The sequence below is a fragment of the Archangium lipolyticum genome, from assembly GCF_024623785.1.
Classification (GTDB): Bacteria; Myxococcota; Myxococcia; order Myxococcales; family Myxococcaceae; genus Archangium; species Archangium lipolyticum.
Genome location: NZ_JANKBZ010000032.1, coordinates 1 through 57101 on the forward strand (window position 1 = coordinate 1; position 57101 = coordinate 57101).

Here is a 57101-nt window from a genome sequence, read left to right on the forward strand (position 1 = left end):
TGCTTGGTAGGCGCGAACGCATAGGGGGGACGTGTGTCTTGGATTTGCGCCCCATCGCATCTACGAAGAATTAGACGTCCTCATCGGCATGCCTGGAGCGATAAGGCCGCCCAGTTCAACAGCCTCTCAAGAAGCAAGGCTGGCAGTTCGTCGGGCCAACGACGGTATATGCCTTCATGCAGGCCATGGGACTGGTCAACGATCATGTCGACGCCTGCATGACGAGGTCCAAGGTCGAGCGTGCGCGGGAGACCTTCAGGCGCCCCGGGCGCTGACGCTCGGCTTCCGCATCCTGCCGCAATCCTTCGACGAAGGTTTCGTTCACTCCGTGGAAGCGCTTGCTCTCTACCAGGTCTTCGCCGCGGCGAGCGCCTCGTCGAAATCCAGGCCGTTGACCGGCATCACCGCGAGCCAGTTGATGGGCCCCACGACGTCGAAGACGAGGCCCTTGCCTCCGGTGGCTTCGATGATGCCGGCTCCCGCCGTGTCGCCCGTGCCGACGCCGTAGACGATGCCTGCGCCCGCGAGCTCCACGCTCGCGAAGCCCGCGCCGAGAGTGAGGTTGCCAATCATGCTCCATCATCCACGCCGATGGAGATCATCATGATTTAATCACTCCCGCGTGGGAGAGGCAGCGTTTAGATTGACGAAATGCAGATGAGCACGAAAACAAAAAGCATGACGCGCCGGGGGCTGCTCGGCGCGATGGGTCTGGCGGTGGTGGCGCTTCCCCTTACCCGCTTCCTGGCGTGGGCGAAGCAACCCGCGAAGCAGGTGGGGAAGGGCTGGGCCACCGGAGGAACCGCCGCGATGACCGGCGCCAGTGCCTACCCCAATCCCTTCACTTCCCAGGTGGGAGCGGCGTGCAAGCTGACGTGCGAGCAGGTCGTGGGCCCCTGCTATGGGAGCACGAAGGTGCGCAAGGACATCAGCGAGGGTCACGCGGGGCTGCCCGTGCGGCTCGCGTTCCGGATATTGGATGAGACCTGCAAGCCCGTTCCGGGGGCGAGCGTGGATATCTGGCATGCCGGACCCGAGGGCGTCTATTCAGGCGACGATCAGCACCCGCTCTGCAATCCCCATGACGAGAAGGCGCGAGCCGCGCATTGGTTCCGGGGTGTGCAGACAACGAACGACGAGGGCCGGGTGGATTTCAATACCTGCTTTCCTGGCTGGTACAAGAGCCGGACCGTGCATATCCATTTCACCATCAGGATCGCGGGCACCGAGAGCGTGACGTCTCAACTCTACTTCGAGGACTCGCTCAACGACGACATCCTGAGCACCCAGGCGCTCTACAACACGCGTGGCGTACGCGACACGCGCAACTCAACCGACAAGACGGCGGCACCCGACAAACAGGGTGACTTCGTGCTCCAAACCCGGAAGATGTCGGATGGTGCGCTGCTGGCCTGGAAGACATTCATCGTCCGCTCCTCGACGGGCATTCCCTTGTGCGATGCCAGCAGCGAACACGTCAAGGCGTTGATGAAGTCGGGCGTCAATCCCGCGGACCCAAACACCTTCCCCTCCGAAATGCTCTCCCCGGAGAATTGAGGCGTATAGGAGCATGGCGCGGCACCCTCCCGGATGAGCGACCCCCATTACCGATGGCGAGCTTCAGGTCGAGCGCCAGGGGCTCGCTCGATCTCGAGGCGGCGTCTCAGGTCCTCGAGCAGCCAGCGCCCGGCGGGACCGAGCATTCGATCACGTCTGTGGGCCGCATAGATCGTCAGCCCGTCGCGCGGAGTCGTATCCTGATCGATGTGGAGCAGCGTCAGCCGGCCGGCAGCGATCGGTTCGGCGACGAGATGCTCGGGCATGCGACACCACCCGAAGCCGGCAAGCAGGAAGTCGAGACGCCGTCCAAGATCGACGAAGCGCCATAGTCTCGCGCTTAGAAGCCCATAATTCTCGCCGCCGGGCTCGACTGGATCCGTGAGCACGAGCTGGACGTGCGGCTCCAGGTCAGCCCGCGTAGCCGACCGCCCGAGCGAAGCGAGCGGATGCGCGGGCGCCGCCACGGGCAGCAACCCGATCCGGAGCAGCGGGTAGGCGACGATATCGTCGGGAACGGCAGGTAGGAGCAGGCAGATCGCCAAGGCGGCCGAGCCGTTGCGCAGGCGCCGCAACGAACCGCCGAGCCCCTCCGTCGAGAAGCTGACCGGAAGAGCGGGAAAGGTGCCGCTGAGCGCGCGCAGACTTTCGATCAGCGGCGCCGTCGGCACCAGGGGATCGATCGCGAGCGCGAGTTCGGGCTCCAGCCCCGCGCGCGTGCTTGCCGCCACCGCTTCGAACCGGGTCGCGCTCGCCAGCACCAGCCGCGCCTGCTCGACGAGCACGCGCCCGATCTCGGTCAGCTGCGGTCGGTGACCGCTCCGGTCGAAGAGCAACACCCCCTGCATGTCCTCGAGCGTCGCCACGGCCTGGCTGATCGCCGATTGCGCACGGCGGAGCTTGCGGCCAGCAGCGGAAAAGCTGCCCGTGTCGGCAATCGTCACGAGGACACGCAGTTGATCCAGAGTGAGGTTACCAATCATGATCCATCATCCACGCCGATGGAGATCATCATGATTTAATCACTCCCGCAAGGGAGAGGCGGCGTTTAGGTTGACGAAATGCAACCGACAGGAAACCCCTAATGTCCAAGCTTCTCATCGTCGAGACCAGCCCGCGCGGTGACCAGTCCATCTCGCGCAACATGACCCGCCGCTTCGTCGCCGAATGGCGAGCCGCGCATCCAGGCGGCGAAGTGGCCGAACGCGACCTCATGGAGACCGAGCTCCCGTTCGTCACCGCGCCCTGGCTTCAGGCCTATTTCACGCCGCCCGAGCAGCACTCGCCAGGAATGAAGGAGGCGCTCCGGCTGTCGGACGAGCTCGTCGCGGAGCTGCTTGCCGCCGACCACCTCGTCATCGCCACGCCGGTCTACAACTACAACGTGCCGGCGGCCTTGAAGGCGTGGATCGATCACATCGTGCGCAAGGGGCTGACGCTTGGCTACGATGGGCAAGGCCTCGTCACGGGCAAGAAGGCGACGATACTGCTCGCCTCGGGCGGCGTTTATACCGAAGAGTCGCCGATCCGGAATCGCGACATCGCGACGCAGTATCTGCGCCTGATCCTGAACGTGATCGGCATCACCGACGTGACGATCGTCGCGGGCGGGGGCGCGAAGGTCGTCGACATGGGCAAGGAGACGATGGACGGGTTCCTGGCGAGGATCGAACCCGACATCGAGCGCGCCGCGTCGAGTTAGAGGTCGGGGGTCGAGCTATTGGTCGCCGCGTGACGGAGTGAGGGACGATGCGCCCTCGGACGCGCCGGTCGCGCTCGCGGTGGCCTCGCCGACGAACGTGGCGATGCTCTGCGGATCGACATAGAACGACGCCGCGCCATTCTGGGCCTGATAGCCGCCGCCGTAGCCGACGTTCAGGCTCGACGAGGTGCTGTACTTGGTGAACCTGGCCACGCGACCGCTCGGCACGCTGACGTTGAGGCCTCGGTGCTGCGTGCTGGTGTTGACGACGACGAGCACGATCTTGCCGTCCGGCGTCTCATACGCGGTCGCGTAAACGTCCGAATACGGTTTCTCGGTGGCACCGATGCGCACGGAGCCGGGCCGGACAAAGCGCGCGAACTGGGACATCACATAACCGCGCTTGCTGACACTGCCGTTCTCCGAGATCAGGCCGTAGCTGCGTCGGATGTACCACCAGATGTACCCGCTGTAGTTGGCGACCATGCTCTTGTGCAGTTCGCTGCCCACCTCCAATGCCGACGGCCAGACATTGGCATCGGTGTTGTCGGTGAAGTGCTCGGTCATCCACAGTTCCTTGCCTTTGCTCCGAGCCAGCGGATAGTCCTTCGGCTGCACGCCGTACAGGTGGCCGCCGACGATGTCCAGGTGCTGGCTGGTGGTGGCGTTGTTGAGGATTGGATCGGTCATCGCCGGGTTGAAGTTCAGCGACTCGGCGGCCAACACCTTCAGCGTGCCGAACCTGGCGCCCTGGGCATTCAGGAAATTGGCGAAGTCGGTCCCACTCCACTCCGCCGACTCGTAGTCCGGGTGCCAGTCGGGCTCATTCTGCAAAGAGATCGCGTACAGCGGCGCGTTGTTGTTGGCCATGTAGCTGGCGAAACCGAGCAGGTGCGTCGCATAGGCCTCGTAGTACTGGGGCAACAGTTTGCCGCCGTTGATCAGGCTGTTGTTCGACTTCATGTAGGCAGGAGGCGTCCACGGCGTCCCCAGCAGGAGCGCTCCCTTGGCATGCGCGCGCGCGGCTGAGGGCACCTGTAGATTCCACCTGGAACTCGACGGGTCGATGCGCATCCGCATGATCGACAGGCCGAGCTGGCCGGCGTCGCTGCCGAAGGCCAGATCGACCTGGGCCGGCGTCAGATCGTCGATCCAGCCCGGAGCATTCATGCCGCCGAAGCCGCGAATGGCCTGATGCTTTTTCGATGGATCGATGACGACGTTCTGCGCCGATGCGTTCGCACCGAAAAGACATGCACCCAGCAGAGGCAAGACCACCCGTAGTACGAATGACGTTTTCATGTTGTTCCCCGCGCCTGTGAGATGAGCATCCGGTCCGGTAGCCTGGAGCACCACCGAACCATCATCGCTGACGCCGTGGTCAGCAGGAGGAGTTGGTCTGGGTGAGGAGCCCGAGCTTCCAGGGCAGCAGGTTGTAGTCACCGCCCGCCGAGGGGTTCTTGCCCTGGTAGAGGTACTGCAGGCGGCACGGGTCGATCTCCATCGTCTGGTCGATGCCGGAGCGGATCATCTCTCCGTGGCTGATGTCAGCGCTCCAGGCACCCGACGGGAACGTGACGTTGTTCGCGCGCGCGAACGGGTTGCTCTCCGTTGCCGCCAACGGTGTCCACGAACCGGTGATGCCATTGGCGGTCCACGACCGGAAGTAACGCTTGCCGTCACTGCCGATCGCCTCGACGAGCAGCAGATAGGTGTTGGTGCCCTTGATCTTGTAGATGTTCGACGCCTCCCACAGCGCGTACTTGTTGGAGTCCTGCAACACCATCACGGTGTTGGTGAACCCGTTGGGGAAGTTGGCCACCGTGGTCTGCGCGCGGTAGAGATGGCCGTTGTCGTCGGAGGAGAACAGGTAGCAGTTCAAGGCGTCACAGATGACCCAGAAGTCCACCCAGTACCCGTTGCCGATGTTGCTACGGATGATGTCGGGCATCGAGTTCTGGAAGTTCCGCGGCGCCGACCACGTCTCGGGCCTCTCGATGTCGGTGGTAGTGGAGTACGACGGCAAACCGGTCTGGTAGACCAGATACCAGCGGTTCTGCGGCGCGAACCAGAACACCTGCGGCGCCGCGCGGTACCCGGCGCCGATCGCCGAGCGGTCCAGGTAGTACTGAGACGCCGAGGACGCCTGCGACCAGTCGGCGAAGCCGGTGTACATCATGTTGTAGCCGCCGGTCGAACTGGCGGTCGAGGCGAACACGTGCCACTTGTTGTTGTAGCGCACCACGGTCGGATCCTTGACCGCGACGATGTTGTGCGACGCGTCGGACTTCGGGCCGATCAACACCCCGCTGGACGACCAGCGGAAACTTGATGGGAACGCGGCCGCAGTGGCCACCCCTTGGGTTGAGTCCGTGGACGGTCGAACCACGGCGGAAGCCGCGGCGGTGGCGCTACTCAGGCAAAGAGTGGTCGCGGCGAGCACCGCGCACCAGCGTATTCCTCTCATTGCAGTCCCCATCGTCATCGTTGATGGGCGAGCCGCCTCGATGCCCGATGCAGCCCGACCTGGGTCAAAACTGCCATTCGTCTGAGCTTCAGTCCCAGTCACCATAATGACGTCGTTTTCGACGAGTCAATGCGCGAACAGGACAGATTGTGAGCGCTCACATGGGCTTGTTCGTAAGTGAACGCCAGGTGCTCCGCAATCGCTCGCACCCCTCCCGCCTCGTTCACGTACGCCAGCACTCCCAGCACGGAGTTGAAGAAAAGCCCGCGCATGCTGTGATGAACCGGCATGGAGGCCAGCCGCTGTTGCATCTCCTCCTCGGAGCCGAGCTGCATCCTCATGCCCTTATTTTTCCATGGCTCACGGGCGCGGCCAATGGGGGCGAGGCGGGGTAGGGCGATTCCGTCCGCACCTGCGCGAGGTGGTGGGCTTCCACGTCGAGCAGGCCGCCAACGGACGCGCCGGCCTGGAGCAGGGGGCCGTGCCACGGCGAGCCCCGCAGTGCCCACACTCGTTCCAGACAGGAAATGACCCGCTCCCGTGGACGTAGGGAGGAGGGAGCATCGACCTCGGAAGGAAAGAGCGCATGGATTGGAAGGTGTTGTTCGTCGCCGGAGTGTTGGGCCTCTTGGGGTGCAGGACGCCAGCCAGCTCTGGGAGGGTCACGGACCCGGGACTCCCCACCCTGGCACTCGTTGGGGGCACGGTCTACCCGTCCCCGGACGCAACTCCCATCCCAGAAGGAGTCGTGCTGATCTCCTCGGGGCGGATCTCCGCGGTGGGGCCCCGGTCGGAGGTGGAGATTCCAGCGGGGGCGACCGTCCTCGACACCTCGGGCCAGACACTGTTGGCCGGATTCTGGAACAGCCATGTTCACTTCACCGAGCCGTGGGGGCAGGACGCGGCGGCCCTACCCACGTCCGAGCTCGAGCAGCACCTGCGGGACATGCTGCTGCGCCACGGCTTCGTCCATGTCGTCGATACCGGCTCGTTCCCGGAGGCCACGCTGGCCCTGAGGCGGCGCATCGAGGCCGGCGAGCTGGCCGGCCCCAGCATCATCACCGCGGGAGCCCCACTGGTCACGGTGGAGGGCACGCCTCGGTACGTTCCGGTGAAGCTGCCGGAACTCCGGACGCCGGAGCAGGCCAGGGTGCTCGTGAGGGAGCAGCTCGCGGGAGGCACGGATGCCATCAAGCTCTTCACCTGCTCCCTCACGGAACGCAAACCCTTTCCGGTGATGCCGCTCGCCATCGTCCAGGCGGTGACCGAGGAAGCGCATGCGCACGGCAAGCCCGTCTTCGCGCACCCGACGAACGCGGCGGGACTGAGCGCGGCCGTGGAGGGAGGCGTGGACGTGGTGGTGCACACGGCGCCGATGGCCGGCCCGCTGCCGGACGCTCTCCACGAGGCCATGGTGCGCCGGAAGGTGGCGCTCGTGCCGACGCTCTCCCTGTTCGAGTGGGAGCTGAAGCGCGCCAACGAGGCGCCCGCCGTGCTCGAGCGCTTCACCCAGGTGGGGGCCGAGCAGGTCCGCCACCACGCCCGGCTCGGAGGCCGCATCCTCTTCGGCACGGACGTGGGCTACATGACCGACGACGATCCACGGCGAGAGTACGTACTGCTGAGGGGGGCGGGGCTCGAGCTGCGCGACATCCTGGCGAGCCTGACGACGAACCCCGCGAAACAGTTCGGCCGGGAAGCGCGGACCGGCCGGCTCGCTCCGGGACTGGATGCGGATGTGGTGGTCATCGACGGAGACCCGTCCCGGGACATCGAGGCGCTCGGCAACGTGCGCCTGGTGTTGAGGCAGGGGAAGATCGTCTACCCACTGTCTCCGATGCCGAGATCCCTGGCCAGGCCGGGCTCTCCGTGAGGCGTCAGGAGCAGCGTGCGCCCCCGCGGTACCTTCTTGAACCAGCCCAGTTCGAGCAGACGCGAGGTCAGGGCCTCACCGACACGTGGCCTGAGGGGGCTCTCGCGCCGGGGCCAGGCTCGCGGTACGTCTCACGCCTCCTTGGGGCATAACCGGGCGCTCTGCTGGCATGACCCACCTGCTCTTCACATCCAGTTCCCGTGCCATGGTCGCGGCAACCAGCGGTTCCGCCTGGAAGTGTTGGGTGATGGGTTCTTCGGGCTCAGGGCCAGGCACAGTGGGCAGTGCCTGGACGTTGGAAGCGCATCGAAAGTATAGGACGGATAGGAGCCCTGTAGAGAGGTGGCGGCGAGGAGCGGAGGTGGCGAGGCGGGCCGCTGACGGGGGCCCGCCCGAGCAGTGAGCCAGGCGGGAGGAGAAGCCGCGTTGCCCCTTGGGGTACACGTCGGCCCAGGCCGCCCTCCCATGAGATGCGGGGCAGGGGCCTGGCTCTGTTGGCGCTGGCGGCTTGAGTTTCAACACCACGAGGCGTGGAGGGGCCCGTGCGCCGGGGCCAGCCTCGCACCTGCCGTGGGCAGGCCCAGGTGCTCCAGAATCGCTCGCACCCCTCCCGCCTCGTTCACGTGCGGGTGCTCGTCGCGGGTTACAGCATGGGCGCCCAGGTGGGGCTCCTGCTGGCCTCACGCGCGACCCGTTCTCCACGGCGGAGAACAACCAGGCGCTGTTCGAGGCCGCGCCTTCCAAGCGCAAGGCTCGCAAGGCCTTCGACAGTGGACACACCTTGCCGCGCGAGTACCTCGACGAGGTGCGCCGCTGGTTGAGCGAGACGCGATAATCCTCACTCGACGATGCAGGGCCGGGCTCTCCTCCTCCAGCCCCGGCTCCGCCCCCGCTCGAGGGAGCATGCCGTGCTGATCGCCATCCAGCGCGGCATGCTGGAGCTTCAGGCCTGACGCGCCATCAGCGCATTCAGGCCGGGATAGTTCAGCGCCGGCGCCGGTGGCGTAAGGATTTCGCCGTTTTGCAGGAAGTGCCGCATGGAGTTCGAGACAAAGCTGAACATCGTCTCCGAGATATCGGATCCCGCGCTGAGGCGCCGTACGCCCAGTTGCGCGAGACGTTCTGGCGACGGGAAGCCCGGTCGCACCAGCACATTCAGCGGCAGCGTGCAACCCGCGGCGATGGCGGACATGTCGGCTTCCTCGCGCACTCCAGGCACGAACAGGCCGCTGGCGCCAGCTTCCTTGTAGAGCTGTGCGCGACGCAACGTTTCCGCCACCCGAGCACCCGCGTCGACCAGCGGGCGCAGATAAACATCGGTGCGGGCATTGATGTACAGGTTCACGCCAGCAGCCGCTGCTGCCCGGCGCGTCGCAGCGATTTTCCGGCACAGCAGTTCAGGCGCTTCGGTGCCGTCTTCGATGTTGATGCCGACCACGCCTCCCCGCAGCAGTTCCGTCACCAGCGCGGCCACGCGCTCCGGTTCCGACGCATAGCCGTCCTCGATATCGACACTCAGGGGCAGTTCGCTCACGCGCTTGATGCCCTTCACGGTCGCCAGCAGCAAGTCGGTCGGCAGTCTGCTGCCGTCCGCAAAGCCATGCGACCACGCCACGGCGGCGCTGCTCGTGGCAAGCGCCTTGCTGCCAACCGCTTCGGCAATGCGGGCGCTCCCCGCATCCCAGCAGTTGGACAGCATCAACAAACCTTCTGCATGCAGGGCATGGAACACTTCGTCGTGACGGGTTTTCATGGGTTTCCTTCTACCTCATCCGCCAGGCTCCATAGAACGACGCATGGCTGCTCGGCGGCGCGCACGGAGGCCGGCAGTTCCACCTCGCCAAGAACGAGGTCTAGCGAGGGGGGTAGCTGTTCTGGTTGCTCTCCTGCTGCTGCTGGAGACGGCGGCGGTTCTCTTCGTTCTCGGTTCGGCCTCGCTCCTCCTCGGTATGGGTGACTCCTGAGCGAAGATGAGGCGAGGACCGTATGGACGCACCCTCATGACGAGATGACTGCCCCCACCTCGGGCTCAGCGACATTTTGACGAGGAATAAAACCACGATCAGCCCTGTGCGCAGCGAATACGAGGCAAGACAGCGCGCCTGGGCGTTGGCTCGCGTTTTGCGATTGAGGCGGGTATGTCCTCAGAGCCTCGATCTCGCGATCATGACAAGAGAGAGCAGACGAACCGCACGGTGCTTGTTATCGGCGGCAGCGGGGGAATGTCGGATCGCTACCGTGACGTCGTGGAAGGGCGCGGCTGGTCGCTGCGCCATTACGAAAACCGGCTGCCGCCGGGAGCGCGGCGCGATCTCGGCAAGGTCGCGCTCGTGGTGATCATCGTGAGCATGGTCTCCCACGCGCTCCGCGATCAGGTGCGGAGCCTCGCGGTGGACGGCGCGCCCATCGTCTATCTTCGCAGCGCCTCCGTCTCCGCGCTGCGCGGGCTCGTCGAGCAATTGCCGCGTGAGCAGCGAGACGACATCCTCTTGAGGGATCGACGGTCAGCGTCGACGCCTCGAGCGAGTAGATACATCACCTCTTCGACGTATGACCCTGATTGAGAGAACACGTGCTTCGGTAGCTCGTTGAGCCGCGGCGCCTCGGACTGCGTCGAGGTCGGCCAGTGCGAAGCGAAGAGCTGGTACGTCTTCCGGCCCGGCAACATGCCCAGGGCGAACGTCCTGCGCAGCAGCCCGGCCCAGTCCAAACGGGGTGTGCGCTCCTTCCTCGGCTCCTCCACCGTCGCGGCAAAGGCGGGGCTCTCCTCCTCCAGTCCCGGCTCCGCCCCTGCTTGAGGGAGCTCAAGGCCACCAGCAGCTGGCACTCGGAGCAGCCCTCCATGTGCTCCAGGACGCGCACCCGGTGCTCCACCTCGAGCAGCCCCTCGAGGAAGTCGCTCAGTGTGGTCTCGTCCGGGCAGTCCATCCGGGAAAGCACGTTATCAGAGGAGTCCGGATTCACGAACCCCCGGGTCCCGCGCACGCAACCGCGCGGCCCCTCGCGCGATAACTCCGATTGAACATGGATTTCGATTCTTTCGGAATTCGGAGCTTGAGGTGAGCATGTGTCTCTCGATGTGGCTGCGCCATCTGGCGCTGGTTCTTCTTCCGGGCACCGTCATCGCGTGTGGCGGACCCGGGCTCCCGAGCCCGGGCGGACCCGATGACGTCACGGTAGGCGAGGGCGCGCTGGCCCCGGACGTGACGGTGTCCTTCCAGCGGGGCGTGTCCCCGTCTTCCTCGTACGCGGGTGTCACCGACACGTGGCTCCAGGAGACCGCCCCGTCCACCAACGCAGGCGGGGACACCGTGCTGCGGATGGACCGCGACAGCCCGGCGGGCACCGGGCTGAGCGCCAACGCCCTGCTGCGCTTCGACCTGAGCGCCATCCCCTCGAATGCGACGGTGCGGTCCGTCACGCTGACCTTCACCGTGACGAACCGGACGAGCGGTGAGGGCTTCTTCCTCTATGCCGCGAGCCGCGACTGGAGCGAGTCCCAGGCCACCTGGACCCGGGCCACGTCGACGACGACGTGGAGTGCTCCCGGCGCTCGTGGCGCGGCGGACCGGGGCGCCACCGTGTTGGGGACGATCCTTCCCACCGTCACGGGCACCTACTCCGTGACGCTCGGGGCCGAGGGCCTCGCCGCGGTCCAGGCGTGGGTGAAGAACCCCGCGAGCAACCGGGGCTTCGTGCTGGACGCGGACACGAACATGGACGGGCTGGACGTCGCCTCGTCCGAGGCCACCACGCTGGCGCAGCGCCCCCAGCTGACCGTCACGTACACGCCCGGCTTCGTGCACCCGGGGCTCCACGTCTCCCAGGCGCAGCTCGACTTCGTCAAGGCGAAGATCGCGGCCGGTGCGCAGCCGTGGGCCAGCCAGTTCAGCAAGGCCGCCGGTGGCACGTACGCGAACACGGCCTGGACGCCTCATCCGGTGACGACGATGCAGTGTGGCAACAGCGGCGACACGACGGACATCGGCTGCAACGACTCCCGGCAGGACGCCCTGCACGCCTATACGCTCGCGCTGCTCTGGTACCACACGCGGGACCAGCGCTACGCGGATGCCGCCATCCGCATCCTCGACGCGTACGCCAACACGCTCCAGACCATCGTCTTCGTCAATGGCGACATCAGCACGTACAACGGCCCGCTCCAGGCGGCCTGGCTCGCCGAGCTCTTCCCGCGCGCGGCGGAAATCCTCCGCTACAGCGGCGCGGGCTGGCCGCAGGAGCGGGCCCTCAAGTTCGGTGACATGCTGAAGCGGGCGATGCTTCCGCGCATCGTCAACGGCTGGTCAGGCGGCGGCTCCAACTGGAACAACTCCATGACGAACGGGGTGATGAACATCGCCGTCTACACGGATGACAAGGCGCTGTTCGACAAGTCGCTCGCCATGTGGCGCCAGCACGTGCGGGAGACCTACTACCTGACGAGCGATGGCGCGGTGCCCGTGGCCGCTCCGGACCAGCTCACCGCGGACGGACGCTGGAAGGATGGGGTGCTGCTCAGCAGCTGGCGGGGCCAGACGGAGTTCGGCACGGCGCGCGTGAATGGCATCTCCATGGAGGCGTGCCGGGACTTCGGCCACGCGACGATGTCGATTGCCTCCGTCTCACAGGCGGCGGAGACGGCGCTCATCCAGGGGGTGGACCTCTACTCCGAGCAGGAGACGCGGCTCATCGCCGGTGCCGAGTTCATGGCGCGCTACCTCGTGCCCTATGCGCCGGACAACAACGCGCAGGCCACCATCTCCGTCGACCCCTGGTTCTGCGCGCGCCGGAGCGAGTTCGTGACGAAGAACGGCCAGCGCGTGCCGAACAACACCATGGAGGTGCAGCTCCTCCCGACGTGGGAAATCCTCTACAACCACTACGGGGTGCGCAAGGGCCGCTCCATGCCCTCGACGGCGGCGCTCCTCCCGAGGGTGCGCGCGGGCGGACAGGCCACGGACCTGCAGATGTCCTGGGAGTCGCTCACCCACGCGGGCGTGGGCTCCGTGGGGCTGCCGTAGCCAGGAGGGGGCGCGGGACGGCTTGAGGTCTCCATCTGGCTGGCCTCGCGAAAGGTGGCCTGCGTCGGCGCGGACAACTGGCTACTCCCCCTGCGCCTGGGCCCCGGACAGCAGCGTGCGCTCGTCGCGGAAGAGCTCGAACAGATGGTCTCCCACCGCCTTGACCCGGGGTGCCCGTGCCGCGTCGCGGCGCATCAATATCCAGACCTCGCGCTCGGGCGGAAGCGGGCCGAACGGGACCCGCACGAGGCCAGGGTAGCTCGCGGCCAGGAAACAGGGCAGCAGCACGATGCCGTATCCGGCCTGCGCGGCCGCCGCTTGAGCCTGGAGGCTGTTGCTTCGGAAGACGAACCGGTGGCTGGGAAAGGCGGGAATCCGGCGCGGCACCGGGAACTGGCTGGCGAGCCACACCGGCCAGGGGTCAGGCCATCCTTCGCTGCTGGCGGGCCCACGTCTCGAAGCTCATGGGCGAGAGACCGTAGGAGCGGGCGATCTCGGGCCGTGCCAGCACCGGGGCGACGTTCATGTACGTCAGGCCCCGCGCCACGCCGGGATGCAGGCCGGCGGCGACGGCCTCCTCGACCGTGCCCGACTGCACGACGTACTCCTTGCCGTCGAGGCGCGAGAGGATCTCGGCGATCCGAGGAATCGTGAGCAGGTCGCCAGCGAGCTGCAGCGTCACACCTTTGAACCTGGTGGGGTCGTTGATCGCCGCCGCGGCTGCCTTGCCGATGTCCTCCGGGGCGATGAGCCCGATGGGCCGATCGGTCCTGATCACCGTGACCAGCCGCCGCCCGTCGGCGAAGCAGGCGGGATCGAGCATGGGTTGGTCCATGAAGGTGGCGGGCAGGATGATGGTCCAGCCGTCGAAGCCGGCGTTGCGCACGAGCTCGCAGGTCGCGAGCTTGTTCTCCCAGTAGTCCTCGTGGGACTTCCAGAGACCCTCGGCCCAGCCCTCGACGTTACGGTGGTCGCCGACGCCCGACGTCGCGGTGTGCACGAACGTGCCGACGCCTTCGGCCAACGCGGCCTCGACGAGGTTTTTCCCCTGCTCGCGCTCCTTGCTGTAGTCCACGCCGGTCGCGGAGACGATGGGCGACTGCATCGAGAACACCGCCCGTGCCCCGGCGCAGGCGGCGCGCAGCGACCGCGGATCGTCGAGATCCCCGACGACCACCTCGGCGCCGGCCGCCGCGAGGGCCTTCGCGTTCGGCGCGTCCGGGCTGCGCACCATCACCCGCACGGATGTGCTGCCTTCGGCCAGCAGAGCCCGGGCGGTGGCGCCGCCCTGTCGCCCTGTGGCGGCGGTTACGAGAACGGGAGCGCTGCTGTTCATGCGGATCTCCTGTAAGTGGGGTGCCCCACCGTTTAGACTTCGGTGGCAAGATATGGAGGACCACCCCGTTTGTCGAGAAGAGGAGCGCCGTGGATCGTGTGAAGACGTTGCGAGCGGACGGCCGACGCAACCGGGAGCGGATCCTCGCCGCCGCCGCGGAGCTGGTCGGCAGGGAAGGCGCGCAGGCGTCGCTCGAGGAGATCGCGCGGCGGGCGGGGGTAGGTTCCGCGACCCTGCACCGGCACTTCCCGTCGCGGCGGGCGCTGTTGGAGGCGGTATTCCGCGCCGGTGTCGCGCAGCTCTGTGAGCGGGCAGCCGCGCAGCCGGGCGAGGACCCCAGCGCTGAGCTGGCCGCATGGCTCGAGGAGCTGACGGTTTACACCGCGACCCATCGCGGGCTTGCCGCTGCGCTGCTGGCCGGCCCGGATGGCCTCTCACCAGAAGAGATCTGCTGCACCGGCATGCTGCTCGACGTGTTGAAGGTTCTGGTGACACGCGCCTCGTCTGTGGGCGCGCTTCACGCCGACGCCACCGCGGAGGATCTGATACTCCTGGCGAACGCGATCGCCGTCGCCACCGAAGACGATCCGACCACCGCGAGCCGGTTGCTGCGCCTCGCGCTCACCGGCATACGGTCTGAAAACCGGAACGGTACCCCTTCTCGGCCGGGTCGGGCTCGGGCGCCGACGAAGAAGTAGGCCGAGCACTGCCGCGAGAGGTGGAGGCCGAGGCCCGTGCGCAGGGCAGGCCTGTCATGGGAGCGCGAGCGGTGCAAGAGCAGCACGCAGCCGTTCGGACGCGAGCTCCAGGAAGGCCACCGCCGCCACGCGTGGCTGGCCAACGCCTCCGGGTTCTTCGGCACGCCCGCGCGCTTCAAATACGCCGGGCTCGCGCAGATGACCGAGCGCACATGGCCAACGAGGCGGGCCCGCAGCGCCGAGTCGGGGAGCGATCCAATCCTCACTCCCAGGTCGATGCCCTCCTCGGCCAGCGAGACCACGCGATCGAGCAGCGTGAGCCGCAAGTGAGCCTGCCCCGGTTTTGTGGACACACCTCATAAGTCGGCTACACGGGAGGTAGTGTTCATGGAGCGAAGAGGCGGAGTTTTACCCCGGAGTTCAGGGCCGATGCGGTCCGGTTGGTGCGCGTGGGCGGCAAGAGCCTGCCCCAGGTGGCCAAGGACCTGGACCTGACCGAGTCGGCTCCGCGCAACTGGGTGCGCGAGGCCGAGGGTGGCAAGGGCAAGTGCGCCGTCCCGGCCAGACGCCCAGCACGATTGACGGGCGCACCGCTTGTTTCCTCTACTCCTCGGGACGCAGCGTCCAACCCGAGCGGCTTGCTGGGAGAGAGGTGTGGCTTGCCCACGTGTCTTGTTGGTTCGCGCCCGGCGGGTGTGCAGCGGTTTCCTCGAGGCATCGCGCTCGTGCTGGCGTTTCTGCTGTTGGTGGCGCTCGTCGGGTGTGGCACCGCCTCCCGGGCCGTGCGCCTGGACACGGGTGACGGCGATGCCTTCGTCGTCACTCCACGTGGCGGCGAGTCGCCCGTGCAACTGCGCACGGGCGAGTTCAAGGAGTCACTGGCCGAGCTGGCGCGGGATGTACGGCCTGCCGCAAATCCCCTGCTACACGCCCGGCGGCTGATGTTCGACTCCTTCTGGCACGAGGAGGTCTACCTGAAGTGGACGGGGCAGCGCCTGTACCTGGATTCCGAGGCGGAAGCGACGCAGTCCGTCCCCCAGGTGTGTCTTGAAATGACGCGCGCCTACCGGCTCTGGTGCGAGCGCCAGGGCCGCTCCAGAGACTGCCTCTCGCTGCTGAAGGAAGAGCTCGTGTTCGGCGCGGAGGGCCGGTACGCCCTGGCCCTGGAGTTCGCCCTCGGCTCGGTGTGGAACGAGACAATGGACGCCTTGAAGGACATGGCCAGTCCAGAGGCAGTACGAGCCACCCTCGTGTCCGCTATGGCCATATACATGATGCTCTGGGTATTGCCCGAGCCGGTGAGCAAGGGCGTGGCGGCCAGCTTGACGGTCGGCCTCATCGCCTACTTGGGTGTGGACACCGTCTGGAGCCTCATCCAGGGCTGGAGTCTGCTGGTGTTGGAAGCGGATCGGGCTACCACCTTCACTGAGCTGCGTGAGGCGGGTGAGCGGTTTGGCCGGGTGCTTGGGAAGAACTCCGCGCGCGTCTTCGTCCTGCTGACGACGGCGGCGATTGGGAACACGGCGGGACTGGCGGTGAAGGGACCGGGATTGCCCGGTGCCGTGAGGGCCACGGCCCTGGCGGAGTCCCAGGCGGGCCTGCAGTGGGCCGCGGTGGGCGAGGTGGGCTCCGTGGCCCTGTCCGCCGAGGGGACCTTCACCATCGCTCTTGCCCCCGGTGCGGTGGCCATGTCGGCTCGCCCCGAAGGCGTAAGCTTCCCCACGGGAAGTACGCTCGAGCCTGGACCACATGCCTCGGAGTCGATCCCCGCCAGAGGGCCCGGGCGTGATTTCACGGCGGCGGAGCGCGAGGCCGTGAATGAAATCGGCAGGAAACACGGGTGCCACACGTGTGGCACCAGGAATCCTGGTACGAAGAGCGGCGATTTCATCCCGGATCATCAACCGCCCAGCCAACTGGCTCCGGGCCAGCCCCAACGACTCTTTCCCCACTGCAAGGCATGCAGCCTCAAGCAGGGAGGCGAGGTCAACGCGGAGCTGCGACGAAAGTGATGGGTGAACCCATGCCGTGGATTTCCTCTGCCGGAGGACCCCTGGTGCTCCTCCCCAAGGTCTTGCTGCCGCACTGGCGGGGAACGTACGGGGTGCCTTCCGACTATGAGCGGGCCTGTGGCGTCGAGGGCTACGTGGGAGTCATCGAAAAGGCCGGGGGCGAGATGCTCGTGCTGGGCGACGAACCTCTCCAGACCGCGGTCTCCGCTCTGGACGGAAGGCCTTGCCTGGTGAGGTGGGTCTACGCGCCCTCGCCCGGTGTCGCGGAATCCACCGTGGCGGCGATGGTACCTGCCCAGCTTCGAGGTCCACTGGAGTCCGTTGCCATCCGACTGGAGGGCTCCCCTCTGGTCCTCATGGATGCCGGTGCCCCTGGCGAGCATCCCGGCGACACCCTCGAGCTGGAGTTGGAGCCCGGCGCCTATCGTGTCCACGTGTACGAGTTCGCTCCTGCCCGGGACATGAAGTTCCTCGTATATGAGTTCGAGCCGCATACGGGCTGGTGAGGTGAGCCCCCAACGCGACGGGGTTTCTTCCTCACCCGTTCCCGGGTTGCTGACCTGACGAGTCCTGTGGGAAGGGTCTACTTCACGGGATCGTCTTCTCCAGGTCCGCGACGGTGAAGCTGTTGTTGAAGAGCGCGTGGATGGGGCGCTCGCCGCGCATGTCCGCGCGGACGCTGAAGAGCTGCTGGATGAAGAACGCGTAGACCGTGTTCTCACGCCGGGTCGTGTCCTGGCTGAGGCTGGACGAGGCGCTGGCGCCGAGTGTCTTCACGTCGATTTTGGCCGGAGTTTCCAGGAAAACGGCTCTCAACCGCGCTGGAGCGCTCTCGCCGGAAGCCTCCGGAGGCGACTTCGATTCCCGCCGCCTCCACATTCAGAAGCCCAGCAATCTCACCGGGTTGCTGGGCTTTTTCTTTGCGAGGATGCCGATGCGCTCGTCTCGGCCGCGCAGCCGCTCGCTTCTAGCGCAGCGCCGCGAGGGCCGCGCCGACCTTCGCCACCGTCACCGACACGGGCGTCGTCACCTCCGGGGCGAAGATGGCCACGCGGAGCTCCTCGAAGGCCCACCGCAGCTCCCGCGCCGCCTCCTGGTCACGCACGGTGGCGCGCCTGGCGAGGAAGGTCTCCCACAGGGGGGTGAAGGGCTCGGCCTTCCCCGCGTCCTTGCCGGGGTTCGCCACCGCACGCGCCAGCCGTGCCTGGGCCGCGCGGAGGTAGCGCGGGTAGTCCAGCAGGCGCACGAAGGGAATCCACTCGATGAGGTTGGCGGGGAACAGGTGCCCGAGCTGCGAGCGGATGTCCCGCACGGCCGCCGAGCCGCTCGGCCCCTTGGATGCTGTCTTGAGTGCGGCGAGCGTCGCGGCGAGCGCCGAGGAGGTGGCCATGACGGCCTCCGCCCAGTCCCGGGCCGCACGCTCGATGCGCGGTGAGCCCTCACGGACCAGCGCCTCGAAGTCCGCCTTCGTGCGGGGCAGCGGCGCACCCGGTGCGAGCTTGAACGCATCGTCGACGGCGCGTGCGAGGACGAGCGCCCGGAAGGCGTCGGCCTGGCCCCGCGCGGGCGGCGCGCCGTCCAGGGACGGGAAGGGCGGCGGCATGCGCGCGGCGCTGACGGCCACGTGTCCGCGCGCGGCGAGCATCAGGAGCCGGCGGACCCCCGTGCGCGTGGCCGCGTCGGCGGCGGAGGAGGTCTCGAGCAGCACCAGGTCCACGGCGGCACCCCGGTCGACGAGCGCGGGGTAGCTGCGGATCTCGAGCCCACCGACCCGCCGGGTGACCACGGGGGGCAGTTCTCCGAAGGTCCAGGCCGTCAGCCCCTTGCGCTCCCAGTCCGAGGCCGGTGCCGCGCTGCGCAGCGCCGCCCGGGCACGTCCCCCGTGTTGCTCGAGCAGCGCGTCGGCGTCGCGGCTCCTCGCGAGCTCCTTTCCCCGCTCGTCGAGCACCCGGAGCGTGATGCGCAGGTACGGCGCCACGGCATCCGCCCGGAGGGACTCCTCGGGCAGGTCCACGCCGCACAGCCGGGACACCGCACGCGCGAGCGCTGGAATCATCGGCCCGCGGAAGGGCACCAGCTCCTTCTCGAGACGGTCGACCAGGTCCGGCACCGGCCCCAGCTGCTTGCGCTGGGCGCGGGGGACCTGCTCGAGCAGGGCGGCGAGCTTCTCCCGCTGCCACCCGGGGATGGTCCAGTCGAGTTCTCCGGGGACCAGCTGGGCGAGCAGCAGCAGCGGCACGCTCAGGGTGATGCCGTCGTCCTCGGCCGCGGGGTCGAAGGTGTACGTCACCGGCACGGACGCGCCGTGCAGGGTGATGGCGTCCGGGTAGTGCGCCGGGGACAGGCCCGGGTCGTGTGCGAGGGCATCCTCCATGGAGAGGACGAGCACGTCGGGGTCGGCCGCCTCGGCCTTGCGGCGCCAGGCCTCGAAGCTCGCCCCGTCCGTCACGTCCGCCGGGACGCGCTGGTCGAAGAACGTCAGCAGCGCCTCGCTGTCGAGCAGCTCGCTGCGCCGGGCCTTGTCCCGCAGGCGTGCCACGCGCTCGAGCACCTGGCGGTTCTTCTCCTGGAACGCCCCCCGCGTGCGGTACTCGCCGCGCACCAGGGCATGCTCGAGGAACATCAGCCGTGCCCGCTCCTTGTCCATGCTGGCCAGGGCCACGGGGCGCTCCTTGAAGACCTGCAGCCCGAAGAGGGTCGCGCTCTCCTTCACCACGGCGCGCGCGGACTTCTCCGACCAGTGCGGTTCGGAGTAGCTGCGCTTGAGCAGGTGGGGGGCCGCCGCCGCGAGCCACTCCGGGTCGAGCTTCGCCACGGTGCGCGCGAACAGCTGGGACGTCTCCACGAGCTCGAACGCCATCACCCAGGCAGGGGGCTTCTTCGCGAGCGCCGACGAGGGGTGAACCATGAAGCGCGTCTGCTTCGCGCCCGTATAGTGGCGCTGCTCCGGATTCCACTGGCCGATGCGGGACAGGAGCCCGGTGAGCAGCGCCTGGTGCAGGGCGTCCCCGCGCGCCGGGGCGCCCTGGCCCTTGCGCGGCAGGCGCAGCTCGCGGACGGTCTCCTCGAGCTGGCGCTGGACGTCCCGCCACTCGCGCACCCGCAGGAAGGACAGGAAGTTGTCCCGGCACACGCGCCGCAGGTGGGACGTCCCCCGGCCTTCGGCCTCGCGCACGAACGCCCACAGCTTGAGCAGGCCCGTGAAGTCCGAGTGCTCGTCTCGGAAGCGCCGGTGCAGCTCGTCCGCCTTCTGCGCGAGCTCCCTTGGCCGCTCGCGCGGGTCCTGCAGGTTGAGCGCCGCGGCGACGATGAGCACCTCGTCCAGGCACCCGTACTCGGCGCCGGCGAGAATCATCCGCGCGATGCGCGGGTCCACCGGGAAGCGCGCGAGCTGGTGCCCGAGCGGCGTCAGGGTGCGCTCCTTGCCCTCGATGGCCCCGAGCTCCTCGAGCACCCGCCAGCCCTCGGCGATGGACTTCGGCTGGGGCGGGTCGAGGAAGGGGAAGTCCTCGACGTCACCGAGGCCGAGGGACTTCATCCGCAGGATGACCCCCGCGAGCCCGGTGCGCTTGATTTCCGGGTCGGTGAAGGCGGGCCGCGTGGTGAAGCTCGCCTCGTCGTAGAGGCGCACGCAGATCCCCTCGCGCACGCGTCCGCAGCGCCCTTTGCGCTGGTCGGCGCTGGCCTGGGAGACCGGCTCGATGTGCAGGCGGGTGGTGCCCGAGCGTGGGTCGTAGCGCGACAGGCGCGCCACCCCCGTGTCCACGACGTACACGATCCCCGGGATGGTGACCGACGTCTCCGCGACGTTGGTGGCGAGGATGACCCGGCGCTCGGGGATGGTGGCGAAGACGCGCGACTGCTCGGCGGCCGACAGGCGCGCATACAGGGGCTGCACCACCGTGCCGCGGAGCTCGCGCGCGTTCAGGGCATTCTCGGCCTCGCGGATTTCCCGCTCCCCGGGGAGGAACACGAGGACGTCCCCGTCCGGGTCGAGCGAGAGCACGTCGGCCACCGCATCGGCGACGGAGTCAGCGAGCTCGGCGTCCTCGGGGGGAGGCTCGTAGAGCACGTCCACCGGAAAGGTACGGCCCTCCACCTGGATGACCGGAGCCCCCCCGAAGAACCGCGAGAAGCGCTCGGTCTCGATGGTGGCCGAGCTCACCACCACCTTGAGGTCGGGGCGCCTGGGGAGGATGCGCTTGAGCCACCCCAGCAGGAAGTCGATGGTGAGGCTGCGCTCGTGGGCCTCGTCGAGCACGACCGTGTCGTAGCGGCTCAGGAGCGGGTCGCCGTGAATCTGCGCGAGCAGGACGCCGTCGGTCATGAACTTCACGGCCGTCCGCCGGGACGAGCGGTCCTCGAAGCGAATCTGGTAGCCGACGTCCGTGCCCAGCTCCGTGCCGAGCTCGCGTGCCACGCGCGCCGCCACGCTCGTCGCGGCGATACGCCGGGGCTGGGTGACGCCAATCTGGCGCGGGCGGCCGCGCCCCATGGCGAGCAGGACTTTCGGCAGCTGCGTCGTCTTCCCCGAGCCGGTGGCCCCCGCGACAATGACCACCTGATGGGCGGTGATGGCCGCGGTGATGTCCTCCACCCGGCTCGAGATGGGGAGCTCGGGGGGGAAGTGCAGGGTGGGCAAGCCGCCGGGGATGGGGACGGGTGAGTCGCCGGACATGGCAGCATTGCCTAGCACTGAAGCGCACGCTCCGCCCCTGACGAATCGTGTGGGCACCTGCACGCCCGGCGTTCCTGGAGGAATTCTCCCTGCACGCGTCCAATGCGCCCTGCGGTACATGCACCTGGGGAAGGGGAGAAACACCGCGCCATCCAGATGCTGGAGGATGGGCGGGATGCGTCTCCGGCTTGGAGACATTCCGGAAACCGCTGAGATTCCAGCAGCTTCCGGCCCCAGTTTCAGTGTCCCCGACGGGATTCGACCCCGTGGGCAGGACGATGGAAAACCCCAAGCAGGACGCGCTGTTACCCGCTATCGCCTTGATTCTCCTCGGGTTCATCATCCCGCCCCGTCCCGCGCTGTTCCCCCTCCAACCCCGCTGGCGGGGCACACTGGGGGCACATGCGGCTCCCTCCCTTCGCCTCTTCGGCCATCCCGTGCCGGACAGGGTGGCTGTTAGCTGGCGAGTTCCTACGCGCGGGGCCTTGCCGCGTCGGCTCCGGCGATTCTTGGGCTCACTGAACAGGGACGATGACCGGCAGCCTACAGGCAGGGGGCGCGAGGATTGAATGCCCTGCACCCGTCCTGTTACGTTGGCCCCACCATGGGCACTTTCCCACTTCTCAGGTATGGCCTGCTTATCGTCCTGATGGCTTCCCCGGCACTGGCCAGGGATGAGGCAGAAAAGCTCACGATTCGGACCCTCAAGGTGCCGGCCCATCCAGGTCAGGAGGCTCCGTCCATCTACGTTTCCTGGCAGGTGGTGACGGCGCTCCGCTTCGAGAAGGAGGTCGATCCGGAGAAGACGAAGTTCTTGGCGTGGGAGGGGCGTTTCGAGACCCCGCTTGTAGGTGGCAAGAAGGTGGTTCTAGAGCCGCTGCGTGACCTCGACGACGGCGAGGCGCTGCCCCTGCTCGTGACGCTCGTTGACGGGACGGAGTTCACGTTCCTTGTGAAGCCCAAGAGGCGCGAGGACTGGGGATGGATCGACTATCAGGTCAACGTGTTCAAGGACCACGACAGCTACAACGAGATCCTCTCGTCCCTGTATGACTCCCTCAACCGCGAGCGCAAGCTGAGCGAGGAGAACGAGCGGTTCAAGAAGGAAGAGAACTCGGTCGATCATGCCTACGCGATCCTGCTTGCGAACGGACAGGTGAAGAAGACGCCGTTTCGCCGCGTGAGATTCTGGCGCTCAAAAAACGAGGACATGGACACGCGGGTCGAGGTCTTTGAGGGCCCCGGAAAAGCGGCGGTCGTGATTCACCTGAAGAACACCTACTACGGCGAGTCCTGGAAGCTGGACGGTGCCTACCTAACGCGCGACTTCACCAGCTATACGGCTCGGCCCTTTGCGCTTCGCATGGACCGGAACGAAATCGCTCCCGGTCAATCGGGGAAGATCGCGGTCGTTGTGGACAAGAGCGCCTTCCAGACGGACCAGGGGCAGCTCGCCGACCTGGCCCTCCAGATCTTCCGTGGGGACGGTCTCCTACAGGTGGCTGTTGCGATGGATCACACACTGGTTCGGCAGTAGAAGTGCCGTTCATGCGCACGACCAAGGCCCTGCTGCTCAGCTCCATCGTCCTGCTCGCTACGTCTTCCGGTTGCACCACCACAACCGGCGGCGTGACGCTTCGCCCGGACGGCACTCCAGGTCCACAGGAATGCTCCGAGGAAGCCAAGAGGATGATGCGAGCACTGAAGCTACACGTCGGGGATGCCGCCTGGGTGGACCTCGATGCAAACCAGCTCGACGCGAAACAGCTCACGCTCTACGACGGACCGATTGAGAGCATCCTGAAGGACGACTTCGGCACGCTCGAATCGACAACTCGCTTGTACGGACAGGTCTGGACTAGCGGCGCCCAAGTCGTGATCCGGTACTACGAAGCCCACCCACCAGACAGCGAAAAGTTCCCTATCTGCGCAGTGGCCCGGCTCAGCCGGGACCAAATGCGGAAGCGGCCCGAGTCGAAGCCCGGAATGGCCATCCTCGACGGCTCCACCGCAGCGGCATACGTCGTCGATGCCTTCCGCTAAAACTTCATATAGATCAGATGTGTCTTAACTGACAAACGTTCAAGAGCCACGCATCAACTTCGGATTGAAAAAAATGGCAATTAGGTTTGAAAGATTTAACCTTTGGCGTGGCGGAAAAACTTGGGCATTCGTCAAGTTTCGCGAGCACCACACGGAACTCAATCACATGTACTGGGCGCATGCACCAGCAGCACACCATGCCCACAGACACATAAAACTCTCTTCGTCGGAACCTGCCACCGCATTTCACTTCACGCGAGAGGCCCATAGAGTTCCAAAGACCTCTGTTGAGTGGAATGAAAGGTTCAAAGAATTCGAAAATTGGACAAGACTCAGTGCTCTCATGTCTCTAGCTTCATATTTCGAAATTTACATCCGCTCTGTTGTGTCCCTCGCGCTTGAGTCGGATCCCGGTGTTCAATTGGGCAGACCTCATGCAATTGAAGGGGTTAGTCTTCTTAAGACTCGGAAAGATTATTCATTCATAGATCTTGCCGAAAACTGCGCCAAAGGGACCTGGCAAGAGAGGCTCAACCATTATCGAACCTTGTTCGGGCACGTCCCGCCCCAACTTGAAGCTATGACTGTGGATCTCGAAGAGATAAGAAGGATGCGGAACTCTGTCGGCCACATGTTTGGTCGCTCAGGCGACTTCTCGCTCATTCGCGATCTGCCCGATGTCACACCTACAACTCGTCTCAGCGAGACACGGCTTCAAGCCTTCTTGGGGACGGTCATGGATGCGGCAATCATCATCGACGGGCATTTGGGGCCCAGCCATATTGGGCAGTATGAGTCCTTTATCTATTATCATTCTTGGCGGGATCCAAATTTTCTAGACACCCCCGAAGAAGCGCGGCAGCTCGCTAGGGAATTCAGCCAATTCAAAGCATCGCCAGCAAGAGGCGAGGCTGGTCGGGAATTCTGTCGCGGACTGATTAGTTATTACAAGAACGCGTGACCCCTGGCCAATCCATCATGTCGCACAGTCTTGGCCAGTCCGCTCAGTTGAATCAGGACCGGCGCGTCGGTAGGCAGGAGAGAGCCGTTAATGTCGAAAGGATCGAAGCAGAAGAGGGATGAACGTCGTAAGCGAGAAACAAAAGAACAGAACCGGCAGGTGGCGAAGAAACTCCTTCGTCATCTCTCGACTTCCCGAGTAGGAGAGAATAGCTCGTCTTCGCTCTCAATTCCGCCTGAAAAGCTTGGAGCCCCCGGCATTCCTCACGAGTTGCACGCTGTTGCTGGCCCTGCTCCTGGTATTGTCGGAGATCATGCGTACAGCATGGCAGCGATGAATGACACCTCGGAACGGGACTTCCGCATCGTTGCTCATCTTGCCAAAGAGCCCGGTTCCTTTTCGGGAGATTTGAGCATTTCGGTGGATCCAACTCATGGTGCATCTCTTATCGAGGCGCCTCCTGGATTCAACTTCGCCGTCCTCCAGACAACCTTCGGTGAAGTCCAGATGGCTCTGAATTCCACCAATGAGGTTGCTGGTCTTGAATTTCGCTGCCGTGCACGAAGCTCAAGAGAGGTACTCAATAAGTACAGCGATGTGCTCGCCTCGCTGATAGATCACATGTCGTTCAATCACGATATTCCTATCTTTGTTCGGTACGTTGCGCTGTGGGATGAGAAGAATAGAATCTTGACTGCATCCTATGTGGCCCCCTACCGCAAGGTTACACCGTCGGGGAATTGGACTGTTTTTGACCTCGAGTTGCGGCCTTTTTACGCGCTCTACCGAGAGGCCCTCACCAACCCGAGCGTCTATTACCAATTCCTCTGCTACGCAAAAGTGCTGGAAGGCGCCTTTCGATGGTTGTTCCCGCGCCTACGTCGAGAAGCTGCATCTAGAGCAGTTGAGTTCCCCAAACTCGACATCCGGATCGAGGACCATCCAGAGTTGGAAGGGGAAGCACGAAAGTGGGTCGGTCGCAGTGTACAGCAGGCCTTCAATGACTACTTACAGGGTGAATTCCGCGACGCGATAGCGCATTTCGCAAAAACAGACGAAGAGCCCATCGTCACCAGCAACTACATCAGCAGTGCGACTGTCGCGAACAACCTGCTCCTTGCACGTATTTGCGCCCGCAGTGTCATTCTCGCCGCAGAACAGGTAGTTCGATTTCTAAAGAACATACCTACAGCCGCTACACCGTAGCCCAACCTTGCTCGGTCGCTGCTCCCTTCGAAAGTGATACTCGTCCGGCCCATGGCACGCTGCGGAACTTTGCCGGGGTGAGGGGGCAGGCGCTGTGGCACCTTGGATCCCTGGAGAGCACACGGGCGCGGCATCGGACGCACCAGCGACTCGGGCCGTTGGGCGGCACCAGCGGGGAGGCAGCCACAGTGCGAACGTGGGGCCGTGGAGGGCCAGGAGCGTCGCAGTCAGTGCGCCGGTAAGCACTCGGCGGACCACACCTTCCGCGAGAGGGAGGAGCCGTTCAGGGTCGCGTTCCAGGAGGTGCAGACATGGGACGCGACACGGAAAGAGTGGACGCAACGCTGGAGAAGGCTGCGGCAAGCAACTATTGGTCGGAGGCCGAGGCGCAGGTGGTGCTCAAGGCCCAAGAGGCGAGCGGGCTGTCGGTGGCGGAGTTCGCCCGCCGCCATGGGCTTGGGCCGCAGCGGCTGAGGTGGTGGAAGAAGCGGAGAGCCGAGGAGGCGAACCCAGCGCTCGCGTTCATCCCGGTGCGGGTTGAGGCGGAGCCGTCGTCACAAGCACAGCAGGCACCGAGCGGAGCCAGCATGGAAGTGGTGCTGGCCCGGGGCCGCCGCGTCCGGGTGGAGCCCGGCTTCGACGCGCACGCGCTGGCGCGGCTGGTGAGGGCGTTGGAGGAAGCATGCTGACGCTGCCCGCCTCGGTGCGAATCCACCTGGCGAGCCAGCCGGTGGACATGCGCAAGTCCTTCGACGGGCTGTCCTTGCTGGCGCGGCAGGTACTGCGAGAGGACCCCTTGAGTGGACACCTCTTCGTCTTCTTCAACCGCACGCGCGACATGGTGAAGGTGCTGTGGTGGCACTCTGGAGGCTTCTGTCTCTTCGCCAAGAGACTGGAGAAGGGCAGCTTCCGACTGCCGCGTCCGCCGCCGGAGGACACGGGCGCCGTGACGCTCGAGGCGGTGGAACTCACCCTGCTCTTGGAAGGGATTGATTTGAAGGCCAGCGTCCGTCGGCCGCGCTGGCAGCCCCCACCTCTCAAGTCACCTGTGTGAGAAAACCTCTTGCGTTGAGGGGCCGGGCCGTGGCTCATGTCGCGCGTCATGAGCGGCGAGGCCCCCGGCAAGAAGAGGACGGACGTGCACGGCGTGGCGGCGCTGCTACGGGGGCTGCTGGCCGAGGGCCAGGAGGAGCAGGCCATTGAGCTGGTGGTGGGGCTGCTGACGCAACTGGTGGAGAAGAACGCCGAGTTGGAGCTGCGCCTGCTCAAGGCGATGCGCCAGCGGTTTGGCCGCACCAGCGAGAAGCTGTCGGCCGAGCAACTCTCGCTGTTTCTGACACAGCTGGGACAGCAGGACGCTGGTGCTCAGCAGGAGCAGGCGGCGACGCCTGGTGCCGGGGACGCTGGCGTCGCGCAGGGCGCACCACCTTCGTCCGAGCCGCCCAACAAGGAGTCACGAAAAAAGGAGCGCAAGGGACACGGGCGCCGCCCGCTGCCCTCCCACCTGCCGCGCGAGCAGCGCGTCCACCAGCCTCCGCCCGAGGCGCTGCGGTGCGAGGCGTGTGGGAGGGACAAGACGCGCTGTGGTGAGGAGAAGAGCGAGACGCTGGAGTGGGTGCCCGGCCACTTCAAGGTGATTGAGGAGGTACGTCCCAAGTATGCCTGCCGGCCGTGTGGTGACGGACTGGTGGTGGCTCCTCCCGCCGACAGGGTGATTGAGGGGGGCTTGCCAGGGCCGGGCCTGCTGGCCCACGTGTTGGTGTCCAAATTCAAGGACGCCCTGCCGCTGCACCGGCTGAGCGGAATTTACGCGCGCCATGGCGTGGAGTTGCGCACCTCGACGCTCTCGGATTGGGTGGCGGCGGGGGCCGACATCCTAAAGCCGCTGGCGCGGGAGGTGGGCCAGAGGGCGCTGGCCTCGCACGTGCTGCAGAGCGACGACACGCACCTGAAGGTGCTCGACAGGGAGCACCCCAATGGCCTCAAGCGCGGGCACATGTGGGTGTACCTGGGGGACACCACCTGGGCGGCCTTCGTGTACACGCCAGACTGGAAGCAGGAGGGGCCGCTGTCCTTCCTGGACGAGCGCAAAGGCTGGCTGCTGGTGGACGGGTACAAGGGCTACGACAAGCTCTTCACTCGCCAGGGCGCCACCGCGGTGGAGGTGGGGTGCTGGAGCCACTGCCGGCGCTACTTCGTCGAGGCATTGGAAGCCGGCGACACGCGGGCGGCGCTGCCTCTCTCCCTCATCGGCCGGCTCTTCGAGGTGGAGCGCGAAGCCAGTGAGTCGCGGGTAGACGACGCCGAGCGGTTGCGCAGGCGTGACACGCTCTCGCGGCCCATTACCGAGCAACTGGGGCGCTGGGTGGCCAACACATACAACGCGGAGCCACCCAAGAGTCCACTGGCCCAGGCCTGCCGCTATGCCATCAACCAGTGGAAACCCTTGAGCCGCTTCCTGGAAGACGCACGGCTGCCACTGCACAACAACGCCTCGGAGCTACGGCTGCGGGAGATTGCCATCGGCAGGAAGAACTACCTGTTCGCCGGCAGTGACGCGGGAGCCGAGCGCGCCGCGTGCGTGTACACGCTGGTGGCCACCTGCGTGCTGGCTGGCGTGGACCCGTGGGCGTACCTGGCCGACGTGCTGGAGAAACTCGCCCAGGGCTGGCCGCAGCGCCGACTCGAGGAACTGCTGCCGCCCATGTGGAAGGCCTCGCGCGAGGCCGCCGCACGGGCTCCCTCTGCCTCGCCCGCGACGACCTGAGCGCCGCTCCTCCCGGTCGAACCAGGCGGCGCGCCCCCTACCACATCTCCGTCTCCACGCTGCACCGCTCCGCCGAGCGGATACGTGCGCCGGGGGAGCCGAACGCGAGAAACAGCATGGCGGACCTCTGGCGGGCTCGGAGGGCGCAACGGCAGCCCAAGGGCTCAGTGGGACGCCATGGAGGGCTTCAGGAGCGTCGCAGTCGGTGCGCCGGGGCCCATGGGCCGCCTGGACGAGAGAAACGGCACGGCGGACCTGTGGAGGGACCCAAGGGGGGAACAGCAGCCGACGCTCGGGTTTGGGCGAAGGCGCCAGGACGCGAGCAACGGCACGGGTGCGGTGGAGCGTGCCGACGTGTGCCTGCTCTGCTCACGGCAACGACGCAGCGGCATCCAGTCGGTTATGGGGGCGGTTTCGGCAAGATTCCGGGAGGGACGGACAGCAAAACCAACGGTGCCCGCGAGATTTATTGGAAATTTTCTGAGCGTGTGCGACCTCCGAGCATGGTCGAAAGCGGCCACGCATCGGAAAGACTTGCGGGGGGCATCCTTCCAGGCGCGGCACGCTCAGGGCAACCCTAGCACCGGCACGCGATCAAGCCGTCACGATCTGAATCTATAAACCCCATACGAAGAAGGTCGTGTAGTGTGGGGGGGGTGTGTAAACATGTATGAGATAGGAGGCTATAGAGGTTTAGAAAACCAGCTCAAAGCCGAGTGACGTGTGCCGCTCCGCGCTGGCTCGGCTGCTTGCCGTTCAATGCACCAATGTCCCCAAACCCGGCAACGGCCACATCGTCAAGCCGTCAAGCCTTGAATCTATAAACTCCTGTAGAGAAAGATCATGTATGGGCAGCATGTGAGAGTGTGTGGGTATACATGGGGTATAGGGCTATAGGATTGTTGGAACAGCCCGATTGACGCTTGACGATTGACGCCCGCCATTCCGCTGCCGCTGCCTGCCTGGGCCACGTCAAAGATCCGCACCCATTTAGAACTCGTTTCAAAAATGGACCAGAACAGGCAGGTCACATGACCTGCAGAGGGGACAGCGACGGTGGAAGGCGATTTTCCCCGAGGGCGAAAGGCTTGGGTCAGATGACCTGACCCATCGAGTCCATTTTTAAAACGAGTTCTTAGTTCGAGTTTCGCAGTTTCTGGTGGCCAGGAGGAGCGAGCGGAGGATGCGCTGGTGGGCTGAGTAGTCCTCGCTCCCGGTGGCGCCTTGCAGCTTGCCTGAAGATTGCGCAGGGGGGCGAAGCTGGAGCGCGCGGCGGCAGGACGTTAGAAGTCATGCTGGAGACGATGACGGGAGTGCCGCGATTTCTACGAACCCCAATGGCAAACAGGGTCGACAAAACCCCCTCCTGCTGCTGCCCGGTTCCTTGAAGGCCGTGGCTTGACCTCGCTAGAAAGTGCGAAACTCGAACTTATTGCCCAATGCCCTCCGGAGTTCCCTCGCCTGGTGGAGTGTACGGATTGGCAGGCTTCAGGCAATACGGGGGGCGAGGATCCTTTCCTCAGAGCGTCAGGAGACCGCGCCAGCAAAGATGAAACAGCAGATTCTTGCATCTGTCGCGCACACCATAATGAGAGGGGCAGGGGCCGGTCACGAGGCGCGCGGGGGATGGAGCCCCGGGGCGAAGTGGAGGCCTGGAGCGAGGAGAGCTCCCGGGCCAGCTCGGAGGCGCTCACGCCCTGCGGCAGGGTCTTCATGGGCAGGGCGACGCCCAGGTTTTGCTCCAGCGTGTGCGCGAGTTCCACTGCGGCGAGGGAGTCCAGCCCCAGCCGGGTGAGGGGCTGGTGCGACTCCAGGGAGTGGGCGCGAGCGCCCAGCCGCGCGGCGATGAGCGCGAGCACGCGGGCATCTACGGAGTTGGCGGGAGCGGCCGGGGAGGCGGGTGACGCGACGGGAGGCTGCGTGGGCTCCAAGGCCCGCCAGAAGCCACGCCCACGCATGAGTAGCTGAGCCGATCGTCCGGCCCGACCTGGGCGGCCCCGAAGGCCTGTTCTCTCACCCAGAAAGAGCGGGCCTTTGGTTTTCACTTGTTCACTATTGGGCATTCATGCTTCACTCGTCGTCACTCAGCGATCTGCTGCGGGTTTAGGATCAGCACGCCAGTTCCAAAGGCTGGCAAACCAAAACACGCGAGGCACAGGCAATGCTATCTTCCCGTATTTGTCGGATACCCCTATTGCTGGCTGTGGTGCTTCTAGCGAGTTGTACTGCTTCTTCCTCTGACACCGGCTCGGCGCAGTTCGCTGTCTCTATGCGCCAAGCCCTCGACTCCAACGTTTCCCGCGTTTCCGTCACCTCTCGTGCCGACGGTATCCCTTCCGTGACCGTGGAACTCGCACCCACCAACGGTGTCTGGGGCGGCGTCATCGGCAATATCCCAGCGGGCGCCAATCGCTCCTTCATCGCACAGGCGTTCGACTCTTCGGACACCCTGGTCTTCGAGGGCGCCGTTTCCGGTGTCACCATCTCCGCAGGTCAAGCCACCCTCGTCGCCATCACCCTCCAGCAGATCAACGAGCCGCTCCCGTTCGAGAATGAGGCCCCGCTAATTGAGTCCCTAATCGCCTCATCAACTTCGGTGCTTGTCGGTGGCTCCATCTCTCTACAGGCCACGGCTCGTGATCCCAACCCCGGAGACTCCCTTTCCTACGCTTGGTCCTCCTCCGCCGGCTCTTTCTCCTCTTCCTCTGCCCCAGCCACATCGTGGACAGCGCCTCTCTCCACGGGCATTCAAAAGCTCACCTTCACCGTGACGGACTCCGGCGGCCTGTCCTCCAGCATCGCCCTAGCTATCAACGTCATCCAGAGCGCAGGCGAGGGGGAGGCGAAGCTGTCCATCTCCTTCAACAGTTCGCCCCTGGTGGCCTCAGTCATTGCCACGCCCACGCAGTTGGCCGTCGGTCAGAGGACTGCTGTCTCCGTCTCGGCTTCTGACCCGGACGGGGACAGCCTCTCTTACTCTTGGAGTGCCACTTGCGCTGGCACCTGGGCCAATGCTTCCTCCAACGCGGCTCAGTTCACTCCTTCGGAAGTGCCTGCTGGCGCCTGCAACAACTGCCGCCTCATTGTCTCTGTGTCTGACGGACATGAAGGGCAGAACACAGGCACCGTCGCGCTATGCGTGAGCAACACGCCCCCCATCAATCACTTTCCTCCCGTCATCGTCCGCTCCTACCGCTCCTCGGACACGGCCGCTGCGGGCCAAGTGATCACCTACGAGGTAGAGGCCAGCGACCCGGAGGCCTCTGCGCTCACCTTCTCCTGGGCTGCCACGGTGGGCACTATAGGCACACCAGAAAACGGTGCCTCCCGCAGTCGCCTCATCTGGACCGCGCCCGGCTGTGTCATTGGAGGCGCGAACCCTAACATCACCGCCACAGTTACCAATGCCTTCAACCTCACGGTCACCAAGAGCTTTTCAGTGGCGGGGCTGCCGGTCTGTTCCTCAAGTTGGGCTTTGACAGGTTCTATGGCAGTGCCTCGTCACTGGTTCCGAGCGGCGCCCCTACCTGGAGGCAAAGTGCTCGTCGCAGGTGGAGTGAGCATAGGCGGTGTGCTCGCGACGGCGGAGGTGTATGACCCGGTCTCGGGCACATGGAGCGCTACCGGAACCATGGCCCAGGACCGGTGGAACCACACGCTCACGTCGCTACCTAACGGTAGGGTGCTCGTTGCAGGGGGAAACTATGGTGGCAGCCCGAACGCGAAAGCGGAGGTGTATGATCCGGTGGCGGGGACTTGGAGCGCGACTGGCTCGATGATCTGGCCCCGCAGAAGCCACACGGCGACGGTGCTCCCCAATGGCAAGGTGCTCGTCGCAGGAGGAGATGGGCTCGCAACAGCAGAGGTGTACGACCCGATCTCGGGCAAATGGAGTGCTACCGGAACTATGACCTCGATTCGTAGCAATCACGAGGCGACGGTGCTCCCCAATGGCAAGGTGCTCGTCGTGGGGGGCTCGTACTACGAAAACTCCGAAACCCTTGGGCGTGCAACTGCAGAGATATACGACCCGGCTCTAGGTACTTGGAGCGCAACTGGCTCTATGTCGACGCCTCGGTACTACGCTACAGCAACGCTGTTGCTTGATGGCACAGTCCTTGTTGCAGGAGGACGAACTGCTAATGCAGGTGGGAGCTCCGCCTATCTAGCTACAGCGGAGTTGTACAACCCAGCTTCGGGTACATGGAAAGCCACTGGCTCTATGCCTTCAACGAATTCTGTGCACTCGGCGACGTTGCTGCTTGACGGCACGGTGCTCGTCGCAGGTGGCCCTGTTCACGCGGCGGTATATGACCCGACTCTGGGCACATGGAGAAATACTGGCCCCATGTCCTTGGCTCGTCCGTTCCCCACGGCGACATTGCTGCCCGGCGGTCGCGTGCTTATCGCTGGAGGGTACGAAATCGAGGCGGAACTCTACACACCCTGAATCCGGAGACGGTGTCAAAGGACTCGAAACGAGCGTGCTGGCGCGAGCCGTTCAGCAGAGTGCGGGCACTGTGCGGCTGCACGCCTTCACCTTTGCTTCCAACCACTTCCACCTGCTGGTGTGGGCGCGGGGAGCCGCGCTCGCCTCTTTCATGCAGTACCTGCGCTCCATCCTGTCCAAGAAGGTGGGCCGGCTGGTGGACTGGAGTGGCGGCTTCTGGGAGAGGCGGTATTCGGCGGAGCCGGTGCTGGACGACACGGCCGTGGTGGGCCAGCTGCGCTACGTGCTGGCCCACGGGGTGAAGGAGGGGCTGGTGGAGAGGAGCGCCGAGTGGCCGGGCCTGACGTGTCTGCCGCAATTGCTGGGGTCGGCGCGGCGGCTGTTCCGGTAGTTCAACTGGACGAAGCGCTGGCGCAAACGGGGAAGAGAGGAACTGGCAGTGGGGGAGAGGCGGCGGCTTGCTGGGGCCGAGGGGATTTCTCAGCGCCCTTTCCGCCGTTCTCCTTCCCGCCGCGGGTGGTGCCAGAGCGCGTCGCTCGAGTTCTTTGACACCCTCTCGGAGCGCCGCGGCGACGATGAGCACCTCGTCCAGGCACCCGTACTCGGCGCCGGCGAGAATCATCCGCGCGATGCGCGGGTCCACCGGGAAGCGCGCGAGCTGGTACCCGAGCGGCGTCAGGGTGCGCTCCTTGCCCTCGATGGCCCCGAGCTCCTCGAGCACCCGCCAGCCCTCGGCGATGGACTTCGGCTGGGGCGGGTCGAGGAAGGGGAAGTCCTCGACGTCACCGAGGCCGAGGGACTTCATCCGCAGGATGACCCCCGCGAGCCCGGTGCGCTTGATTTCCGGGTCGGTGAAGGCGGGCCGCGTGGTGAAGCTCGCCTCGTCGTAGAGGCGCACGCAGATCCCCTCGCGCACGCGTCCGCAGCGCCCTTTGCGCTGGTCGGCGCTGGCCTGGGAGACCGGCTCGATGTGCAGGCGGGTGGTGCCCGAGCGTGGGTCGTAGCGCGACAGGCGCGCCACCCCCGTGTCCACGACGTACACGATCCCCGGGATGGTGACCGACGTCTCCGCGACGTTGGTGGCGAGGATGACCCGGCGCTCGGGGATGGTGGCGAAGACGCGCGACTGCTCGGCGGCCGACAGGCGCGCATACAGGGGCTGCACCACCGTGCCGCGGAGCTCGCGCGCGTTCAGGGCATTCTCGGCCTCGCGGATTTCCCGCTCCCCGGGGAGGAACACGAGGACGTCCCCGTCCGGGTCGAGCGAGAGCACGTCGGCCACCGCATCGGCGACGGAGTCAGCGAGCTCGGCGTCCTCGGGGGGAGGCTCGTAGAGCACGTCCACCGGAAAGGTACGGCCCTCCACCTGGATGACCGGAGCCCCCCCGAAGAACCGCGAGAAGCGCTCGGTCTCGATGGTGGCCGAGCTCACCACCACCTTGAGGTCGGGGCGCCTGGGGAGGATGCGCTTGAGCCACCCCAGCAGGAAGTCGATGGTGAGGCTGCGCTCGTGGGCCTCGTCGAGCACGACCGTGTCGTAGCGGCTCAGGAGCGGGTCGCCGTGAATCTGCGCGAGCAGGACGCCGTCGGTCATGAACTTCACGGCCGTCCGCCGGGACGAGCGGTCCTCGAAGCGAATCTGGTAGCCGACGTCCGTGCCCAGCTCCGTGCCGAGCTCGCGTGCCACGCGCGCCGCCACGCTCGTCGCGGCGATACGCCGGGGCTGGGTGACGCCAATCTGGCGCGGGCGGCCGCGCCCCATGGCGAGCAGGACTTTCGGCAGCTGCGTCGTCTTCCCCGAGCCGGTGGCCCCCGCGACAATGACCACCTGATGGGCGGTGATGGCCGCGGTGATGTCCTCCACCCGGCTCGAGATGGGGAGCTCGGGGGGGAAGTGCAGGGTGGGCAAACCGCCGGGGGTGGGGACGGGTGAGTCGCCGGACATGGCAGCATTGCCTAGCACTGAAGCGCACGCTCCGCCCCTGACGAATCGTGTGGGCACCTGCGCGCCCGGTGTTCCTGGAGGAATTCTCCCTGCACGCTTCCATGGCGTGTTTGCCCCGGGGGCGAGAGTCCGGCCATTTCTGTTCTCCGCAGCGGAGGCCCCGGGCGAGGAGGAGGCACCAGCTTCAGAGGCGGCAGCTCGGGCCATGTGCCGCAAGCGTCAGCGCACCCGAATGCTGGAGTGGGCGGGGTTGCTGCGCAAGACGTTCGCAGTGGACGTGTTCAGGGCGCAAACGGCAAAAACCCCATCCGCTTCTCGCTCCATCGCCGGGTCTTCAGGCTGTCCAGGCGCTCGTCGGCTTCGAGCGTAGCCGCCCAGCCGAGCGCTGCGTGTCCTCAGCAGCAGAGGCCGTCAGGCGAGCGGGATGGGCAAGCGTGTTTGGAAAGTGAAGTGGAGGGCGCGCCCGGCCCCGGACGGCGCGGAGCGGCTGAGCAGAGCCGTCAGGCTGTTGCTGGAGGCAGCCCGCAGCGGCTCGTCGGCAAGAAGGACAGGCCCCGGGGCCGCCGCGCGCAGTCAGCAGCCCGTGGGCCAGGAGGACGCCCAGGAGGAGGGCCATGACACAGAGGACGGCGCTGTACGCGCGCGTGTCGACGACGCGCCAGCAGGAGGAGAGGACGGTGGCCTCGCAACTGGCGGCCTTGGAGAAGGCCGCTGAGGGCATGGGGCTTTTAGTGGCCGCCGAGCACCGCTACGTGGATGAGGGCTACAGCGGCTCACGTCTGGACAGGCCCGGCCTGGATGCGCTGCGGGACGCGGCCGCTGACGGCCTGCTCGACCTAATGCTGGTGTACGCCCCCTCCACCCGCCAAAGGACTAGAAGCCCTCTAGGCTAAGATTGTGTCAAGCAAGCACTGGCAATGCTCGATCTTTAGACGCCTCTACGAGACGCTTTTTCAATGCGGGCTCATCGAAAAGCTCGACCCACATTGACTGCCCATCCGTAGTTCCGCCCGCCCAGTACACATACCCGTATTGACCAGTATACCTGCCGTCAAGTTGGTACATACCGGCCAAACTTGAGTACTTCATCATCAGCTCGAAGTGGACGCCAGCAGCCATGCAAACGATTGCTGCTACTCCAAGCTCTGAGCTGGGCAGATCTTTGAACTTGCTACCGCACTTAGCTTCGACTCGACGTTGCAATTCAGCCCGAGCTTGCGCGGGGTCTAGGCCTACAAATTTGACTGCATGCCACGCTTCGACGTCGACATGCACAACAGTGCCGTCGGGATGTCGGAACTGGATGTCCGCGTCCTTTTGGCCTTCGCCGATCTTGAGACCAAATCCGACGGGTTTGAATTTGTTTGATTGGTAGGTTTGGGCCAAGAAGGCTGTTGCCACTACAGACCAGATTTCGGGAGGATCAATGTTCCAAGCTGAATCAGTCCAGAGTGGCTCTAAGGTTTTTCGTACCCCTGGCTCCGTCCCAAAATCCCGAGCGAAGCCGTCTAAGACTCGCAATAGCGACTCCATAAGGGTTCTTGCCTTCGAATCCGGGTAACCTGCGCCCGCCGCATGCACGCAGAGCGGGAGGTTTAGCGCATGCCAATAACGACTGACTTCCTTTTTTTTCGCGAAGTCAGCCATCTTGGCCGTGGTGATCCCAAACTTGGCCCCATGTGGCCAATCAGCAGGGAGAATTGCCTTCAAGTGGGAGAAGCGGGCAATGGTCGCGGACAGCGAATCGTGAAGGTCGTTATCCGAGACCGAATTTCCGAATTCGGCAGCCTCGACGGCGTCCTTCGGATGAGACTCACTCATTTACACCCTCACAGTGAAAGTTCCTCGTGGTCGCACCGGGTAGTGCAGCACTGTAGTACGGCCTACTGTATCCATACCTGTACAAATCCTCTGGCCCCCTTCTGCCGGGATCGGTTACTAGCCTGCTGCGATCTGGATGCTCCGAAAATGCTCTGATTGCTGGAGCGCGGCGGCACGTCGATCCCCGATGTCGACGAGCCGATCAAGGATGAGCAGTAGGTCCCGCGCTTGCGCTTGCGTCAGCGGATGGTTGGCGTCGGCGAGCTTCTGGATCACCCCGGAAATGCTCGCCGGTATCCCGGCGTCATTCCAGCGTTCAAGCCTGAACCCTTCCGCATCCATACTGGCCACGACCAACCGGCTTAGCATCTCGATGGGAAGATGCGCACCGGCGCGCTGGCCCAGGGTCATGAATTTGTCCATCACGACGTCGGACCATCCGGCGGACTGCATGAGCCGATCGATGAGGGGTAGTACAAGCGGTAGGTCGCGCCACTCGCCATTGGCGTAGCGCGCTGCGCCAGGCGCGTCCTTCACCGAGATCATCAAGAACGACTCCAGCATCGACACCAGAGCACGGTCGCGGATCTCGCCCGGTCGGTAGCTGGTGGGCGAGAACTCCGGCTCCGCCAACATGCGGGTCATGATGCTGTCGAGGATCGCTAGCGCAACTGGCGGAACTGCCGGAGCATCGTAGACATGCCGGCAGGTGATGCTTTCGGTGAGATTGCCGAGATAGAGCAGGAGGACATCGCGGTGGCGGTGCTTCGATAGCGGCTCGATAAAGCGCTTGGCTGCTTCCTCGGGAGGGCAGAATACGCTCACACGCGCCACGAGGCAGGCGAGGGCCAAGAGCCATTCGTATAGCTGTGAGTCGCTCTTGCGATCCTCCTCGGCAAAGGGTGGGAAGATGCGATCAGCCGTCCATCGCACAAGCTCGGTCACGTATTCGACGAGCTTTAGGCGTAGCTCCTCCCGCTCACCCCATTTCTCGATGGGAAAGGACTTGATGATCTCGGCCGCAAACTGCGGGTTGAAGTCAAAAGACGGATAGGTCCACGTCTCCTCGTTGGCGACCCGGCGCACGCGCCTCTTTGGCGTCCCGCTTTCAAGCACCCAAGCAGCAGGAGGAGCGACGAGTTCTTCAGCGTAAGGAGAGGCCTCCATGCGTGCAATAGCCCGCGTCAGCGCCTGCTCACGATGATGGGTCGCCTGTGCGCTTTCGTCTGCTTCATCGAGCCTGACGGAGACATGGCTCGAGAAAAGCTCGGATGCGAGCACGGCCGCATTCCACGTCAGCGCAAGGGGCAAGGATGATGTGTCAAAGAGCGCAGCGAATGCGCCCTGAGCGATGTGGGGATTAGGATCGCCCGCCTTGCTGAGCAACCGGACTCTGGAACTCGCGCGTGGCGATCCGCTGGCGATGTCCGCCTTCAGCGCCACCATGCAGAAGAACCGCGGGTCCAACGAATTGTTGCTGTAACGGAACGGCCCTTCCTCCTCCTTTATGTCGGTCGCGCGGTCGATGACCGACCAGGCCCACTCTAGATCGTTCGCTTCTGCGCCGAAGCGGATCGCAAGCGCCGCAACTGCGACGACACAGCTTTGCCGCCTCCCAAATTCCAAGTTGGCCACTTGCAGCAGGAGCTCAGGCGCATCGCGCTCCTGCGCAAAGGTGAGTGCTGCTTCCAGCGTCATCCTCGGGTCGAGCGCGCCGTTCTGGATGGATTGCGCGGCCCAGATCACGATACTGGACTCTCGCTGCGACTTCTCCGCCTCAATGCGTCGTTCGACGGTTGCCTCGCTCTGCAGCGTGGGGTTGCTATAGGTGAGTTGCACCAGGTCACTGCGTTCGGGGACCTGCTGCAATGCGTAGTTCTCTCTGTTGGCGAACTGCGCCCACGCTTCGGCCGTCTCGCGCATGCTGGCCTCTGTCTCGGAATGACCGCGCTGCTCTTCCACCGCGTAAGGCAATTCCGAGGGAAATCGCGCCAGGGCAGCCGCAAACTCCGCACGCTCGCTTTCGTCGGCGCTCAGCGCGTACAGATAGGCGAGGTCCTTCAGTGACCGCTGCCGGTAGGTTCGTCTCTTGAGGTACTGGTCCGCAGCCTTCTGCTTCGCGTTCATCTGCGAGCGAACGTCGAAGCCGAAGTGGTTGATCTCGCGACCACCCTCCTGGACTTGGCGGTGAAAATCCAGCACCCACAGACGCTGCGATTTCATCAGCGCGAGCAGCGAGGGGGCACGCTCGTTGCGCTCCAACGCAAGTGATACGGCGAGACCCAAGGCCGCTACACTCTCATGGCCCTCGACGACCTTTCGGATGAGATCGTCGAGATCGGCGCCGGTGTCGAGCTGCTGATGCGCCCAATGGGTCATGGCTAGAAAGGCCGACTCTAACGGCTGCGGCCCGCCTTCACCGAAGAACCAATCATAGCTACGATCATTGCCCCAGAATTGCTGGGTCCCCCAGGGAAGGGAGATCTCTATCGGAACCGGCGTTCCGTGACGCGGGTAGTTAACTTCATGGATCTGGCGCCAGCCGGTCGTAGCGTGGTTGGCAAGGTCCCGAACCAAGGTGCGGGCCACGTCCGGCGCGAACTGGAAGAGACTCGTAAATGGCTCATGTCCGGGTGCTGGCGGATAGAACGAGCCGTGAAAGCGGACGATACCTAGATCGCGAAAATCATACGTTGTGTGCCCGATGGGCTCGACCATGATTGAGAGCATGCGCCGTTCATTGGGCGTCAGCTCGCTCTCGGGCTTCTCGCGAAGCGCTTTTCGCCACGCATAGCGCTGTTCGCGTTCACGTTTCTCACGCTCAAACTGCTCCTTCGGAAGTTCCTCAAGCACCTCGATTTTGACGAGTTCAGCGAGCTTTTCAGGGCAAACTTGGCTCAGCACCGGCGCGAGACCAAACACCGAGTTCAACAGTTCCTTGGACCGACTCTCCCACGCGTTCAGCCGATCAAGCGTTCGGATAGCGCTATCCGGATAAGTACGGGCAGCCCGAATGATGATCTGCCGCAGGCTTCCGGCCAGCGAGTCTCGCGAGTCTGATTTGAGCGACCGCCACCCTTCGGTCGTCTCGCCTTCAAGCTCAACGATCCAACTCTCGGCGGCTTCCACGATGCGCTTCGAATAGGAGTTTGGCAGGTCAGCGAACATGTTCTGCCAAACGTTGAACAACTCCACGACATGCGGAAGCATTGTCGCAGGCAAGCGGTCTAACCTCGCGAATAGCCAGGTGAGCACTCGCTTCCACGCGTTCATGTCCGAAGGCCAGCCCAACAGGTCGGCGGCGCGCACAATCGTCGCGCTGTCGACCCCTTCAATCGGACTTTGCAGTATGAGCGGGCTCGGGATGGTTCGCTCGGCCTGGAACCAGACCAGGAACTTCTCAAGCAAGAGGCAGTCATTTTGCACCAGCAGGCCCTCGAACACCGCGAGCTGCTCGGTGAAGCGGGTGCTGGCCGGAGGGCCAAGCAGCCACGCGCGCCGCCATTGGGGGCGCAAGGGCCGCCCATTCAGCAGCACGTAACCACCCGGCCAGTCGCCGCCACGTTCGAATGTATGTTGGGAAAGCAGGCTGACGATGCGAGCCAGCAGCGGCGGCTCCCCTGTGACAACCAACGCATCTGGCCAGTCAGACCCGTGATCGATCAGAAGCCGGAAGAAGGCCCATTCAAAGAAGATGTCGTGGCTGAACTTGTAGCTGCTGCCAGCTTCTAGAACATCGATAATCTTGTCGCGACGCAGACTCTCAAGCTGTGTCGCAGTCTCCGCCTTGATGCGCCGGCCGCGGATCGCTTTGCCCAGGCTCGGCGCACCGACCTCCGCAAGGTCGAGGAGCGCGCGTTGGCGGGCATCTGCAGCCTCGGGCTCGACATTGTAGCCACCAGCCTTCCACCACGCATTGATCAGTTCACTCTCGGTTTGAGGCGGCGGGTTCTTATCGAACCCCATGACGTTCGCCTGATCAGCGAGCACGGCCGCAAAAAAGGGCCGACGCGCAATTTCTCGAACCGCCGCGGCGCCGTAGAGCAGTGGCCTCAAGGCGGGATGCTGCTCGGCGAGCGCCTCCGCCTCGTCATCGTTAAGCGGTTCGACCGCTACATCACCTAGGCCCGTCTTCGAATAGAGCGAAGCGGGAATCCAAGATCGTAGGACTTCAAGCCCTTGATCGCGGGAGGTAACCAGGGCGCGCCAGTGGCGCAGTTCCGGCTCCCGCTCGATCGTGTGAAACAGGTCGGAGACGATACCCCGTTGTTCGGGTTTGATGCGGTCAATGCCGTCGATGAACAACACCGGCGTGCCGGTGCTGCCGATCTCCGCCAGCAACTCCGCAGCCGAGGCATGCTGAAGGCCTAGCTTGCGTGCGAAACTCTGCCAGTTCGTGCCCTCCAGCCGGTCGGACTTGAGAAGAAGAACCGGGCCCTTCTCAAGCGCACGCTCCACGCACCGGCGTAGGATCACCGACTTCCCACAGCCGGGCAGGCCGCTGATGTTGGAGAAGACATATTTCGACGCCGCTACTTCCGCGGCCGTCACGAACGACAGCCGGTCCAAGTTGCATCCGGCGATATCGGTCCGGATATCCGCAAGCGCGTCTGTCGAGTAGGTCGTGAGGATGGAGAGATCGCGCGCGAAGCTCGGAGCGACCTTGAGCCGGACGCCCGTGCTACGAAGATCAGCCAGGAGTGAACCGCGCGTCCAAACTTTCGCCACGCCTTCGCCCAATCGAACTTGGCGACAGAGCAACTCCACAAACTGCGGTCCCCCATTCTCGGATAGGGGAGCTAGACGATTGCCGAGTTCCACCAGCCGGTCACCGCCGGGCTCAAGCCCATCCATGCGATACGCCACGAAATGGCAGTAGAAGTCCCACTCGCCTTCATCATTGGCGGGGTTGATCAAGCCGCGCAACTCGTCGCGCAGCGCTATGTCCATCTTGCTGGATTCCCCTGCCGACCCAAAGCGCGACACGAACTCGGAAGCCGTCGTGCTCGCCCTCGCGCGCCCGATGATGCGGTTGAGCGCGTCGAGCGGGCCGGTGGCGACAGAACCTGTAATGAAGCCGTACTGATCCTTCCCGATGCGAAAATCCGGCTTCGACCTCGTGGCAAGCGACTCGGCGATCACCGCCTTGAAGTCGGTATCGCTGTCGCTAATCGTCAGGCTGCTCTTGACCTGTAAGCTGAGGCGCGCCGGCTCGTTCTGCCATCTGGTATCGACAACGAGATCGTCCATCGGCTCGCCTTGGGCGGCTTGTTGTACAGCCACCTTGACGACGACGCCGTTCCCGCCCATCGCGGCTTCCTCGCGAAGAAGAGCGGCCAAGTAGTAGGCGACTACGCTGTCTTCATAGGTGAAGCCGGCTCCGCCGGTAAGTTCCGCAGATCGTGATCTCTTCACGTTCTTTGTCATGGCGGTCGCGCTTCCTCACACTTGTTTGTTCTTTCCATGGGTATAGCGGAGCGGCTGCACTGGGCTCAAGCCGGATGACCCGGCGTCAAGCCGCGCGCATTTCTGTAGCGAGAGGGCCATGGGCGGTGAGTGTCAACGTAGTTGTCGCGAGAGTGTGACTCAAGCTGTTCTCCGCAGCGGCGGACCCGGGGGAGGAGGAGGCACCAGCTTTAGATGCGGCAGCTCGGGCCATGTGCCGCAAGCGTCAGCGCGCCCGGAGGGGGGAGTGGGCGGGGTTGGTGCGCAAGAGGTTCGCAGTGGACGTCTTCTGCTGCCCGAGGTGCGGAGGAAGGCGGCGGGTGCTGGCGTTGCTCACCCAGGGCAGCGTCATGCGGCGCATTCTGCGCCACCTGCACCTGCCCGAGCTGCCCCCACCCCAGGCACCTGCCAGGGGGCCAGCGCAGCAGGCGCTGTGGGAGTGACGACGCACGGCTGAGGGATGCACTCTCTGGCACAGCCCAAGGCGAGCGGTCGCCTGCGCAGGGGAGGGGTGTGCCTGGATCGCGACGGGCGGGCCTCCTCAGGGCCCTCCTGCACCGTCCAATGCGTGTCGCGCGGCCCTCCTGGACGACCACCTACCCCGGCCCTCGCCCGCAACAGGGCTCCCATGCCGCCTATGCTCCGCTGCGAGGAGGCCCTACTCTTCTTCTTGAGGTACTCCTCGACGGCAGCAGCGCTCGTGCCGACTTCCCTGACGGCCTCACGCAGCTCCGACTCGGTGCAGCCAAACTTCCTGCACCAGTACCTGAAACCGACCTCCGACGTCTGGCACTCCGTCTTCGGAGCACGGCCGTTTTCGGCGCACGTCCAGGGTCCCACAGTAGAGGGGGCTCGGACTGTGGGGCGTTGCGCGCCCGCCCTCCTGTAGGGTTGGCCGTCCCGCATCCTATCCTTCGGGACTGATGCTCCTGGGGGAGGCCAGCGCCATGTTTTACAAGCACCCGAGTCCTGCGGTGGGGGAGGGCGGCGGAACGCAGCTCGAGGCCCGGAGGCGGGGCCCGCCACCCTGGGCGCCGGCCGGGGCCCTCTGGCTCATCGTCCTCTTCCTCCACGCGGCCTGCGCGACGCAGGGGCCCGCGGCGGGCAGGAGGGCAGGGGGAGGGCGTGCGGGGGAGGAGGCTGCTGAGAGCGAGGCGCGCTCGGCGCCGAGGGAGCTGCAGCCGGTGCTTGTTGTGTACGCCGCCGAGGTGGAGGCGCGCGGCAGCACGCGGGTGGTGGCTGTCTCGCGGGAGGAGTACCAACGTGCGGTTGCGCAGCTGCTCCAGCACCACCAGGTGCGCGGCACTCCCCAGGAGGCCGCCCAAGGGCTGCTCCAGGCCATGCCCGAGGAGGAGCTGCTCGCCGAGGTGTACCGGGACAGGGTTCTCACGCTGGTGCCCCTCACCGACAAGGGCTCGCTGGTGCCCGAGGCCGAGGCGGCGCTCAAAGAGAAGTACCTCCGGTGGTGTCAGCCACGTGGCGGCGGTGACTGCCTGGGCCTCTTCACGGATGGGCCCTACCTGCGCACGGACGACAGGCGCACCCTGGCGCTCGCATTGGCCTTCGGAGGCGTGCTGGACGAGACGCGAGCGTCCCTTGGACGCGAGCTCAGTCCGCAGGCGCTGCTCTCCTCCCTGGTGTGGGCCGCGGGCCTGTACCTGGCGCTCTGGCTGCTACCAGAGCCCAGCACGAAGGCGGTGGCGGCCGCGCTCTCCGTGGTGCTTCTGGCCTGGCTGGGCGTGGACGCCATGTGGGGCCTCATGGACGGGTGGGCCAGCATGGCGCACGCGGCGCACGAGGCCACCACCTTCGAGGAGCTGCGCGACGCTGGCGAGGTCTTCGGCAAGCGCATAGGCACGGACGCCGCCCGGGCCCTCATTCTCGGGGTGGCCACCCTCACCGGACGGACCCTGGGCGAGATGGCGACGCACCTTCGCTCGTTGCCGAGGTTCAACCAGGTGCAGGCGCAGTGGGCGGCCCAGGGCATGGATGGCTCCGTGGCGGTGGCGATGGAGGAGGCCGCCGCGGTGGAGGTGGTGGTGGAGCAGAGCCGCGCCCTCGTCGTCCTCATGTCCCCGCAGGCGCCGGTGGCCATCAACGTGCTGGCGAGGAGCGGCAGCTCGGGAGCTGCTGGGGGGCACTCGGGCACCGTGGCCATCCAGCACCGCGGTGGCAACAAGCAGGTCATTCTCAGCACTGGCGAGCGGTGGCACCTCCCGCGCGGCAAGAGCTACAGGGACATTCCGGCGGAGGACCGCCTGGGCGACGAACTGCAAGCGGCGGTGAGGGAGGAGGCGGCGAAGTGGTCTCGGGCGGCGCTGTCGAATGAGGAGGCGGCGGCGATTGACAAGATGCTGCGTGCTGGAAAGGAGCACCGGGCAAATCTGCTCGAGCGTCAGGCTCGTGGGCGATGGGTCGAAAGACAGGTGGCCAACCGTTTCCCGCACCTGTCGTGGAACCAGCGAGGCGTGGACGTGACCGGTCCGGGTGGCCAGAGCTACCACTACGAGATCCTGTCTGGTACGGAGTCCAACTTCGCGCTGCACGGGCGACGGATGGCGAGCACCTTCTTCCGCATGATCTTCTTCTGAGGACCGAGTGACTGCCAACATCCACTACGAGAATCGAGAGATTGAGGGCGAGCGACTGGAGCTGACGGACAAGAAGGCCATTTACTGGCTCGGGCCGAACGTGACGCTCCGGGGCTGTACGTTGGTCACCAACATTTCGGCGCGGTGGCTCCATCTGGTGTCGGGGAGGCTGATCGACTGCACCATTCACGCGAAGAGCGAGCTGAAGACGCTGCCCTGGGCGGCAATGAAGTTGAAGGGGTGCCGGTTCAAGGGCCGGTTCGGCGGAAACGACTTCGGGTTCCGCGAGGACGTGGACGAGAGATGGCGGCTCGGCGGAATCGAGGACTGTGACTTCTCGGAGGCGCGGCTCAATGGTTGTCGGTTCTTCAACTGCGACATGAGCACGATTCGACTGCCGCGCTGGCCGTGCTTCACCTTCATGGACGCACGCCGTCACGGCGCGGACCTGGGGCAGCAAGAGTGGCCCGGCTTCTTCGGCTCGGTCATCAAGGTGGTGTGTGATGCGCCCGAGGGCACAGTCGCGTCGACCTGGCACGCGCCCACTGTGGCCGAGAAGATGGACACGACGGTCGAGGAACTGCGCGCAGCCTTGGAGAGGGCACCCGGGATCTTCATGTAGAGCGCGGGACTAGCCAGCTCGAGCATGAAAAAGAGCCCCGGCCCGAGGAGAGACCTCGGAGCCGGGGCTGTCGTCGCAGTGCGTTTAGGCGGTGGAACCCCGTAGAGCGGGGAGTGATGCGACTGCTGGCCAAGCATCAGCCGGTGCTTCGGTGGACCCCCGCTCGCTCACCCAGGGCAGCGTCATGCGGCGCATTCTGCGCCACCTGCACCTGCCCGAGCTGCCCCCACCCCAGGCACCTGCCAGGGGGCCAGCGCAGCAGGCGCTGGGGGAGTAACGCGCGGCTGAGGGATGCACTCTCTGGCACAGCCCAAGGCGAGCGGTCGCCTGCGCAGGGGAGGGGTGTGCCTGGAGCGCGACGGGCGGGCCTCCTCAGGGCTCTCCTGCACCGTCCAATGCGTGTCGCGCGGCACGGCGCCTCCACCTTCCGCTCCGTGAGTGTCACCCGTTAAAGCCGCACGCTTCTCGGCATAAGGATCTTGGCGGTCACCCCCGCTGACGTCCTGGCTGGTCGGCCAGGACGTCCTCATCCAATCCAGCCGAGGAGGAACGCAGATGGAACACATCAGCCTCTCGGCTGAGCTGGGGGAAATTCGTTACGCCATCGAGGGCGCCCACTGGATCGCGGACAGCGTCGCCATGGGCGCGGTGCCCGACCCGGAGCGGACGAACAGCGCTCCCGTCATCATCAGCGCCATCCTGCTGCTGGTGGAGAACAGGCTGCATCAGCTCGGCCGTGTGCGCCGGGGCGAGGAGAACCCGGCGCACTTGTTGACGCCGCACAACGCCACCACCAGGGAGGATGCGGACAGGGACGACGTGGTTCTGCGGGCCTGGGACTGGAGCAGAGCTTCGAGGCTGTCTCCATCCGAGAAGAAGGAGACCGAGCAACCCCGTCCAGTAGCTGGCCACCTCACCGCTCACCCGTCGGGTGGCAATGGCGATCCTGCTCGGGCTGGCCGGGCACCTGCGGGAAGTCATGCGACAGGGGCGGTGAAGAAATCCGGAAGAGAGTCACGGTCCCCGCTGCACCAGCACCCACCGTGGTGTTCCCGGTCTCGTCCGGGTGGTGTGGCAGGGGTCGGGTTGTCGGGCATCAGCTCCAGCGCAGCTCCACCGCCAGAAGTCCCCGGTCACGTCTCCTGGTAGCCCTCGAGATTTTTAAGTGTCAGGGGCGCCCTCCCCCCTCGTGCGCGAGGAAGAGGCACGGCTTACCCCTGGCGGGCCACCGGAGCCTCCGCACCACGATGCGGTACATGCACCTGGGGAAGTGCGAGAAGCACCGCGCCATCCAAATGCTGGAGGAGGAGCGGGGAGAGTCTCCGGTTTGGAGACATTCTGGAGACGCGCCGGGGCCTGAAAACACCAAGGCCGGAAACCACTGAAATTCCAGTAGCTTCCGGCCTCGGCTTTTGTGTCCCCGACGGGATTCGAACCCGTGTTACCGGCTTGAAAGGCCAGCGTCCTGGGCCTCTAGACGACGGGGACCTCTGTGAGTCGCGGGGGGCTCGAACCCCCGACCCTCGGCTTAAAAGGCCGGTGCTCTACCAGCTGAGCTAGCGACTCGCACTATTCTTTTTTGGCCGATCGCCGGATTCCGCAACCCCCCGGCATCTCCGCGCTCTCTACCAGCACTTCTTTCGGACTTCTACTGGCGATTCGCTCCCCCCGTTCCTGACGGTCAACGCCCACCCCGCGCCTCCTTCCTGTCTCCGCCCTCCAGAGGCGCTATACAGGGTCCATGCGTCGAGACGTCCGGAATTCCGAGGAAGCCCCCGAGGAGAACGACGGGCTGGAACTGGAGGGTGGGGATGAAGAGGAGGAGGAGAAGTCCTCCTCTGGCCACCGCCGCTACCTCACCCGGTCAGGGGCCGAGCGCATGCACAAGGAGCTGCTGCGCCTGCTCAACGAGGAGCGCCCCAAGGTCACCGCCGAGGTCTCCGCCGCCGCCGCCCAGGGCGACCGCTCGGAGAACGCCGAGTACATCTACGGCAAGAAGCGCCTCCGGGAGATCGACCGGCGCATCCGCTTCCTCCAGAAGCGCCTGGACACCGCCACCATCGTCGAGCCCTCCGAGCAGACCGACACCGAGCGCGTCTACTTCGGCGCCACCGTCACGCTCGAGGACGAGGACGGCCGCCCCGTCACCTATCAGATCGTCGGCTCGGACGAGATCGACACCGCCGGGGGCCGCATCAGCGTGGAGTCGCCCATCGCGCGTGCCCTGATGCGCAAGAAGGTGGGCGACACCGTCGAGGTGATCCGCCCTCGCGGGGAGATCGAGTACACGATCGTCCGCATCCGCTACGTGTAGCCGCGAGCGCTTCGTCCACCGCCCAGCTCCCTCGCCCGGCCCTGGAGTGTCCTCTGGGAGACGCCAGGGGAGGGTGGGCGGAGCGGCTCAGGGGGGTGTTCCCTGATCCCCGGATCAGGGGTCCCGTGGGACTCCCCGCATGACCCCGCGCGTTACACTCCAGGTACACATTCGATGGCCCTGGTGGGCTGTCCACGTGGGAAGCCGGGCCTATATTCAGGCTGGCAGTCAGACGCAGAAGCGTTCCGTCAGTCGGGGTCCCGTCGCACGGTCGGTTCCAGCGGTCGCACCCACTTCGAGGTCGCGCTCCACACGATGCGAAAGAACTTCATTCTCGACACCAACGTCCTCCTCCACGACCCGCGCTCCATCTACGGCTTCAAGGAACACAACGTCATCATCCCCATCTACGTCATCGAGGAGATCGATCAGTTCAAGCGCGATCTCTCCGAGCTGGGACGCAACGCGCGTCTGGTGGCGCGCTACCTGGACTCGTTCCGGGAAGAGGGGTCTCTGAAGGACGGGGTGCGCCTGCCCCATGGCGGCGTGCTGCGCGTGTGCTTCACCGACAGGGACCTGCCGCTCTCCATGGCGGACAGCAACCTGATGGACAACCGCATCCTCGCGGTGGCCATCGACCTGATGGAGCGCGAGCCCCAGTCCCCGGCCGTCTTCATCACCAAGGACACCAACCTGCGCATCCGCGCGGACGCCCTGGGTCTCATCGCCGAGGACTACGACGCCGAGCGTGTGGAGATCACCGAGCTCTACACCGGCTTCACCGAGCGCCTGGTCCCCCGCGAGGTGGTGGACCAGATGTACAAGTCCGGCGCCGAGGTGGAGCTCTCCGGCCAGGACAAGCTCTCCCCGCACCAGTTCATCCTCCTCAAGGACGAGACCAACCCGTCCCACACCGCCATGGGCCGCTTCAACGCCGCCCGGGGCCGGGTGGTGCCGCTGCTGCGCGGCATGAAGAGCGAGGGCGTCTGGGGCATCCGCCCGCGCAACATGGAGCAGAGCTTTGCCCTCGACCTCCTGATGAACGACGACATCAAGCTCGTCACCATCGTGGGCAAGGCCGGTACGGGCAAGACGCTGCTGGCCATCGCCGCCGGGCTCCACAAGGTGACCGAGGAGGGCACCTACCAGAAGCTGCTCGTCAGCCGGCCTGTCTTCCCGCTCGGCCGGGACATCGGGTACCTGCCGGGCACACTGGAAGAGAAGATGAACCCCTGGATGCAGCCCATCTTCGACAACGTGGAGTTCCTCATGAACCTCAGCCGCGCCGACAAGAAGGCCGGCCGCGGCTACCACGAGCTGATCGACCTGGGTCTGATGGAGATCGAGGCCCTCACCTACATTCGCGGGCGCAGCATCCCCAACCAGTACATCATCATCGACGAGGCCCAGAACCTCACCCCCCACGAGGTCAAGACCATCATCACCCGCGTGGGCGACAACACGAAAATCATTCTCACCGGGGACCCGTTCCAGATAGACAACCCGTACGTGGACGCGACCAACAACGGCCTCGTCCACGTGGTCAACCGCTTCAAGAACGAGAAGATCGCGGGCCACATCACCATGGCCAAGGGCGAGCGCAGCGCCCTGGCCGAGCTCGCGGCCAACCTCCTCTAGCCCCTGCGCCGCACGAGGATGCAGTCATGAAGGGAGACGGAAAGGGAGACGGAGCCACCCAGGGCAGCGGTGACGGCCAGGAGAACAAGCCGCTCATCGACTACCCCACTGTCTACACCTTCAAGGTCATGGGCCGGCAGGCCCCGGACTTCGCCGACTACGTGCGCGGTCTCTTCCGGGCGCTCATGGGCACGGAGATCTCCCCGGACTCCATCCGTGAGCAGCCCAGCAGCAAGGGCACCTACGTCTCCTTGAGCGTCTCGGTGTACCTGCTGTCCGAGGAGCACCGCCGCTCCATCTATGCCCGCCTCCGTCAGGAGCAGCGGGTCGTCTACTACCTCTGAGGGCGGCCGGCACCCCGTCCGCCGCTCCGCCGAGGGGAATTGGCGATTCGGGTCCGGCAGTGTAGAAGGGGCTTCTCATGAGCACGGCCGAGCCCTTCCCGCTCTACTTCCCTGGTGATGCTCGGCGCCCCTTCTGCTCCGAGGCCGCCACGCGCCGCTTCGCGAGGGTGGCGCAGTTGGAGGAGGGCGGGCGCGTGCTCGAGCTGGGCTGCGGCCCCTCCGGCCTGGCCAGTGTGCTGCTCGCCCAGGAGTTTGGTTGCTCGGTCGTCGCCGCGGACGCCGACGAGGCGATCGTCTCCCGGATGAAGGAGCGGGTGCACTCGCTCGCCCTGGATGGGCGCGTCGAGGTGCGGCGCGTCGACTTCCGCAAGCCCTCCTTCCGCGAGGGCGAGTTCGATGCCGTCCTCTGCCAGGGCCGCGTGCTGATGGCCCTGCCCGATGCCCTGAGCACCCTCCGGCCCCTGCTGGCCCACAAGGGCCGCGTGGGGATTACCTACCCGGTTCGCGTGGGCCGCGTGACGCCTCGCGCGGTGATCGAGTTCTGGGAGCGACGCCTGGGTTCCCCCCTGCTGCTCCCCCGTGAGCTGCTCCACGAGCTGGCCCAGGCCGGCTTCGAGCCCGAGTCCGCGGAGTCCCTCCAGGACGCCGAGCTGGATACCCTCTACAAGGAACTGGAGCCTCATCTTGCCAGCGCTCCGGCTGAGTCGGCTCGCTGGTTGCGCGAGGAGATGGCCCTTCACCGTGAGAGCGGGAAGGCCACGGCCAGCTATGCGTTCCTCGTGGGCCGCCGCAAGGAGCCCGGGGAGCGGCCTCCTGCCTCGCGTGATCGCGGCTAGGGCTTTGTTGGGGGACGGGCAGGGGAACTGACCCTCACCCCAGCCCTCTCCCAGAGGGAGAGGGGGCATACACAGGGACAACCCGAGGCGCTTGATACCCTCACCCCGGCCCTCTCCCGGTGGGAGAGGGTGGGGAGTCAGTGCACCGCTCCGTGGAAGTCCAGCAGCTCCACGGATTCTGGCGCCACGCTCAGCTTCACTTCCTCCCGGTAGCCCGCCGCGTCCCCTCCCACCTGGAACGGCATCGGCCTCGCGAAGCGGATGTGCACCTCGCTCGCGTAGAAGTCCTGCAGGCCTTCCGGGAACCAACGGCCCGCCCACAGCTTCGGCAGGTTCGCCAGGATGTTCGCCGCCTGCATCTGGCCCAGCCTCAGCTGCATCATCCCCCGGCGCTCACCCGCGAAGGGGAACATCCGGAAGCCGTACCCGTAGAAGGGCATCGTCGCCGCCGCCGCCATCATCAGCTCGCCCTTGAAGATCCTCTCTCCCGGCGCGATGGGCGCCCCCACCGGGTTTCCATCCGGCCCCACCCGGTACGCCTCTCCCGCCTGGCCGTTGATGACCTCGCACTCCACCCACGTCGAGTTCGTCAGGTAGTGCGGCACCGTCTTGAACGCCACCGCCGAGAAGTAGCCGCCCGGGCCCGACAGCATCTTCTTGAAGAAGCCTCGTCCCAGGTTGCTCTTCACCCAGATGTAGTCGTTGAGCAGCTTCCCATCCACGCCCAGCCCCGCGAACGGCGTGCGCTTGCCGTCCACCATCAGCAGGTCCATCCGCCGGTGGCCCGGCACCTGGCCCGCTCGCGCCCTCACCACGTCCTGCAGGATGCCGTCGTGGCCTCCACCCGCGTTCACGTACGTGGCCAGGCCATTCCCCGTGCCCAGCTTCAACACGCCAAAGCGCGGCGCCCGCTTGCCCGCGAAGCGGCCTCGGGGATCCAACTGGCGGAACATCTCGTTGGCGAAGCCCAGGAACGTGCCGTCTCCGCCTCCCGTGAACACCACCGGATAGTTGCGCTCCAGCACCGTCTGCACGATGCGCCGGCAGTCCAGCTCCGAGCGCGACAGGAACAAATCCTGCTCCGGCACCACGTGTGAGAGCGACTTCACCACCCGTGCGTCGACCTTGCGGGCATTGGCGTTGAGCAGCACCGCGACCTTGTGCTCGGGCGCACCGGTGACGGACGGAATCTGGCGCGGATCCACGGACCGAAGTGGCTGTACCAGCATGAGGCTGCCTCCAAGGGGGGTAGGAGCGTGTCGTTGCCACACAGCAACGCGCCCCCCGGTACAGTGCACATTCTCAGCCAAAGACTGACGCGAGGCGTTATCTTGTCCTACACCTGTCTTTTCAAGGGGTTGGCGCGTCCGCTAATGAGCGCCCGGCCGGCCGGTTGCAAACAGCGGGTGGCGGAGGTGGAGAGCGCGTTACGCACCCGTGGCAGCCCGGTGGCTCGCGTGTGACGCAGCTTGACGTGGTTTGACACCCCCGGGTGGGTGGTTACGTTGGGCACATATCGGAGCCAATGAGGGCTCCGGGATGTTTTCCGTAGTTATTTCCGGAGGTTACATACCGTGGGTAAGATCATCGGCATCGACCTGGGAACCACCAACAGCGTGGTGGCTATCATGGAGGGTCGCGAGCCCAAGGTCCTCACCAACGAGGAGGGGAGCCGTACCACGCCCTCGGTCGTCGCGTTCGCCAAGGATGGGGAGCGGCTGGTGGGGCAGGTGGCCAAGCGGCAGGCCATCACCAACCCCGAGCGGACCATCTACTCCATCAAGCGCTTCATGGGCCGGCGCTACGAGGAGACCACCGAGGAGGCGAAGCTCGTCCCCTACAAGGTGGTACGTGGCCCCCATGGCGACGCGCGCGTGGAGCTCGACGGCAAGCAGTACAGCGCGCCGGAGATCTCCGCGCAGGTGCTCCTCAAGCTGAAGCGCGCCGCGGAGAACTACCTGGGTGAGAAGGTCACCGAGGCGGTCATCACCGTCCCGGCGTACTTCAACGACGCCCAGCGCCAGGCCACCAAGGACGCGGGCGAGATCGCCGGCCTCACCGTGCGGCGCATCGTGAACGAGCCCACCGCGGCGGCGCTCGCGTACGGCCTGGACAAGAAGAAGGACGAGAAGATCGCCGTCTACGACTTCGGCGGCGGCACGTTCGACATCTCCATCCTGGAGGTGGGTGAGAACGTGGTCGAGGTGCTCGCCACCAACGGTGACACCCACCTGGGCGGCGACAACATCGACCACACGCTCATGGACTGGCTGATCGCCGAGTTCAAGAAGGACAACGGCATCGACGTCTCCAAGGACAAGATGGTCCTCCAGCGCCTGAAGGAGGCGGCGGAGAAGGCGAAGATCGAGCTGTCCAGCACCATGGAGACGGAGATCAACCTGCCGTTCCTCACGGCGGACGCCTCGGGTCCCAAGCACCTCAACGTCCGGCTGACGCGGGCCAAGTTCGAGGCGATGATCGACACCCTCGTCGAGCGCTCGCTGGAGCCGTGCCGCAAGTGCCTGAAGGACTCGGGTGTGGACCTCAAGGACCTCAACGAGGTGGTCCTGGTGGGTGGCTCCACGCGCATCCCGAAGGTGCAGGAGGCGGTGAAGCGGCTGTTCGGCAAGGAGCCGAACCGCTCGGTGAACCCGGACGAGGTGGTGGCGGTGGGCGCGGCGGTGCAGGCCGGCGTGCTCGCGGGCGAGGTGAAGGACATCCTGCTGCTGGACGTCACCCCGCTGTCGCTGGGCGTGGAGACGCTGGGCGGCGTGATGACCAAGCTCATCGAGCGCAACACCACCATCCCCACCCGCAAGTCGGAGACGTTCTCCACGGCGGCGGATGGCCAGACGCAGGTGGAGATCCACATCCTGCAGGGTGAGCGCGAGATGGCCGGTGACAACCGGAGCCTGGGCCGCTTCCACCTGACGGGCCTGCCGCCGGCGCCGCGCGGCGTGCCGCAGATCGAGGTGACGCTGGACATCGACGCCAACGGCATCCTCAACGTCAGCGCCAAGGACAAGGCGACGGGCAAGGAGCAGAAGGTCACCATCACCCACTCGTCCGGTCTGGCGAAGGACGAGGTGGAGAAGATGGTCAACGCGGCCAAGGAGAACGAGGCCGCCGACAAGGCCCGCCGCGAGCTGGTGGAGCTGAAGAACCAGGCCGAGGCGCAGGCGTACGCCGCGGAGAAGATGGTGAAGGACAACCGCGAGAAGCTGTCGCCGGACGCGGTGTCGACGCTCGAGGCGGCCATCAAGGGCCTCAACGAGGTGCGCGAGGGCCAGGACAAGGACGCCATCAAGGGCGCGTTGGAGCGGCTGCAGCAGGCCAGCTACAAGGTGGCCGAGGAGATGTACAAGGCCACGGGTGGTGCTCCGGGCGCCGGTGCTCCGCCTCCTCCGGGCGCTGAGCAGGGCGCGGCTCCGGGCAGCTCGGCCAAGCCGAAGGACGACGTGGTGGACGCCGAGTTCCGCCAGTCATAATCGGAGCCACCCACCCTCCCTCTCCCTCCGGGAGGGCTGGGGTGAGGGTCGCTGACATCCCGGGTTGAACCCAGAGAAGGGCCGGAGCTCCCGAGCGGGAGTGTCCGGCCCTTCGATTATGAGAAACTCCAACGGCAGCAAGGACCGGACACGGCGGGAGGAGACCCATGAAGGCGCTGACGACGACGCCCCCGGGGCATGATGTCATCCTGTACGACGGGCATTGCCGGCTGTGTCGTGGGGCGGCGAAGCAGTTCGAGCGGCTGTTGGGGAGCAGCGGTACGGAGCTGCGCTCGTTCCGGGACGAGGGGGTGTTGGCCGCCTTCCCCGGCGTCCAGCCCGATCGGTGCGAGAAGGCGATGCAGCTCGTCCAGGGGGACGGGCGGGTCTTCGAGGGTGCCGAGGCCGTGGTGCAGGCCCTGGGGCGCAGGCCGCTCGGCAAGTTGCTCTTCGTCTACTACGTGCCGGGGCTCCGGCAGGTGGCGGACTGGCTCTACGGCCTCATCGCCCGCTACCGCTTCCGCATCGCGGGGCGGACGTGCTCGGACGGCGCGTGCGCCGTGCACTTCAAGTGAGGGCCGACCGGCCGGTTCAATCCTGAGCACGGGGGCCGCACCCTTCAAATGGGGCGGCGGGGGGGGCTACGATGGCGCCTCCTGTCTCAGCCAGAGCGACCGTGATCCACTCTCCCTCTCACGTCTACCCCCAGGCCGCGCAGGCCTTCCGCCACTTCTTCCAGGAGCTGCGCGAGGCCTACCTCGAGCGTGAGACGCTCTTCACCCAGATCGAGCTCGCGCTGCTGTGCCGGGAGCACGTGCTGGTGGTGGGGCCGCCGGGGACCGCCAAGAGCGCCATCGCCTCGTCGGTGCTGGGGCGCATTCTCGACGAGAAGACGGGGCAGCCGTCCCTCTTCGCCAAGCAGATCGCCGAATCCACCGTGCAGACGGACCTCATCGGCCCGGTGGACTTCAAGGTGCTCACCGAGACGGGCCGCACCGAGTTCATCACCGAGGACGGCATGCTGGGTGCCACCCACGCCTTCCTCGACGAGGTCTTCGACGGGCGCGACATGCTCCTGCGCTCCATCCTCAACGTCCTGCACGAGCGCGAGCTCAAGCACGGGCGCCGGGTGACGACGGGACGCATCGAGTGCGCCATCATGACCAGCAACCGCTACCTCTCCGAGGTGCTGGCGCGCTCGCCGGAGCTGCTGCTGGCCTTCGCGGACCGGCTCAGCTTCATCTCCTTCGTGCCCAAGTCCTTCGCCCGGCGTCCCAGCCGCGCGGCCATGCTGCACCGCTTCGCCTCCAACATGCGGCCGGATCTGCGCGCCGGCCTCACCCTGCAGCAACTCGACGTGCTGCAGGAGGCCGTGGAGCGGGTGGGGGTGTCCAGCAACCTGCTCGAGGCCATCGAGATGCTCGCCGACGAGCTGGAGCGCGCGCTCACGGCCCAGGTGTCCAAGCTGCCCGACTACGTCCCCACCAAGTACTTCTCCCAACGCTCGGTGGTGAAGGCGCTCTGGGCCCTCAAGGCCGCGGTGGTGAGGGATCAGCTCTACCGCCGTCCGGACCGGCCGCTCGAGGCCACCGTGGAGGACCTGGACGCGCTGCGCTGGTTCTTCCTGCTCGGCGGGCCACAGGCCGAGGAGGTCGAGTCGCTCCTCAAGGTGGCGGTGGACCCGCGCGAGCGCGCGCAATTGGAGATCGTCCGCATCGAGCAGAAGGCCTTCGACGCCGCGCTGGCCAAGGTCCGCGCGGAGCTGGGCACGGGCGTGGAGCGCGAGGCGGCCTCGCTCGGCGCGGCCGAGGACCTCAAGCCCGTGGAGGCGCTCGCGCGCAGCTTCCAGCCCGGCATCGTCTCCACCACGGCGCAGCGACTGCGCACCAAGCTCGTTCCGGGGCCCCGGCACCCGGAGAACCGCACGGCCCTGCTGGGCGCCGCGCGCGGGCTGCTCGCGGTGGTGGAGCAGCGGGTGGCGCGCGGCCCCGTCGAGGGCTCGGAGCCTCGCGCGGGCATGGCCGTCTTCGCCGCGCTCTCGGAGACGTTGGAGCTGTGCCGTCAGGTGCCGGAGCTGCGTCCCCGGCTGCCCGTGCTGAGTGAATCGGTGGCCCGCTTCGTCATGCAGGCGCTGGAGCTGATGGCCCTGAACGCCGAGAGCCTCGCCTTCGACGAGTCGGTGGTGCTGGAGGCGCTGGTCGGCCTGGCGGACAACCTCGCCGAGGAGCTGGGCCAGGTGGGCGCGCTCCTGGCGCTGATCGCCGAGGGCAGCGCGGGCGCCGTGGTGCGGCTGCGGACCGCGGAAGCCGAGGCCCGGCGGCGCGCCGTGGCCGCCCTCCGTCAGCGCTCGGAGAGCGTCTTCCCGGGCTCGCGCGGCCGGAGGGATCCGCTCGATGCGCTCGCGGCGGACTCCCGCCGGCTCGGCCAGCTTGAGCAGGCCCTGTGCAAGCTGGACCCCGCGCAGCGCGGCCTCAAGCAGGAGCTGCTGCAGCCGCTCGGGTTCGCCTACGCGCGTGACGTGCTGTCCACCACGCCCTTCGAGCGGATCGATCAGCTCTCGCGCACGGTGCAGGTGGTGGCGGAGAACCTGCGGCGCGAGGGTCTGGCCCCGGAGCCCGTGTTCTCCGAGTGCCGGGAGTTGCTCGAGGTGCGCCTGCGCGAGTACGTGCGGGCCATCGGGCGGGAGGTGGCGAGTCCTCCGCCGGCCCCCCATGCCGCCGTCAGTGGCGAGGCCTACACCTTCTACCGGAGCGAGTTCTCCTCCCATCTCCGCGATGGTGAGCTCGCCGCGCTGTTCGGCCTGGACGGACAGCTCGCCTTCGCGCGGCCGCCCTCCGCTGCGTCCTTCCTCTCCGAGGGCATCCGCGAGGCGCTGGCCCGGGTGGAGCTGTCCTTCGTGCAGACACGCATCAAGTTCCTGCGCAGCTGGCTCACCCAGCTCCTCACCGGCCTGCCGGGTGCACAGGCCATCCAGAACCGCGCCACCGCGGATCAGGTCTTCGACCGCCTGGTGAAGAGCCGCTTCCCGCTGCTCACCCTCAAGGAGGGCGAGCTGGTGCGCATCAAGGGGCTGCTCGCGCAGTTGAGCGCCATTCCCGGCGAGCTGGGCGAGAGCGCGCGCAAGCTGGAGAGCGTGCTGCGCGGCATCGACGACGACTTCAGCCGCTTCAGCAAGCAGTTGCTGGAGCTGCGGGCCTCGCTGTGAGGAGGAGCTGACGCGTGCTCGCATCGCGGCTCGCACGGCTGCGGCTCCGGTTGGACGCGCTCCAGGGGGGCCCGTCCCACA

At 65.9% G+C, this 57101-nt stretch carries 47 protein-coding genes, 2 tRNA genes and 3 pseudogenes (1 of these 52 running past the window's edge); 32 read left to right on the forward strand and 20 right to left on the reverse strand.

Features of this window, described 5'->3' with window-relative positions:
- Positions 1-131: 131 nt before the first annotated feature.
- Positions 132-275: pseudogene (locus NR810_RS41630) on the forward strand (DNA-3-methyladenine glycosylase I); the annotation flags it as partial.
- 70 nt (positions 276-345) lie between these two features.
- Here the strand turns inward: NR810_RS41630 and NR810_RS41635 are convergent.
- Entirely contained in the window at positions 346-573 is a 228-nt protein-coding gene (locus NR810_RS41635; protein ID WP_257460835.1) for a hypothetical protein, read from the reverse strand.
- Between the two features lie 84 nt (positions 574-657).
- On the opposite strand from NR810_RS41635, the gene NR810_RS41640 reads away from it, so the two are divergent.
- Entirely contained in the window at positions 658-1557 is a 900-nt protein-coding gene (locus NR810_RS41640) for a dioxygenase family protein (protein WP_257460836.1), read from the forward strand.
- 47 nt (positions 1558-1604) lie between these two features.
- On the opposite strand, the gene NR810_RS41645 is transcribed toward NR810_RS41640, so the two are convergent.
- Positions 1605-2540 carry a LysR family transcriptional regulator gene (locus NR810_RS41645; RefSeq protein WP_239470185.1) on the reverse strand — a complete coding sequence of 312 codons (936 nt, stop codon included), beginning with the start codon at positions 2538-2540 and terminating at the stop codon, positions 1605-1607.
- 101 nt (positions 2541-2641) lie between these two features.
- Here NR810_RS41645 and NR810_RS41650 point away from each other — a divergent pair, with 101 nt between their 5' ends.
- A complete protein-coding gene (locus NR810_RS41650) occupies positions 2642-3259 on the forward strand; it encodes an FMN-dependent NADH-azoreductase (protein ID WP_257460838.1) in 618 nt (205 codons plus the stop codon).
- Positions 3260-3274: 15 nt separating this feature from the next.
- Here the strand turns inward: NR810_RS41650 and NR810_RS41655 are convergent, their stop codons facing one another.
- The 3 genes from NR810_RS41655 to NR810_RS41665 form a co-directional block, all read right to left on the reverse strand.
- Positions 3275-4561 (reverse strand): glycoside hydrolase family 30 beta sandwich domain-containing protein, encoded by a 1287-nt coding sequence (locus NR810_RS41655; RefSeq protein WP_257460840.1) that lies wholly within the window; start codon positions 4559-4561, stop codon positions 3275-3277.
- 79 nt (positions 4562-4640) lie between these two features.
- Positions 4641-5831, reverse strand: coding sequence for a non-reducing end alpha-L-arabinofuranosidase family hydrolase (locus tag NR810_RS41660; RefSeq protein ID WP_306818961.1), 1191 nt, complete (start codon positions 5829-5831; stop codon positions 4641-4643).
- On the reverse strand, positions 5825-6067 hold the full coding sequence (locus NR810_RS41665) for a hypothetical protein (RefSeq protein WP_257460842.1): 243 nt from the start codon (positions 6065-6067) through the stop codon (positions 5825-5827). Before NR810_RS41665 ends, NR810_RS41660 begins: the two co-directional genes overlap by 7 nt.
- Before the next feature lie 407 nt (positions 6068-6474).
- Between NR810_RS41665 and NR810_RS41670 the strand changes: the two genes are divergently transcribed.
- The gene (locus NR810_RS41670) at positions 6475-7599 is read left to right on the forward strand and encodes an amidohydrolase family protein (protein WP_257460845.1); all 1125 of its coding nucleotides are present in this window, start codon (positions 6475-6477) and stop codon (positions 7597-7599) included.
- Between the two features lie 237 nt (positions 7600-7836).
- Positions 7837-7917 carry a hypothetical protein gene (locus NR810_RS52925; protein ID WP_407653883.1) on the forward strand — a complete coding sequence of 27 codons (81 nt, stop codon included), beginning with the start codon at positions 7837-7839 and terminating at the stop codon, positions 7915-7917.
- Positions 7918-8542: 625 nt separating this feature from the next.
- Here the strand turns inward: NR810_RS52925 and NR810_RS41680 are convergent.
- Positions 8543-9352 (reverse strand): isocitrate lyase/PEP mutase family protein, encoded by an 810-nt coding sequence (locus NR810_RS41680; RefSeq protein ID WP_257460847.1) that lies wholly within the window; start codon positions 9350-9352, stop codon positions 8543-8545.
- Between the two features lie 385 nt (positions 9353-9737).
- On the opposite strand from NR810_RS41680, the gene NR810_RS41685 reads away from it, so the two are divergent.
- Complete coding sequence (locus tag NR810_RS41685; protein WP_257460849.1) at positions 9738-10163, forward strand: DUF2325 domain-containing protein; 426 nt, start codon at positions 9738-9740, stop codon at positions 10161-10163.
- On the opposite strand, the gene NR810_RS52930 is transcribed toward NR810_RS41685, so the two are convergent.
- Positions 10135-10527, reverse strand: coding sequence for an anti-sigma factor family protein (locus NR810_RS52930; RefSeq protein WP_407653884.1), 393 nt, complete (start codon positions 10525-10527; stop codon positions 10135-10137). The two genes, NR810_RS41685 and NR810_RS52930, sit on opposite strands and share 29 nt — an antisense overlap.
- 137 nt (positions 10528-10664) lie before the next feature.
- Between NR810_RS52930 and NR810_RS41690 the strand changes: the two genes are divergently transcribed.
- On the forward strand, positions 10665-12620 hold the full coding sequence (locus tag NR810_RS41690; RefSeq protein WP_257460851.1) for a DNRLRE domain-containing protein: 1956 nt from the start codon (positions 10665-10667) through the stop codon (positions 12618-12620).
- An 81-nt stretch (positions 12621-12701) separates the two neighbouring features.
- On the opposite strand, the gene NR810_RS41695 is transcribed toward NR810_RS41690, so the two are convergent.
- Positions 12702-13031, reverse strand: coding sequence for a substrate-binding domain-containing protein (locus NR810_RS41695; RefSeq protein ID WP_257460852.1), 330 nt, complete (start codon positions 13029-13031; stop codon positions 12702-12704).
- Between the two features lie 10 nt (positions 13032-13041).
- Entirely contained in the window at positions 13042-13956 is a 915-nt protein-coding gene (locus NR810_RS41700; RefSeq protein ID WP_257460853.1) for an NmrA family NAD(P)-binding protein, read from the reverse strand.
- 89 nt (positions 13957-14045) lie between these two features.
- On the opposite strand from NR810_RS41700, the gene NR810_RS41705 reads away from it, so the two are divergent.
- Entirely contained in the window at positions 14046-14654 is a 609-nt protein-coding gene (locus NR810_RS41705) for a TetR/AcrR family transcriptional regulator (protein WP_257460855.1), read from the forward strand.
- 158 nt (positions 14655-14812) lie between these two features.
- Here NR810_RS41705 and NR810_RS41710 read toward each other — a convergent pair.
- A pseudogene (locus tag NR810_RS41710) lies at positions 14813-15007 on the reverse strand (LysR substrate-binding domain-containing protein); the annotation flags it as partial.
- A 42-nt stretch (positions 15008-15049) separates the two neighbouring features.
- On the opposite strand from NR810_RS41710, the pseudogene NR810_RS53070 reads away from it, so the two are divergent.
- From NR810_RS53070 to NR810_RS41725, 3 genes and pseudogenes are all read left to right on the forward strand, one after another.
- Positions 15050-15220 (forward strand): annotated as a pseudogene (locus NR810_RS53070) (transposase); the annotation flags it as partial.
- 180 nt (positions 15221-15400) lie between these two features.
- Positions 15401-16666 carry a SitA5 family polymorphic toxin gene (gene sitA5, locus NR810_RS41720; protein ID WP_456062044.1) on the forward strand — a complete coding sequence of 422 codons (1266 nt, stop codon included), beginning with the start codon at positions 15401-15403 and terminating at the stop codon, positions 16664-16666.
- Positions 16667-16677: 11 nt separating this feature from the next.
- Positions 16678-17172, forward strand: coding sequence for an immunity 21 family protein (locus NR810_RS41725; protein ID WP_257460858.1), 495 nt, complete (start codon positions 16678-16680; stop codon positions 17170-17172).
- A gap of 82 nt (positions 17173-17254) precedes the next feature.
- Here the strand turns inward: NR810_RS41725 and NR810_RS41730 are convergent, their stop codons facing one another.
- The gene (locus tag NR810_RS41730; RefSeq protein ID WP_257460860.1) at positions 17255-17482 is read right to left on the reverse strand and encodes a hypothetical protein; all 228 of its coding nucleotides are present in this window, start codon (positions 17480-17482) and stop codon (positions 17255-17257) included.
- Positions 17483-17633: 151 nt separating this feature from the next.
- Positions 17634-21344: an ATP-dependent RNA helicase HrpA gene (gene hrpA / locus NR810_RS41735; RefSeq protein ID WP_257460862.1), complete on the reverse strand. Its 3711-nt coding sequence runs from the start codon at positions 21342-21344 to the stop codon at positions 17634-17636.
- A 604-nt stretch (positions 21345-21948) separates the two neighbouring features.
- Between hrpA and NR810_RS41740 the strand changes: the two genes are divergently transcribed.
- The 7 genes from NR810_RS41740 (at position 21949) to tnpC (ending at position 28321) form a co-directional block, all read left to right on the forward strand.
- Positions 21949-22881 (forward strand): DUF2381 family protein, encoded by a 933-nt coding sequence (locus NR810_RS41740; RefSeq protein ID WP_257460863.1) that lies wholly within the window; start codon positions 21949-21951, stop codon positions 22879-22881.
- Positions 22882-22892: 11 nt separating this feature from the next.
- On the forward strand, positions 22893-23387 hold the full coding sequence (locus tag NR810_RS41745; protein WP_257460865.1) for a serine/threonine protein kinase: 495 nt from the start codon (positions 22893-22895) through the stop codon (positions 23385-23387).
- Between the two features lie 610 nt (positions 23388-23997).
- Entirely contained in the window at positions 23998-24348 is a 351-nt protein-coding gene (locus tag NR810_RS41750; RefSeq protein WP_257460866.1) for a hypothetical protein, read from the forward strand.
- A gap of 90 nt (positions 24349-24438) precedes the next feature.
- On the forward strand, positions 24439-25554 hold the full coding sequence (gene mauJ / locus NR810_RS41755) for a methylamine utilization protein MauJ (protein ID WP_257460867.1): 1116 nt from the start codon (positions 24439-24441) through the stop codon (positions 25552-25554).
- Positions 25555-25865: 311 nt separating this feature from the next.
- The gene (gene tnpA / locus NR810_RS41760; protein ID WP_257460869.1) at positions 25866-26243 is read left to right on the forward strand and encodes an IS66 family insertion sequence element accessory protein TnpA; all 378 of its coding nucleotides are present in this window, start codon (positions 25866-25868) and stop codon (positions 26241-26243) included.
- On the forward strand, positions 26237-26608 hold the full coding sequence (gene tnpB, locus NR810_RS41765) for an IS66 family insertion sequence element accessory protein TnpB (protein ID WP_257460872.1): 372 nt from the start codon (positions 26237-26239) through the stop codon (positions 26606-26608). The genes tnpA and tnpB overlap by 7 nt, the downstream gene beginning before the upstream one ends.
- A gap of 36 nt (positions 26609-26644) precedes the next feature.
- Positions 26645-28321, forward strand: a complete 1677-nt coding sequence (tnpC, locus tag NR810_RS41770) for an IS66 family transposase (protein ID WP_257460874.1) — start codon at positions 26645-26647, stop codon at positions 28319-28321.
- Between the two features lie 1325 nt (positions 28322-29646).
- Here the strand turns inward: tnpC and NR810_RS52935 are convergent.
- Complete coding sequence (locus NR810_RS52935; RefSeq protein WP_407653885.1) at positions 29647-30135, reverse strand: acyl carrier protein; 489 nt, start codon at positions 30133-30135, stop codon at positions 29647-29649.
- Between NR810_RS52935 and NR810_RS41775 the strand changes: the two genes are divergently transcribed.
- Both NR810_RS41775 and NR810_RS41780 read left to right on the forward strand, forming a co-directional pair.
- Positions 30070-30225 (forward strand): hypothetical protein, encoded by a 156-nt coding sequence (locus NR810_RS41775; RefSeq protein ID WP_257460876.1) that lies wholly within the window; start codon positions 30070-30072, stop codon positions 30223-30225. The two genes, NR810_RS52935 and NR810_RS41775, sit on opposite strands and share 66 nt — an antisense overlap.
- Positions 30226-30482: 257 nt before the next feature.
- Entirely contained in the window at positions 30483-32771 is a 2289-nt protein-coding gene (locus tag NR810_RS41780; RefSeq protein ID WP_456062043.1) for a kelch repeat-containing protein, read from the forward strand.
- Here NR810_RS41780 and NR810_RS41785 read toward each other — a convergent pair.
- Positions 32725-34716 (reverse strand): ATP-dependent RNA helicase, encoded by a 1992-nt coding sequence (locus NR810_RS41785; RefSeq protein WP_257460878.1) that lies wholly within the window; start codon positions 34714-34716, stop codon positions 32725-32727. The genes NR810_RS41780 and NR810_RS41785 overlap by 47 nt on opposite strands.
- 614 nt (positions 34717-35330) lie before the next feature.
- Here NR810_RS41785 and NR810_RS41790 point away from each other — a divergent pair.
- Complete coding sequence (locus NR810_RS41790) at positions 35331-35609, forward strand: recombinase family protein (protein ID WP_257460879.1); 279 nt, start codon at positions 35331-35333, stop codon at positions 35607-35609.
- Between the two features lie 7 nt (positions 35610-35616).
- Here the strand turns inward: NR810_RS41790 and NR810_RS41795 are convergent, their stop codons facing one another.
- Together NR810_RS41795 and NR810_RS41800 are read right to left on the reverse strand one after the other, a co-directional pair.
- Positions 35617-36537, reverse strand: coding sequence for a hypothetical protein (locus NR810_RS41795; RefSeq protein ID WP_257460880.1), 921 nt, complete (start codon positions 36535-36537; stop codon positions 35617-35619).
- Between the two features lie 117 nt (positions 36538-36654).
- A complete protein-coding gene (locus NR810_RS41800) occupies positions 36655-41964 on the reverse strand; it encodes an ATP-binding protein (RefSeq protein WP_257460882.1) in 5310 nt (1769 codons plus the stop codon).
- 230 nt (positions 41965-42194) lie between these two features.
- On the opposite strand from NR810_RS41800, the gene NR810_RS41805 reads away from it, so the two are divergent.
- Entirely contained in the window at positions 42195-42425 is a 231-nt protein-coding gene (locus NR810_RS41805) for an ATP-dependent helicase HrpA (RefSeq protein WP_257460884.1), read from the forward strand.
- Here the strand turns inward: NR810_RS41805 and NR810_RS41810 are convergent.
- The gene (locus tag NR810_RS41810) at positions 42331-42888 is read right to left on the reverse strand and encodes a DUF3606 domain-containing protein (RefSeq protein WP_257460885.1); all 558 of its coding nucleotides are present in this window, start codon (positions 42886-42888) and stop codon (positions 42331-42333) included. The two genes, NR810_RS41805 and NR810_RS41810, sit on opposite strands and share 95 nt — an antisense overlap.
- A 41-nt stretch (positions 42889-42929) precedes the next feature.
- Between NR810_RS41810 and sitA5 (NR810_RS41815) the strand changes: the two genes are divergently transcribed.
- Together sitA5 (NR810_RS41815) and NR810_RS41820 are read left to right on the forward strand one after the other, a co-directional pair.
- The gene (gene sitA5 / locus NR810_RS41815; protein WP_257460886.1) at positions 42930-44573 is read left to right on the forward strand and encodes a SitA5 family polymorphic toxin; all 1644 of its coding nucleotides are present in this window, start codon (positions 42930-42932) and stop codon (positions 44571-44573) included.
- Between the two features lie 7 nt (positions 44574-44580).
- Positions 44581-45195, forward strand: coding sequence for a hypothetical protein (locus NR810_RS41820; protein WP_257460888.1), 615 nt, complete (start codon positions 44581-44583; stop codon positions 45193-45195).
- 1415 nt (positions 45196-46610) lie between these two features.
- On the opposite strand, the gene NR810_RS41825 is transcribed toward NR810_RS41820, so the two are convergent.
- Together NR810_RS41825 and NR810_RS41830 are read right to left on the reverse strand one after the other, a co-directional pair.
- Positions 46611-46683: transfer RNA gene (locus NR810_RS41825), tRNA-Glu, on the reverse strand.
- A gap of 5 nt (positions 46684-46688) precedes the next feature.
- Positions 46689-46761, reverse strand: a tRNA-Lys gene (locus NR810_RS41830).
- Between the two features lie 175 nt (positions 46762-46936).
- On the opposite strand from NR810_RS41830, the gene greB reads away from it, so the two are divergent.
- The 4 genes from greB (at position 46937) to NR810_RS41850 (ending at position 50327) form a co-directional block, all read left to right on the forward strand.
- Complete coding sequence (gene greB, locus NR810_RS41835) at positions 46937-47509, forward strand: transcription elongation factor GreB (RefSeq protein WP_257460890.1); 573 nt, start codon at positions 46937-46939, stop codon at positions 47507-47509.
- A 315-nt stretch (positions 47510-47824) separates the two neighbouring features.
- Positions 47825-49147 (forward strand): PhoH family protein, encoded by a 1323-nt coding sequence (locus tag NR810_RS41840; protein ID WP_204219626.1) that lies wholly within the window; start codon positions 47825-47827, stop codon positions 49145-49147.
- A 26-nt stretch (positions 49148-49173) separates the two neighbouring features.
- On the forward strand, positions 49174-49491 hold the full coding sequence (locus NR810_RS41845; RefSeq protein WP_257460891.1) for an HP0495 family protein: 318 nt from the start codon (positions 49174-49176) through the stop codon (positions 49489-49491).
- 77 nt (positions 49492-49568) lie between these two features.
- Complete coding sequence (locus NR810_RS41850; RefSeq protein WP_257460892.1) at positions 49569-50327, forward strand: SAM-dependent methyltransferase; 759 nt, start codon at positions 49569-49571, stop codon at positions 50325-50327.
- A 137-nt stretch (positions 50328-50464) separates the two neighbouring features.
- Here NR810_RS41850 and NR810_RS41855 read toward each other — a convergent pair whose 3' ends face one another.
- The gene (locus tag NR810_RS41855; protein WP_257460893.1) at positions 50465-51556 is read right to left on the reverse strand and encodes a diacylglycerol/lipid kinase family protein; all 1092 of its coding nucleotides are present in this window, start codon (positions 51554-51556) and stop codon (positions 50465-50467) included.
- Between the two features lie 345 nt (positions 51557-51901).
- On the opposite strand from NR810_RS41855, the gene dnaK reads away from it, so the two are divergent.
- From dnaK to NR810_RS41875, 4 genes are all read left to right on the forward strand, one after another.
- Positions 51902-53815, forward strand: coding sequence for a molecular chaperone DnaK (gene dnaK / locus NR810_RS41860; protein ID WP_257460895.1), 1914 nt, complete (start codon positions 51902-51904; stop codon positions 53813-53815).
- Positions 53816-53982: 167 nt separating this feature from the next.
- Complete coding sequence (locus NR810_RS41865) at positions 53983-54390, forward strand: thiol-disulfide oxidoreductase DCC family protein (RefSeq protein ID WP_257460897.1); 408 nt, start codon at positions 53983-53985, stop codon at positions 54388-54390.
- Positions 54391-54494: 104 nt separating this feature from the next.
- Positions 54495-57020 (forward strand): AAA family ATPase, encoded by a 2526-nt coding sequence (locus NR810_RS41870; RefSeq protein ID WP_407653886.1) that lies wholly within the window; start codon positions 54495-54497, stop codon positions 57018-57020.
- A 14-nt stretch (positions 57021-57034) separates the two neighbouring features.
- Positions 57035-57101, forward strand: the 5' end (the start) of a protein-coding gene (locus tag NR810_RS41875) for a vWA domain-containing protein (protein WP_257460899.1). It continues 2243 nt past the right edge of the window; the window shows 67 of its 2310 coding nt (coding positions 1-67); the start codon lies at positions 57035-57037; its stop codon lies beyond the right edge, outside the window.

What these genes read in the sequence shown, in the direction of transcription:
- NR810_RS41795 (WP_257460880.1), bottom strand. Translation starts at nt 36,537, where the DNA reads ATGAGTGAGTCTCATCCGAAGGACGCCGTCGAGGCTGCCGAATTCGGA.
- NR810_RS41845 (WP_257460891.1), top strand. Translation starts at nt 49,174, where the DNA reads ATGAAGGGAGACGGAAAGGGAGACGGAGCCACCCAGGGCAGCGGTGAC.
- NR810_RS41650 (WP_257460838.1), top strand. Translation starts at nt 2,642, where the DNA reads ATGTCCAAGCTTCTCATCGTCGAGACCAGCCCGCGCGGTGACCAGTCC.
- NR810_RS41645 (WP_239470185.1), bottom strand. Translation starts at nt 2,540, where the DNA reads ATGATTGGTAACCTCACTCTGGATCAACTGCGTGTCCTCGTGACGATT.
- tnpA (WP_257460869.1), top strand. Translation starts at nt 25,866, where the DNA reads ATGGGACGCGACACGGAAAGAGTGGACGCAACGCTGGAGAAGGCTGCG.
- NR810_RS41655 (WP_257460840.1), bottom strand. Translation starts at nt 4,561, where the DNA reads ATGAAAACGTCATTCGTACTACGGGTGGTCTTGCCTCTGCTGGGTGCA.
- tnpC (WP_257460874.1), top strand. Translation starts at nt 26,645, where the DNA reads ATGTCGCGCGTCATGAGCGGCGAGGCCCCCGGCAAGAAGAGGACGGAC.
- NR810_RS41800 (WP_257460882.1), bottom strand. Translation starts at nt 41,964, where the DNA reads ATGACAAAGAACGTGAAGAGATCACGATCTGCGGAACTTACCGGCGGA.
- NR810_RS41680 (WP_257460847.1), bottom strand. Translation starts at nt 9,352, where the DNA reads ATGAAAACCCGTCACGACGAAGTGTTCCATGCCCTGCATGCAGAAGGT.
- NR810_RS41805 (WP_257460884.1), top strand. Translation starts at nt 42,195, where the DNA reads ATGTGCCGCAAGCGTCAGCGCGCCCGGAGGGGGGAGTGGGCGGGGTTG.
- NR810_RS41665 (WP_257460842.1), bottom strand. Translation starts at nt 6,067, where the DNA reads ATGAGGATGCAGCTCGGCTCCGAGGAGGAGATGCAACAGCGGCTGGCC.
- tnpB (WP_257460872.1), top strand. Translation starts at nt 26,237, where the DNA reads ATGCTGACGCTGCCCGCCTCGGTGCGAATCCACCTGGCGAGCCAGCCG.
- mauJ (WP_257460867.1), top strand. Translation starts at nt 24,439, where the DNA reads ATGTCGAAAGGATCGAAGCAGAAGAGGGATGAACGTCGTAAGCGAGAA.
- NR810_RS41685 (WP_257460849.1), top strand. Translation starts at nt 9,738, where the DNA reads ATGTCCTCAGAGCCTCGATCTCGCGATCATGACAAGAGAGAGCAGACG.
- NR810_RS41780 (WP_456062043.1), top strand. Translation starts at nt 30,483, where the DNA reads ATGCTATCTTCCCGTATTTGTCGGATACCCCTATTGCTGGCTGTGGTG.
- NR810_RS41750 (WP_257460866.1), top strand. Translation starts at nt 23,998, where the DNA reads ATGCGGAACTCTGTCGGCCACATGTTTGGTCGCTCAGGCGACTTCTCG.
- NR810_RS41850 (WP_257460892.1), top strand. Translation starts at nt 49,569, where the DNA reads ATGAGCACGGCCGAGCCCTTCCCGCTCTACTTCCCTGGTGATGCTCGG.
- NR810_RS52930 (WP_407653884.1), bottom strand. Translation starts at nt 10,527, where the DNA reads ATGGACTGCCCGGACGAGACCACACTGAGCGACTTCCTCGAGGGGCTG.
- NR810_RS41690 (WP_257460851.1), top strand. Translation starts at nt 10,665, where the DNA reads ATGTGTCTCTCGATGTGGCTGCGCCATCTGGCGCTGGTTCTTCTTCCG.
- NR810_RS41635 (WP_257460835.1), bottom strand. Translation starts at nt 573, where the DNA reads ATGATTGGCAACCTCACTCTCGGCGCGGGCTTCGCGAGCGTGGAGCTC.
- NR810_RS41700 (WP_257460853.1), bottom strand. Translation starts at nt 13,956, where the DNA reads ATGAACAGCAGCGCTCCCGTTCTCGTAACCGCCGCCACAGGGCGACAG.
- sitA5 (WP_257460886.1), top strand. Translation starts at nt 42,930, where the DNA reads ATGTTTTACAAGCACCCGAGTCCTGCGGTGGGGGAGGGCGGCGGAACG.
- NR810_RS41785 (WP_257460878.1), bottom strand. Translation starts at nt 34,716, where the DNA reads ATGTCCGGCGACTCACCCGTCCCCACCCCCGGCGGTTTGCCCACCCTG.
- NR810_RS41745 (WP_257460865.1), top strand. Translation starts at nt 22,893, where the DNA reads ATGCGCACGACCAAGGCCCTGCTGCTCAGCTCCATCGTCCTGCTCGCT.
- NR810_RS41740 (WP_257460863.1), top strand. Translation starts at nt 21,949, where the DNA reads ATGGGCACTTTCCCACTTCTCAGGTATGGCCTGCTTATCGTCCTGATG.
- NR810_RS41865 (WP_257460897.1), top strand. Translation starts at nt 53,983, where the DNA reads ATGAAGGCGCTGACGACGACGCCCCCGGGGCATGATGTCATCCTGTAC.
- NR810_RS41640 (WP_257460836.1), top strand. Translation starts at nt 658, where the DNA reads ATGAGCACGAAAACAAAAAGCATGACGCGCCGGGGGCTGCTCGGCGCG.
- NR810_RS41725 (WP_257460858.1), top strand. Translation starts at nt 16,678, where the DNA reads ATGCCGTGGATTTCCTCTGCCGGAGGACCCCTGGTGCTCCTCCCCAAG.
- NR810_RS41660 (WP_306818961.1), bottom strand. Translation starts at nt 5,831, where the DNA reads ATGGTGACTGGGACTGAAGCTCAGACGAATGGCAGTTTTGACCCAGGT.
- NR810_RS41855 (WP_257460893.1), bottom strand. Translation starts at nt 51,556, where the DNA reads ATGCTGGTACAGCCACTTCGGTCCGTGGATCCGCGCCAGATTCCGTCC.
- NR810_RS41810 (WP_257460885.1), bottom strand. Translation starts at nt 42,888, where the DNA reads ATGCGGGACGGCCAACCCTACAGGAGGGCGGGCGCGCAACGCCCCACA.
- NR810_RS41790 (WP_257460879.1), top strand. Translation starts at nt 35,331, where the DNA reads ATGACACAGAGGACGGCGCTGTACGCGCGCGTGTCGACGACGCGCCAG.
- greB (WP_257460890.1), top strand. Translation starts at nt 46,937, where the DNA reads ATGCGTCGAGACGTCCGGAATTCCGAGGAAGCCCCCGAGGAGAACGAC.
- hrpA (WP_257460862.1), bottom strand. Translation starts at nt 21,344, where the DNA reads ATGTCCGGCGACTCACCCGTCCCCATCCCCGGCGGCTTGCCCACCCTG.
- NR810_RS41840 (WP_204219626.1), top strand. Translation starts at nt 47,825, where the DNA reads ATGCGAAAGAACTTCATTCTCGACACCAACGTCCTCCTCCACGACCCG.